This window comes from uncultured Tissierella sp. (assembly GCF_902479755.1).
Lineage (GTDB): Bacteria > Bacillota > Clostridia > Tissierellales > Tissierellaceae > Tissierella > Tissierella carlieri.
In genome coordinates this window covers 173,015-230,685 of sequence record NZ_CABSQO010000001.1, presented here as the reverse complement: position 1 = coordinate 230,685, position 57,671 = coordinate 173,015, and the positions used below count along the sequence as shown (strand labels likewise).

Annotated in this window: 72 protein-coding genes and 1 pseudogene (2 of these 73 running past the window's edge); 68 read left to right on the top strand and 5 right to left on the bottom strand. The window is 31.9% G+C overall.

Going from position 1 to position 57,671, the window contains the following annotated elements; translation table 11 throughout:
- The 14 genes from RDK80_RS01310 to RDK80_RS01245 all read left to right on the top strand — a co-directional run.
- On the top strand, positions 1-436 hold the 3' end of the coding sequence (locus RDK80_RS01310) for a flotillin family protein (RefSeq protein WP_094904179.1). Its footprint begins 1,010 nt before the window's first position; only the last 436 of its 1,446 coding nucleotides appear in the window; the start codon falls outside the window, past its left edge; its stop codon occupies positions 434-436.
- Between the two features lie 190 nt (positions 437-626).
- A complete protein-coding gene (locus tag RDK80_RS01305; protein ID WP_094904180.1) occupies positions 627-2,177 on the top strand; it encodes an AbgT family transporter in 1,551 nt (516 codons plus the stop codon).
- A gap of 194 nt (positions 2,178-2,371) precedes the next feature.
- Positions 2,372-4,411 carry a methyl-accepting chemotaxis protein gene (locus tag RDK80_RS01300; protein ID WP_308523268.1) on the top strand — a complete coding sequence of 680 codons (2,040 nt, stop codon included), beginning with the start codon at positions 2,372-2,374 and terminating at the stop codon, positions 4,409-4,411.
- Between the two features lie 251 nt (positions 4,412-4,662).
- Positions 4,663-5,169, top strand: coding sequence for a hypothetical protein (locus RDK80_RS01295; RefSeq protein ID WP_235601425.1), 507 nt, complete (start codon positions 4,663-4,665; stop codon positions 5,167-5,169).
- A 256-nt stretch (positions 5,170-5,425) separates the two neighbouring features.
- On the top strand, positions 5,426-6,817 hold the full coding sequence (locus RDK80_RS01290) for a sodium:alanine symporter family protein (RefSeq protein WP_094904184.1): 1,392 nt from the start codon (positions 5,426-5,428) through the stop codon (positions 6,815-6,817).
- A gap of 105 nt (positions 6,818-6,922) precedes the next feature.
- A complete protein-coding gene (locus RDK80_RS01285; RefSeq protein WP_158220186.1) occupies positions 6,923-7,477 on the top strand; it encodes an RNA polymerase sigma factor in 555 nt (184 codons plus the stop codon).
- Positions 7,474-7,971, top strand: a complete 498-nt coding sequence (locus RDK80_RS01280) for a hypothetical protein (RefSeq protein WP_094904186.1) — start codon at positions 7,474-7,476, stop codon at positions 7,969-7,971. The genes RDK80_RS01285 and RDK80_RS01280 overlap by 4 nt, the downstream gene beginning before the upstream one ends.
- 4 nt (positions 7,972-7,975) lie before the next feature.
- Positions 7,976-8,776 (top strand): hypothetical protein, encoded by an 801-nt coding sequence (locus RDK80_RS01275; RefSeq protein WP_094904187.1) that lies wholly within the window; start codon positions 7,976-7,978, stop codon positions 8,774-8,776.
- Positions 8,766-9,674 (top strand): hypothetical protein, encoded by a 909-nt coding sequence (locus RDK80_RS01270; RefSeq protein ID WP_308523267.1) that lies wholly within the window; start codon positions 8,766-8,768, stop codon positions 9,672-9,674. Before RDK80_RS01275 ends, RDK80_RS01270 begins: the two co-directional genes overlap by 11 nt.
- A 428-nt stretch (positions 9,675-10,102) precedes the next feature.
- Complete coding sequence (locus RDK80_RS01265; protein WP_308523266.1) at positions 10,103-11,104, top strand: ABC transporter ATP-binding protein; 1,002 nt, start codon at positions 10,103-10,105, stop codon at positions 11,102-11,104.
- A gap of 1 nt (position 11,105) precedes the next feature.
- Positions 11,106-12,047 (top strand): ATP-binding cassette domain-containing protein, encoded by a 942-nt coding sequence (locus RDK80_RS01260; protein ID WP_308523265.1) that lies wholly within the window; start codon positions 11,106-11,108, stop codon positions 12,045-12,047.
- Between the two features lies 1 nt (position 12,048).
- On the top strand, positions 12,049-13,014 hold the full coding sequence (opp4B, locus tag RDK80_RS01255) for an oligopeptide ABC transporter permease (protein ID WP_308523264.1): 966 nt from the start codon (positions 12,049-12,051) through the stop codon (positions 13,012-13,014).
- Positions 13,015-13,026: 12 nt separating this feature from the next.
- Positions 13,027-13,959, top strand: coding sequence for an ABC transporter permease (locus RDK80_RS01250; RefSeq protein ID WP_308523263.1), 933 nt, complete (start codon positions 13,027-13,029; stop codon positions 13,957-13,959).
- A gap of 17 nt (positions 13,960-13,976) precedes the next feature.
- Entirely contained in the window at positions 13,977-15,836 is a 1,860-nt protein-coding gene (locus RDK80_RS01245; protein WP_308523262.1) for an oligopeptide ABC transporter substrate-binding protein, read from the top strand.
- Positions 15,837-15,921: 85 nt separating this feature from the next.
- Here RDK80_RS01245 and RDK80_RS01240 read toward each other — a convergent pair whose 3' ends face one another.
- The gene (locus RDK80_RS01240) at positions 15,922-16,650 is read right to left on the bottom strand and encodes a hypothetical protein (protein WP_094899674.1); all 729 of its coding nucleotides are present in this window, start codon (positions 16,648-16,650) and stop codon (positions 15,922-15,924) included.
- Positions 16,651-16,959: 309 nt separating this feature from the next.
- On the opposite strand from RDK80_RS01240, the gene RDK80_RS01235 reads away from it, so the two are divergent.
- From RDK80_RS01235 to guaA, 10 genes and pseudogenes are all read left to right on the top strand, one after another.
- Positions 16,960-17,160 carry an ATP-binding cassette domain-containing protein gene (locus tag RDK80_RS01235; RefSeq protein WP_094899675.1) on the top strand — a complete coding sequence of 67 codons (201 nt, stop codon included), beginning with the start codon at positions 16,960-16,962 and terminating at the stop codon, positions 17,158-17,160.
- A gap of 6 nt (positions 17,161-17,166) precedes the next feature.
- Positions 17,167-17,886: an ABC transporter permease gene (locus RDK80_RS01230; protein WP_308523261.1), complete on the top strand. Its 720-nt coding sequence runs from the start codon at positions 17,167-17,169 to the stop codon at positions 17,884-17,886.
- A 43-nt stretch (positions 17,887-17,929) separates the two neighbouring features.
- On the top strand, positions 17,930-18,538 hold the full coding sequence (locus RDK80_RS01225; RefSeq protein ID WP_308523260.1) for a TetR/AcrR family transcriptional regulator: 609 nt from the start codon (positions 17,930-17,932) through the stop codon (positions 18,536-18,538).
- A 4-nt stretch (positions 18,539-18,542) separates the two neighbouring features.
- On the top strand, positions 18,543-18,776 hold the full coding sequence (locus RDK80_RS01220; protein WP_308523259.1) for a thioredoxin family protein: 234 nt from the start codon (positions 18,543-18,545) through the stop codon (positions 18,774-18,776).
- Between the two features lie 129 nt (positions 18,777-18,905).
- The gene (locus RDK80_RS01215) at positions 18,906-19,838 is read left to right on the top strand and encodes a GTP-binding protein (protein ID WP_094899679.1); all 933 of its coding nucleotides are present in this window, start codon (positions 18,906-18,908) and stop codon (positions 19,836-19,838) included.
- Positions 19,839-20,054: 216 nt separating this feature from the next.
- Positions 20,055-20,633, top strand: coding sequence for an accessory gene regulator B family protein (locus tag RDK80_RS01210; protein WP_308523258.1), 579 nt, complete (start codon positions 20,055-20,057; stop codon positions 20,631-20,633).
- A gap of 170 nt (positions 20,634-20,803) precedes the next feature.
- Complete coding sequence (locus RDK80_RS01205; RefSeq protein ID WP_094899682.1) at positions 20,804-22,165, top strand: GHKL domain-containing protein; 1,362 nt, start codon at positions 20,804-20,806, stop codon at positions 22,163-22,165.
- A gap of 44 nt (positions 22,166-22,209) precedes the next feature.
- Positions 22,210-22,338, top strand: coding sequence for a cyclic lactone autoinducer peptide (locus RDK80_RS01200; RefSeq protein ID WP_094899683.1), 129 nt, complete (start codon positions 22,210-22,212; stop codon positions 22,336-22,338).
- Positions 22,339-22,540: 202 nt separating this feature from the next.
- Positions 22,541-23,992, top strand: coding sequence for an IMP dehydrogenase (guaB, locus tag RDK80_RS01195; protein WP_216561531.1), 1,452 nt, complete (start codon positions 22,541-22,543; stop codon positions 23,990-23,992).
- 21 nt (positions 23,993-24,013) lie between these two features.
- Positions 24,014-24,958 (top strand): annotated as a pseudogene (gene guaA, locus RDK80_RS01190) (glutamine-hydrolyzing GMP synthase); the annotation flags it as partial.
- Between the two features lie 38 nt (positions 24,959-24,996).
- Here guaA and RDK80_RS01185 read toward each other — a convergent pair.
- From RDK80_RS01185 to RDK80_RS01170, 4 genes are all read right to left on the bottom strand, one after another.
- On the bottom strand, positions 24,997-26,082 hold the full coding sequence (locus tag RDK80_RS01185; RefSeq protein WP_308523257.1) for a site-specific integrase: 1,086 nt from the start codon (positions 26,080-26,082) through the stop codon (positions 24,997-24,999).
- A 58-nt stretch (positions 26,083-26,140) separates the two neighbouring features.
- Complete coding sequence (locus RDK80_RS01180; RefSeq protein ID WP_308523256.1) at positions 26,141-26,803, bottom strand: FxLYD domain-containing protein; 663 nt, start codon at positions 26,801-26,803, stop codon at positions 26,141-26,143.
- A gap of 142 nt (positions 26,804-26,945) precedes the next feature.
- Complete coding sequence (locus RDK80_RS01175) at positions 26,946-27,386, bottom strand: ImmA/IrrE family metallo-endopeptidase (RefSeq protein WP_308523255.1); 441 nt, start codon at positions 27,384-27,386, stop codon at positions 26,946-26,948.
- A 16-nt stretch (positions 27,387-27,402) separates the two neighbouring features.
- Complete coding sequence (locus tag RDK80_RS01170; protein WP_308523254.1) at positions 27,403-27,822, bottom strand: helix-turn-helix transcriptional regulator; 420 nt, start codon at positions 27,820-27,822, stop codon at positions 27,403-27,405.
- Positions 27,823-28,012: 190 nt separating this feature from the next.
- On the opposite strand from RDK80_RS01170, the gene RDK80_RS01165 reads away from it, so the two are divergent.
- From RDK80_RS01165 to RDK80_RS00950, 44 genes are all read left to right on the top strand, one after another.
- Positions 28,013-28,255: a hypothetical protein gene (locus tag RDK80_RS01165; RefSeq protein ID WP_308523253.1), complete on the top strand. Its 243-nt coding sequence runs from the start codon at positions 28,013-28,015 to the stop codon at positions 28,253-28,255.
- Positions 28,256-28,414: 159 nt separating this feature from the next.
- On the top strand, positions 28,415-28,894 hold the full coding sequence (locus RDK80_RS01160) for a hypothetical protein (protein WP_308523252.1): 480 nt from the start codon (positions 28,415-28,417) through the stop codon (positions 28,892-28,894).
- 11 nt (positions 28,895-28,905) lie between these two features.
- Entirely contained in the window at positions 28,906-29,106 is a 201-nt protein-coding gene (locus tag RDK80_RS01155) for an ICEBs1 excisionase (RefSeq protein WP_308523251.1), read from the top strand.
- Positions 29,107-29,124: 18 nt separating this feature from the next.
- Positions 29,125-29,553: a hypothetical protein gene (locus tag RDK80_RS01150; protein WP_308523250.1), complete on the top strand. Its 429-nt coding sequence runs from the start codon at positions 29,125-29,127 to the stop codon at positions 29,551-29,553.
- 14 nt (positions 29,554-29,567) lie between these two features.
- A complete protein-coding gene (locus RDK80_RS01145) occupies positions 29,568-29,747 on the top strand; it encodes a hypothetical protein (RefSeq protein WP_308523249.1) in 180 nt (59 codons plus the stop codon).
- Between the two features lie 40 nt (positions 29,748-29,787).
- Positions 29,788-30,174: a hypothetical protein gene (locus RDK80_RS01140; protein ID WP_308523248.1), complete on the top strand. Its 387-nt coding sequence runs from the start codon at positions 29,788-29,790 to the stop codon at positions 30,172-30,174.
- Complete coding sequence (locus RDK80_RS01135) at positions 30,132-30,329, top strand: hypothetical protein (protein ID WP_308523247.1); 198 nt, start codon at positions 30,132-30,134, stop codon at positions 30,327-30,329. Before RDK80_RS01140 ends, RDK80_RS01135 begins: the two co-directional genes overlap by 43 nt.
- 34 nt (positions 30,330-30,363) lie before the next feature.
- The gene (locus tag RDK80_RS01130) at positions 30,364-30,636 is read left to right on the top strand and encodes a hypothetical protein (RefSeq protein WP_308523246.1); all 273 of its coding nucleotides are present in this window, start codon (positions 30,364-30,366) and stop codon (positions 30,634-30,636) included.
- A 29-nt stretch (positions 30,637-30,665) separates the two neighbouring features.
- Positions 30,666-30,866: a hypothetical protein gene (locus RDK80_RS01125; protein WP_308523245.1), complete on the top strand. Its 201-nt coding sequence runs from the start codon at positions 30,666-30,668 to the stop codon at positions 30,864-30,866.
- Positions 30,867-30,881: 15 nt separating this feature from the next.
- Positions 30,882-31,208, top strand: coding sequence for a hypothetical protein (locus RDK80_RS01120; protein WP_308523244.1), 327 nt, complete (start codon positions 30,882-30,884; stop codon positions 31,206-31,208).
- An 11-nt stretch (positions 31,209-31,219) separates the two neighbouring features.
- A complete protein-coding gene (locus RDK80_RS01115; protein ID WP_308523243.1) occupies positions 31,220-31,504 on the top strand; it encodes a hypothetical protein in 285 nt (94 codons plus the stop codon).
- A gap of 29 nt (positions 31,505-31,533) precedes the next feature.
- Positions 31,534-32,658: a hypothetical protein gene (locus RDK80_RS01110; protein WP_308523242.1), complete on the top strand. Its 1,125-nt coding sequence runs from the start codon at positions 31,534-31,536 to the stop codon at positions 32,656-32,658.
- Entirely contained in the window at positions 32,658-33,047 is a 390-nt protein-coding gene (locus tag RDK80_RS01105) for a DUF3846 domain-containing protein (RefSeq protein WP_308523241.1), read from the top strand. The genes RDK80_RS01110 and RDK80_RS01105 overlap by 1 nt, the downstream gene beginning before the upstream one ends.
- The gene (gene sbcD, locus RDK80_RS01100) at positions 33,044-36,883 is read left to right on the top strand and encodes an exonuclease subunit SbcD (RefSeq protein ID WP_308523240.1); all 3,840 of its coding nucleotides are present in this window, start codon (positions 33,044-33,046) and stop codon (positions 36,881-36,883) included. Before RDK80_RS01105 ends, sbcD begins: the two co-directional genes overlap by 4 nt.
- A gap of 59 nt (positions 36,884-36,942) precedes the next feature.
- A complete protein-coding gene (locus RDK80_RS01095) occupies positions 36,943-37,971 on the top strand; it encodes a replication protein (RefSeq protein WP_308523239.1) in 1,029 nt (342 codons plus the stop codon).
- Positions 37,880-38,722: an ATP-binding protein gene (locus tag RDK80_RS01090; protein WP_308523238.1), complete on the top strand. Its 843-nt coding sequence runs from the start codon at positions 37,880-37,882 to the stop codon at positions 38,720-38,722. The genes RDK80_RS01095 and RDK80_RS01090 overlap by 92 nt, the downstream gene beginning before the upstream one ends.
- Complete coding sequence (locus RDK80_RS01085) at positions 38,715-39,656, top strand: N-6 DNA methylase (RefSeq protein ID WP_308523237.1); 942 nt, start codon at positions 38,715-38,717, stop codon at positions 39,654-39,656. The genes RDK80_RS01090 and RDK80_RS01085 overlap by 8 nt, the downstream gene beginning before the upstream one ends.
- Before the next feature lie 13 nt (positions 39,657-39,669).
- Entirely contained in the window at positions 39,670-40,098 is a 429-nt protein-coding gene (locus RDK80_RS01080) for a Cas9 inhibitor AcrIIA9 family protein (protein WP_308523236.1), read from the top strand.
- A gap of 13 nt (positions 40,099-40,111) precedes the next feature.
- Entirely contained in the window at positions 40,112-42,076 is a 1,965-nt protein-coding gene (locus RDK80_RS01075; protein ID WP_308523235.1) for a PcfJ domain-containing protein, read from the top strand.
- 13 nt (positions 42,077-42,089) lie between these two features.
- Complete coding sequence (locus RDK80_RS01070) at positions 42,090-42,212, top strand: hypothetical protein (RefSeq protein ID WP_308523234.1); 123 nt, start codon at positions 42,090-42,092, stop codon at positions 42,210-42,212.
- Between the two features lie 2 nt (positions 42,213-42,214).
- Positions 42,215-42,421: a hypothetical protein gene (locus tag RDK80_RS01065; RefSeq protein ID WP_308523233.1), complete on the top strand. Its 207-nt coding sequence runs from the start codon at positions 42,215-42,217 to the stop codon at positions 42,419-42,421.
- Between the two features lie 11 nt (positions 42,422-42,432).
- Positions 42,433-42,621: a hypothetical protein gene (locus tag RDK80_RS01060; RefSeq protein ID WP_308523232.1), complete on the top strand. Its 189-nt coding sequence runs from the start codon at positions 42,433-42,435 to the stop codon at positions 42,619-42,621.
- Between the two features lie 34 nt (positions 42,622-42,655).
- Positions 42,656-43,321 carry a hypothetical protein gene (locus RDK80_RS01055; protein WP_308523231.1) on the top strand — a complete coding sequence of 222 codons (666 nt, stop codon included), beginning with the start codon at positions 42,656-42,658 and terminating at the stop codon, positions 43,319-43,321.
- Positions 43,318-43,647 carry a hypothetical protein gene (locus RDK80_RS01050; protein WP_308523230.1) on the top strand — a complete coding sequence of 110 codons (330 nt, stop codon included), beginning with the start codon at positions 43,318-43,320 and terminating at the stop codon, positions 43,645-43,647. The genes RDK80_RS01055 and RDK80_RS01050 overlap by 4 nt, the downstream gene beginning before the upstream one ends.
- A gap of 15 nt (positions 43,648-43,662) precedes the next feature.
- Complete coding sequence (locus RDK80_RS01045; RefSeq protein ID WP_308523229.1) at positions 43,663-44,691, top strand: DUF5131 family protein; 1,029 nt, start codon at positions 43,663-43,665, stop codon at positions 44,689-44,691.
- A gap of 48 nt (positions 44,692-44,739) precedes the next feature.
- On the top strand, positions 44,740-45,333 hold the full coding sequence (locus RDK80_RS01040) for a hypothetical protein (protein WP_308523228.1): 594 nt from the start codon (positions 44,740-44,742) through the stop codon (positions 45,331-45,333).
- Between the two features lie 20 nt (positions 45,334-45,353).
- Positions 45,354-45,548, top strand: a complete 195-nt coding sequence (locus tag RDK80_RS01035; protein WP_308523227.1) for a hypothetical protein — start codon at positions 45,354-45,356, stop codon at positions 45,546-45,548.
- Positions 45,538-46,053: a hypothetical protein gene (locus RDK80_RS01030; protein ID WP_308523226.1), complete on the top strand. Its 516-nt coding sequence runs from the start codon at positions 45,538-45,540 to the stop codon at positions 46,051-46,053. The genes RDK80_RS01035 and RDK80_RS01030 overlap by 11 nt, the downstream gene beginning before the upstream one ends.
- Positions 46,054-46,063: 10 nt before the next feature.
- Entirely contained in the window at positions 46,064-46,603 is a 540-nt protein-coding gene (locus RDK80_RS01025) for a Holliday junction resolvase RecU (RefSeq protein ID WP_308523225.1), read from the top strand.
- Positions 46,600-47,226, top strand: coding sequence for a putative metallopeptidase (locus RDK80_RS01020; protein ID WP_308523224.1), 627 nt, complete (start codon positions 46,600-46,602; stop codon positions 47,224-47,226). The genes RDK80_RS01025 and RDK80_RS01020 overlap by 4 nt, the downstream gene beginning before the upstream one ends.
- A gap of 13 nt (positions 47,227-47,239) precedes the next feature.
- The gene (locus RDK80_RS01015; RefSeq protein ID WP_308523223.1) at positions 47,240-47,380 is read left to right on the top strand and encodes a DUF3797 domain-containing protein; all 141 of its coding nucleotides are present in this window, start codon (positions 47,240-47,242) and stop codon (positions 47,378-47,380) included.
- A gap of 45 nt (positions 47,381-47,425) precedes the next feature.
- A complete protein-coding gene (locus RDK80_RS01010; protein ID WP_308523222.1) occupies positions 47,426-47,857 on the top strand; it encodes a hypothetical protein in 432 nt (143 codons plus the stop codon).
- Positions 47,858-47,869: 12 nt separating this feature from the next.
- Complete coding sequence (locus tag RDK80_RS01005) at positions 47,870-48,139, top strand: hypothetical protein (RefSeq protein WP_308523221.1); 270 nt, start codon at positions 47,870-47,872, stop codon at positions 48,137-48,139.
- 34 nt (positions 48,140-48,173) lie between these two features.
- The gene (locus RDK80_RS01000; RefSeq protein ID WP_308523220.1) at positions 48,174-48,362 is read left to right on the top strand and encodes a hypothetical protein; all 189 of its coding nucleotides are present in this window, start codon (positions 48,174-48,176) and stop codon (positions 48,360-48,362) included.
- 11 nt (positions 48,363-48,373) lie between these two features.
- Positions 48,374-48,850, top strand: a complete 477-nt coding sequence (locus RDK80_RS00995; protein WP_308523219.1) for a YopX family protein — start codon at positions 48,374-48,376, stop codon at positions 48,848-48,850.
- Positions 48,851-49,019: 169 nt separating this feature from the next.
- Positions 49,020-49,583 carry a hypothetical protein gene (locus tag RDK80_RS00990; protein WP_308523218.1) on the top strand — a complete coding sequence of 188 codons (564 nt, stop codon included), beginning with the start codon at positions 49,020-49,022 and terminating at the stop codon, positions 49,581-49,583.
- Positions 49,584-49,740: 157 nt separating this feature from the next.
- Complete coding sequence (locus RDK80_RS00985) at positions 49,741-51,120, top strand: hypothetical protein (RefSeq protein WP_308523217.1); 1,380 nt, start codon at positions 49,741-49,743, stop codon at positions 51,118-51,120.
- The gene (locus RDK80_RS00980) at positions 51,117-51,902 is read left to right on the top strand and encodes a phosphoadenosine phosphosulfate reductase family protein (protein ID WP_308523216.1); all 786 of its coding nucleotides are present in this window, start codon (positions 51,117-51,119) and stop codon (positions 51,900-51,902) included. The genes RDK80_RS00985 and RDK80_RS00980 overlap by 4 nt, the downstream gene beginning before the upstream one ends.
- On the top strand, positions 51,902-52,534 hold the full coding sequence (locus tag RDK80_RS00975; RefSeq protein WP_308523215.1) for a ParB/Srx family N-terminal domain-containing protein: 633 nt from the start codon (positions 51,902-51,904) through the stop codon (positions 52,532-52,534). Before RDK80_RS00980 ends, RDK80_RS00975 begins: the two co-directional genes overlap by 1 nt.
- Entirely contained in the window at positions 52,525-53,682 is a 1,158-nt protein-coding gene (locus RDK80_RS00970) for a phosphoadenosine phosphosulfate reductase family protein (protein ID WP_308523214.1), read from the top strand. Before RDK80_RS00975 ends, RDK80_RS00970 begins: the two co-directional genes overlap by 10 nt.
- Entirely contained in the window at positions 53,672-54,193 is a 522-nt protein-coding gene (locus RDK80_RS00965; protein ID WP_308523213.1) for a ParB N-terminal domain-containing protein, read from the top strand. The genes RDK80_RS00970 and RDK80_RS00965 overlap by 11 nt, the downstream gene beginning before the upstream one ends.
- A 54-nt stretch (positions 54,194-54,247) precedes the next feature.
- Positions 54,248-55,075, top strand: coding sequence for a phage terminase small subunit (gene terS / locus RDK80_RS00960; RefSeq protein WP_308523212.1), 828 nt, complete (start codon positions 54,248-54,250; stop codon positions 55,073-55,075).
- Positions 55,075-56,349 carry a PBSX family phage terminase large subunit gene (locus tag RDK80_RS00955; protein ID WP_308523211.1) on the top strand — a complete coding sequence of 425 codons (1,275 nt, stop codon included), beginning with the start codon at positions 55,075-55,077 and terminating at the stop codon, positions 56,347-56,349. Before terS ends, RDK80_RS00955 begins: the two co-directional genes overlap by 1 nt.
- Positions 56,346-57,671 carry the 5' portion of a DUF1073 domain-containing protein gene (locus RDK80_RS00950; protein ID WP_308523210.1) on the top strand. It continues 183 nt past the right edge of the window, so only the first 1,326 of its 1,509 coding nucleotides appear in the window; the start codon lies at positions 56,346-56,348; its stop codon lies beyond the right edge, outside the window. Before RDK80_RS00955 ends, RDK80_RS00950 begins: the two co-directional genes overlap by 4 nt.

Below are 57,671 nucleotides of genomic sequence, written 5' to 3'. Positions count from 1 at the left end.
TGCAGCAATAGCAGATGCAGAAGCAATCAAGGCAAGGGGGATTGCAGAAGCCGAGGCGATTAAAGCAAAAGGTATAGCAGAAGCTGAGTCTAAAGACAGACTAGCAGAGGCAATGGCTAAGTATGGAGAGGCTGCCATAGTAGAGTTAGTAGTAGGCAGATTACCAGAGATAATGACTGCAGTGGCTAAGCCAATGGAACAAGTTGACAAGATAACTATAATTGACAATGGTGGTAGACAAGGTGCATCTAAACTTACAAAGTTGGTAGCTGATATAACAACAAATGGATTTCAAACTGTAAAAGATTTAACAGGATTAGATTTAACAGATGTCATAACTACATTTGTAAATAAAGAAAATAATGTTTTACCAAAAGAAAGCAAAAATGAAAATGAAGATTCAGATGATATGGAGGAAGCATTGGCAGATAACTAAATAAGATATGTTAATTTACAAAAAGAACCATTATAATGGTTCTTTTTTGATTAATTTTAAGATTTTACCATAGCCAAAACCTATTGCAAGATTATGTAAACTAATGTATTATAAAAATACCATTACAAGTTTAGATTTATTAATTTTACTATTACAAAAATTAATATAAAAACAAAAGAGGAGGTTTGTAATGAATAAAACTAATGTAAAATCTACAAAGAAAGGATTTTTTAACAAATTTCTTGACTTTGTAGAACGAGCGGGGAATAGGTTGCCCCACCCAGTTACATTATTTGTAATATTTAGTTTAGTAGTTATAGTTATTTCGGCTATAGCTGAAAAGGTAGGATTATCAGTAACATTTGACAAGTTTGTAGATGGAGAAATGGTTCCAACCACAGTTACAGCAATTAGCTTACTGAATGCTGAAGGGATAGGAAAGATGTTTTCATTAGCAGTTACAAATTTTACATCTTTTGCACCATTAGGAACAGTTCTTGTTGCAATGCTTGGCGTAGGAGTTGCTGAGGGAACAGGACTTATACAAACAGGACTCAGAAAATTGGTTTTATCTACACCTAAGAGATGGATAACTGCTGTAGTGGTTTTTGCAGGAGTAATGTCTAATATAGCCTCTGACGCAGGATATGTAGTTTTAGTTCCATTAGGAGCCTTAGTATTTTTAAGTTTTGGTCGTCATCCATTAGCAGGATTAGCTGCTGCCTTTGCAGGTGTATCTGGAGGATTTAGTGCTAACTTAATGGTAGGACCTACAGATGCATTATTGTCGGGTATAACTCAACCAGCAGCTCAAATGATTCAAGGGGACTATATAGTTCCAGCTACTGCTAACTTTTATTTCTTATTTATATCCACAATATTAATTACCATTGTAGGCACATTTGTTACTGAAAAAATTATCGAACCAAGACTTGGGGAATATAAGGGAAAAGCTATAGCTTCTATTGATAAAGTTACAGAAGAAGAAAATAGAGGGCTAAAATGGGCAGGTATATCTATATTAGCATTTGTTATAGTGATACTACTTTTAGTAGTGCCACAAAATGGTATTTTAAGAAATCCACAAACTGGATCAATTCTTGATAATTCTCCATTTATTGGAGGTATAGTTACTATAATTGCACTATTATTCTTAATACCAGGGATAGCTTATGGAATAGCTTCTGGAACAGTTAAAAATGATAAGGATGTTGTAGATGCTATGGGAAAAGCTATGTCTTCTATGGGTGGATATCTAGTATTAGCTTTTGTTGCAGCTCAATTTGTAAACTACTTTACTTGGACAAATTTAGGTACAATATTAGCAGTAAAGGGGGCAGATTTCCTATCTTCAACAGGAATGACAGGAATTACTATGATTATTGGATTTATTCTAGTAACAGCTTTTATAAACTTATTTATAGGATCAGCTTCAGCTAAGTGGGCTATTATGGCACCGATATTTGTTCCAATGTTAATGAAAATAGGATATTCTCCAGAATTTACTCAAGTTGCATATAGAATAGGCGATTCAACAACAAATATAATCTCGCCGCTAATGTCTTATTTTGCAGTAATTATAGCTTTTGCTAAGAAATATGATGAGGATATGGGAATTGGTACTTTGGTTTCTACTATGTTGCCTTATTCCTTGTTTTTCTTAATATCTTGGTCTATTTTATTAATACTATGGTTTGTAATAGGACTTCCTATTGGACCAGGATCATTTATTAGAATGTAATAAGTTAAGTTAATCTCTTTTCTTCAAGTTTTGGAGGAAAGAGATTTTTCTTTGCAACTAATGGAAAAATTTGGTATAATCATGATTAATTATTATTCATGGTTAGAATTATCACAATAGACATGTATATTGTGATAATTCAATTATTGTAATATATAAGAAGAATTTGAGATATTAAAAGTGGGGGGAAAGCTGTGGATAAAGCTAATAAACTGGTTAAAAGAGGGACAATTAAGGTAAAGTTAATAATTATACCTTTAATGGTAGTATTAACTGTCCTTATAGGTATTGGTGTTATTTCATCATATTTTATGAAAGAAAGTTTACTTAATGAAATGAGGCAAAATGGATTTTTTTTATCAGAAAGAATTGTAGGAAACTTGCAAGATAATTCTAGGTCATTGGAAACTATTGATAATATGCTAGAAGATAAGATTAAAGTAGTAGGGCAAATGGTTATTGGAAATGAAAACAGCTTAGATAATGAATACCTAAAAAAATTAGCAAGAGAGTCTGATGTAGAACAGATAAGTTGGTATAATTCAGCTGGTGAAATTATATATTCTAATATTGATGATTACATAGGATGGATTGCAACTACAGGACATGCTGTACATAACTTTATGACAAGTAAAGATATGGAGCTATTTGAAGACCTTAGACAAGATACAGAATCAAAGAATTATTTAAAGTATGGATATCTAAAAGGAATAGATGGGACATTTGTACAGGTAGGCATTATAGCTAATAGAGTACAAGAGTTAACACAATCTTTTAGTTATCAGAAACTTTTACAGGATATAGCTTTAGAGGAAGAGATAGCCTATGCTTTACTTATGAATAAAGATTTGGAAACTATTGCACATAGTGATGAAGAGGAAATAGGTAAAGTATTTGATGATGAAGGGAGCAAGTCAGCGGCAGTTACTGGAGTTCCTTACTCACAAGAGTGGTATTATGAGAAAGAAGATATAACAGTTTTAGACGTTTTATACCCTGTTATAATAAATGGGGAACATGTTGGCGCTGTTTCTATAGGGTATTCCATGGAAAATGTGAATTCAGCTATAAATAAGAATATCACAATAGTTTCTATTTCAGTTATTTCTTCTATTATACTCTTATGGATTATTTTATTTACTACATCTAATTATGCTGTAAAGACAATAAATAAGCTGAAAGAGCACATGGGATTTATGGCGTTGGGGGACTTTTCCAATACTATACCAGAAGATTTAGTTAGTAAAAATGATGAATTGGGAGAGATATCTCAAGCAGTTGGGAGTATGCAAAGTTCTATAACAAATATTATTAAAAATGTATTAGATACATCTCAGCAGTTAGCTGACTCCTCAGAAGAACTCACAGCTATTAGTCATCAATCGGCTATAGCTGCTGATGAAGTTGCCAGAACTATTGAAGAAATAGCAACGGGAGCATCTGATCAAGCTAAAGATACAGAACAAGGGGTGTCATCTATATTAGAGCTTGGAGATAGAGTAGTAGAAAATCAATGTTATATTGAAAATTTAAATGCTTCTGCTGAAAAAGTAAACAACTTAAGAAATGAAGGATTACAGATATTAAAAGATCTTATAGAAAAAACCAATACTAATAGAGAAGCATCAAAGGAAGTCCAAAATGTTATTATTGCTACTAACAAGAGTGCAGAGAAAATTGTTAATGCCAGTGAAATGATAAGAAGTATTGCAGATCAAACAAATTTGTTAGCCTTAAATGCCGCTATTGAGGCAGCAAGAGCTGGTGATTCTGGCAGGGGATTTGCAGTAGTAGCTGATGAGATTAGAAAATTAGCAGAACAGTCGAGTAATTTCACAGAGGAAATAAATAATATCGTAAATGAGTTGACAGATAAGACCTCTAGTGCTGTAGAAACTATGGAGGAATTAGAAGAGATAGTTTCTTCTCAGAATGAAAGTGTGAATATAACAAATGACAAGTTTGTTGGAATGGCAGAAGCAATAGAGGAGATGAAAGAATCTATTGAAAAGGTTAATCATTCCAGCTATGAAATGGCTAATAGGAAGGAAGATATTATTAAAATAATGGAAAATTTATCTGCTATATCAGAAGAAAATGCAGCAGGAACTCAAGAGGCTTCAGCATCTGTAGAAGAACAAACTGCTGCTATGGAAGAAATAGCTAACTCAAGTGAACAACTTGCCAAAATTGCAGAAGAGTTGAATAAACAGGTAGAACGATTCAAAGTATAGATATTTTAAAGTTTCATGATGATAAAATACTAATAAAAGACAACATGATTATTAATAAATCTGTTGTCTTTTTTTGCAGTAATTATTTTTTTTCTTGCGTTATATTAATTAAATGAAGAATATATTCCTATTGATATAATTGCAAAAACGATGTAATATGAATAGAAGAATATATTAAGATGTACTAGAACAGGGGGTGCATTATAATAAAAAAACATACAATTTATATTTTATTAACGTACAGTGGATCAATGCTTTCTAAAGTTATAAATAAATATACTAAAGAACCGTATTCTCATGTATCTATAGCCTTTGACGAAGAATTAAAAGAATTATATAGCTTTGGGAGATTGAGACCTAATAATCCGCTTATTGCAGGATTTGTAAAAGAAGATATAGTAAATGGCACCTATGCTAGATTTCCAGAGACTAGATGTGCTTTATATTCTCTTGAGATAAATGATTTACAATATAGAAGGTTGATGAAAGAATTACAGAAATTTAAAAAAGACGGAGAGAAATATGGATATAATTTAATCGGGTTATTAGGGGTTATGGTAAATTATCCTATTCAAAGGAAATATAATTATTTCTGCTCCCAATTTGTATCATCATTACTTCGTAAGAGTGGTATAAAGTTAATCAATAAGCATACTGCCCTAACGTCTCCTAGAGACTTTAGAGAATGCAGAGAATTAAATCTTGTATATGAAGGTAAGTTACAGAATTATAATTTGAAGCAATCATACTTATATTAATAATTAGTAAAAACTCTAAAAATATAAAAAGTATTTTTAGAGTTTTTTATCTTATAATCTAGAATATTTTATCATGTGTTAATTTGTGCTTAAAATTTAACTTGTGGAATTAAGCTATATTTTGATGTGGAAATTAATAAAGTATAGAAAAGGAGGGAAGAAAGTTATTTAAGAAAGTAGAATAGCTTAAGAACTAAAAAATTACAAGGTTATTAGGATGATTAAAAGCACAATATTTTGCTAGGAGGTAATATCTATGTCAATTATCACATGGTTAAATAATAATATTATATGGGATATGCCCATGCTTATATTAATGATTGGTACAGGAACTTATTTAACTTTTATAACTAACGGAGTAATTTTTACAAGATTTGGCACAGTGATGAAATATACATTAAGAACTATTTTCAAAAGATATAATTATCAAGAAAAAGGTACTATAACTCCATTCCAAGCCGTATCCACAGCACTTGCTGCAACTGTAGGCACAGGAAATATTGTAGGTGTTGCTGTAGCGATTCAAGTGGGGGGACCAGGTGCTATATTTTGGATGTGGATATCTGCCCTTATTGGAATGGTTACAAAGTATGCTGAAGTTACATTGGCAGTTGCATATAGACATAGGAATAATAAAAATGAAATTGTAGGAGGTCCTATGTACTATATAACTAAAGGTATAGGGAGTAAAACTCTAGCCTACTTATTTTGTATATTTGGATTTCTTGCATCTTATGGTATAGGTAATATGGTGCAAGCTAATTCATTGGCTGGTGGCCTTGAATCCGTATTTAGTATTCCTACATGGATAACTGGCATTGTTTTGGCAATATTAGTAGGGCTTGTTATAATTGGAGGAATTGGTAGAATTGCTAGAGTAGCAGAAATATTGGTTCCATTAATGGCTGTATTATATATGTCAGGTGCTGTTGTAGCACTAATAGTTAATGCATCTAATATTCCGGCTGCTTTTATGTCTATCATTAGGGACGCATTTACAGGAACTGCAGCAGTAGGTGGATTTGCAGGATCAACTTCAATGTATGCCACTAGAATAGGTATAGCACGTGGGGTTTTTACAAATGAGGCAGGCTTAGGTAGTGCTCCTATTGCTCATGCAGCAGCACATACAGATCATCCAGCTAGACAAGGATTATGGGGAGCCTTTGAAGTGTTTTTTGATACATTGATAATGTGTACTGTTACTGCACTAGTAATCCTATCATCTGGATTATGGACTGATCCAAACTTAGATGGAAATATCATTTCATCATTAGCTTTTGAAAATGCCTTTAAAGGTGGAAGCTACATTGTTTCAATAGGTCTTGTTTTATTTGCATTTGCTACAATAATTGCTTGGTATTATTATGCTGAAAAATGTGTTGAATTTTTATTTGGTACAAAGGGGATTATTCCTTTTAGAATATCATTTGCTGGAGTGGTGTTTGTTGGCTGTGTATCTAAGCTTGAACTTGTATGGGAACTAGCTGATTTATTAAATGGAATGATGGCTATTCCTAACTTAATAGCTCTTATTGCTTTAAGTGGTGTAGTAAGAAAATTAACAAAAGATTTTTTTAACGATCCAGATCGTAAAAGACTAAAAAATGAAAAATTTTCTAAATATATTATTATAAAGAAAAAATAATATAAATGAAATAAAGATCCAAGAACAAGAAAAATATCCAAAATTATTTTTGCAGTATTTTTATTATTACCTTCGTTATAATTAATGAGAGGAAGGAGGGGAGATATGATTAATGAGTCAGTACTGATAAAAAAGGCATTGGAAGGAGACCAGGATTCCTTTGCTGAAATAGTTGAACAATATAAAAATTATGTATTTGCTATTATTCTTAATTTTATTAAAGATTATAATGAAGTTGAAAATGTGGCTCAGGAAGTATTTTTACAAGTTTACCTCTCTCTCCCCACTTATGAATCTAATAATTTTAAAGGCTGGATTGGCAGAATTGCATCAAATAAATCTATAGATTGGCTTAGAAAGAAGAAAAGTAAATTTAGAGAAGAAGTAATGGAGGACAGTGAAGAATTAGTGGATAATGTAAAATTTAGCCATAGTCAGACTCCAGAGGAAATATTGATAGAAAAAGAAAAAAAAGAAGAAATTTCTAGGTTATGTAAGTCAATTCCTCCTATATATGAAGATACAATAACAAAGTTTTACTTACAAGGAAAGTCTTATGAGGAAATTGCATCAGAAGAGGGAACTACAGTTAAGACAATAGCTTCAAGATTATATCGGGGAAGAAATATGTTAAAAGAGAAATGGAGGGAAAGATTATGAAACATTATGATTATGTAGAATGGGTTTTATACAAAAATAATCTTCTTGATAAAGAAATTCATAGAAGGATGGAGGAGCATTTACTTCTATGTGATGAATGCATGGAGATTTTTCTTTCTCTCATAGATGAACAAGAGATGGAAAATGTAGGAGCTATTATTCCAGAGGATTTCACAGTAAAGGTTCTAGATAGTATTAAAAATATTACTCCTATAAAGAAACCAATACGGAAAACAACAAAGAAAACAATAAAGAAAAAAGTATCTAACGATTTCTTTGTATATTATGCAGCAGTAGCGTCAGTAGCTGTTATTTTAACTGCTACAGGATTCTTTGGGAGAATAGTAGATACCGTACCTCAGATATCTTCAAATGTATCTTCAAAAGAAAGCAGATTCAAAGCTAGTACAATATATGATCTTACAGAAGAAATAACAAATAGAACTTCTAAGTTTATAAATAATTTTCAATTTAGAATAGGTAAGGAGGATTAATAATATGAGACAAAAAAATAAATTTACTACATTTTTGTTGTCGTTTATACCAGGGTTATCTCATTTCTACTTAGGATATGCCGATAGAGGATTTATTTATCTCCTCATATTTGGAATGCTATGTGTAGGCACCATTGGGTTAAGCGTTTTGACTTATAGAGAAGAATTTTTAATATTGCTTGTAGGAGTTCCTATTATTTGGTTGGTAGCACTAATAGATGCATTTTCTACAATTAATGCCATGAGATATGGAGATAGCTCAGAAATAAAAAACATCTGGAATTCACAAGAAACAAAAATTTCCAATAAAAAGATTATTACTTTGGCTTTATCAATCATACCAGGAGCAGGTCATATGTACCTAGGCTATCAGAAAAAAGGATTAGTATTGATGGGTGGATTTTTCTTCGCTATATTTTTTATGGGATGGCTTCAGTTAAGTTTTTTACTGTTTTTATTGCCGTTGATTTGGTTTTATTCATTCTTTGATGCTTTCCATACACTTAATGGAAGTGATGTAGAAGATATGGATATATCGAAGCTATTACCAACTATTAAGCCTGAATATATAGGCATTGGGCTTGTGGGAATAGGGGTGCTTATTGCATTACAAAAAGTATTTTATCCAATATTAAGTCAGGTTCTTTCTAAAATATTTAATTACCATAACTTATATCAGGTAAGAAACTATATCCAAACTTCCATAGTAGCTTTGATATTCATTATTGGAGGTATTAAAATACTTCACAAAAATAAAAATATTGTGGATGATGATATGGAGGAGGATGAGGAATATGAAGAATAGAAGAGTAGGGACCATATCTATGGCCATAGTTTTAATTGGATTTGGAATACTGATATTTATAGCTCAAATCAATGAACTATCAGCTGCAGAACTTGCCATAAAGTTTTGGCCTAGTATATTAGTTTTACTAGGCGGAGAGATTCTCTGGTTTAGTTTTAAGGAGAAAAGAGAAAATGAGGGTATAATAATAAGATATGATGTGTTTTCTGTATTTATTGTAATGATTATATTATTTGTGAATATATTGATTTATGGACTTGTAGAAACAGGTGTGATGACAGTTATAAAATCAAGAGTAGCATCACAGACATTTAATTATGAATTACCATTTGAAGAATATAGTGTAGAAGATGGTATAGAAAAAATAATAATTGATGGACCTAGATATTCAGAGTTTACTGTTAGAACTAGTAAAAGCGATAAAATAACTACTTCAGGATTTATAAATATAACAACGGATAATAAAGAAAATGCTGAGAAATTATTAAATGAAAATCATATAAGTATAAATAAATCAGGAAATATTATGTATATAACATTTAAAGACAAATCAGATTATTATCAGTATAATCTTAGGGATTTAAATATTATTATACCAGACAATAAGGAAGTAGAGATAAACGGTGGAAATGATTTAGATTTGATAGTTGATAGTTTAGATAATAATTTAATAGTTGATAATATTAATAGATTGAAAATAAGAATAAATGAAAAATTAAATGTTAAAGTAGAAACTACTGCTAATAATGAAGAAGAGTTAAGAGGAAATGTGAAGTGGAATACTACTCAAATAGGTAGTGAAAATTTCCCCAAGTATAAGGGAGAATTAATATATGGTGATGGAAATAATATTTTAAAGATACTTAATTGTTATGATATAGCAGTAGATGGAATATAAAAGAACCTTAGGGTTCTTTTTTTTATACTAATAGTACCCAATGAAAATATATTATTTTTGTATTATAGCTTAGTATTTTTTAATCTCTCATTTTCTTATAAATATATGATAGTTATTAAAATATTATTTAATATGAAGATATATAGGCATAAATTATATATTAGTCTTAGTATAATCTAGTAAGAGTATTAAAGAACGATAGTAAAACTTTTAGCTATCTTATTTATAAAAGTAAGCCCGGATACTTAATAAAAACTAAAGAAAAGAGTTTATAATTCAAAGATTATGTTGCTAAATATTTATGGAATAAATGCCGAGGTTGCATTTATTTTTATATATACTCAGTGAAAGCATCTAAAGAGTAAATCCTAGTGTCTAAACTTATATAATACACTAGTAAATAAATATAATAAGAAAGGAAATGGGAAATGGGAAATGAAAAAATATTAGAGATCAAAGACTTACACACTGCCTTTAGATTTGAAGATGAGTATTTTGATGCAGTCGATGGTGTCTCTTTCTCTTTACACAAAAATGAGCTGCTAGCAATAGTTGGAGAATCTGGCTGCGGAAAAAGTACAATTGCCAACTCTATAGTAGGATTACATGACAAGAATTTTACTCGAGTCAGTGGTGAAATAATTTATGATGGCGAAAACATGGTTAATTATTCTGAGGAGCAACTAAATGAAATTAGAGGTAAGGAGATTGGTTTTATTTTTCAAGATCCATTAGCATCATTAAACCCATTACATAGGATTGGGAAACAGATAGAGGAGTCTTTAATCTATCATACGGATCTGAATAGTGATCAAAGACATGAAAGAATGTTACAGCTTTTAGATCAAGTAGGGATAGTTAATCCTAAAAGAACAGCTAATCAGTTTCCTCATCAATTATCAGGCGGTATGAGGCAAAGAGTTTTAATAGCCATAGCTCTTTCCTGTAATCCTAATATAATTATAGCCGATGAGCCTACTACTGCCTTAGATGTTACAATACAAGCTCAGATACTAGATATTTTAATGGAACTTAAAAATAAAATCAATGCTGGTATTATTCTTATTACCCACGATTTAGGGGTAGTTGCACAGATGGCAGATAGAGTTGCTGTAATGTATGCTGGACAAATCGTTGAAATTGCTGAGGCGAATGAGCTTTTTAGTAATCCACTTCATCCTTATACAAGGTCATTGCTGCAATCAATACCTCAATCTGATTCAGATGATGAAGAACTTCACGTTATTCATGGAATGGTTCCATCATTGAAGAATTTACCAAGACAAGGCTGTCGTTTTTCGTCAAGAATTCCTTGGATAGCAGCTTCAGAGCATGAAGATAATCCTGAACTTCATGAAGTTTTAAAGAATCATTTTGTAAGGTGTACTTGCTGGAAAGATTTCCACTTCGAAAATGAAGGAGGTTATTAAAATGAGTTTCCTAGAAATTAATAATTTAAAAGTTCATTTTCCTATTCGTGGAGGATTTTTTAATACGATAAAAGACTATGTCTATGCAGTTGATGGAGTCACTTTTTCAATAGAAGAAGGAAAAACCTATGGACTTATTGGTGAATCAGGTTCTGGTAAAACCACAATCGGAAAGGCTATCGTTGGACTTGAAAGGCCAACTGGTGGAGAAATTTTATATGATGGACAACCAGTCAATACAAAAAGGCTAAGAAAAAAAGTAGAATATAACAAAGATGTTCAAATGATATTTCAAGATGTTTTATCTAGTTTAGATCCTAAAAAGAGGATTAGAGATATTATCGCTGAGCCAATTCGAAATCATGAAAAATTAACAAAAGAAGAAGAACTAGAAAAAGTTTTAGAGCTATTAAATATAGTTGGAATGCCTGCTGACGCCTTATATAGGTATCCGCATGAATTCTCTGGAGGACAAAGACAAAGAATAGGTGTAGCAAGATCTGTATCTTTAAATCCAAGATTAATTGTTGCAGATGAACCCGTTTCTGCTCTTGATTTATCAGTTCAAGCACAGGTGTTAAATTTCTTGAAGGAAATACAAAAAGATTTTGGTTTAAGTTATCTTTTTATATCTCATGACTTAGGTGTAGTAAAACATATGTGTGATTACATATACATCATGTATAGAGGAAGATTTGTGGAAGCAGGGACAAGGGATGATATATACAATAATCCACAGCATATTTATACTAAAAGGCTGATTGCAGCTATTCCAGAAATTAATGCTGAAAATAGAGAAGAACTTCGCAATAATAGAATCCAAGTAGAACAAGAGTACAAAGACAGAGAACATCTATTCTATGATGAAAAAGGAAGAGTTTTTGATTTAGTTCAAATTTCTGATACTCATTATGTTGCAGTAAAAAGTAAGGAGGATTTGTAAGATGTGGAAAACAGTATTGCGTAGAGTGCTATTGATGATACCTCAGATTATAATATTGAGTTTAATTGTATTTGCACTAGGTCAGATGATGCCTGGAGACCCTTTTACAGGTTTGATAACTCCAGATATGGATCCACTGGTTATTGAACAATTAAGAGAAAAGCATGGCTTAAATAAACCTATACCTGAACAATATAAGGATTGGGTTACTAAGATCATTACAAAAGGAGAATTTGGACAATCCTATACTTATAAAATGCCTGTTGAAAAATTAATTGGGGCAAGAGCAGTAAATACATTATGGCTGTCATTATTGACTTTAACATTGACATACCTTATAGCAATACCACTTGGAATATATTCTGGAAGATACAATAATTCGCGTTTTGATAAAGGAGTAATTATATATAATTTTGTAAGCTTTGCAATACCTTCATTTATTTTGGCACTGATACTTTTAGCAATATTTGGATATAAATTTGGATGGTTTCCAACTACGGGTTCTGTAGAAGTAGGAATTCAAAAAGGAACATTTGCTTATGTTCTTAGTAGACTCCATCATATGATTTTACCTGCAATTACAGCTGCTATCTTAAGGACTACAGGAACGATACAATATCTTAGAAACGAAGTAATAGATGCTAAAACTCAAGACTATGTAAAAACTGCAAGAAGTAAGGGAGTTCCTATAAACAAGGTTTATAGTCATCATATATTTAGAAACTCATTGCTTCCAATAGCTGCGTTCTTTGGATTTACCATTACTGGACTTTTAGGCGGTTCCATTTTTATCGAAACTATATTTTCCTACTCAGGCATGGGGGAACTATTTATATCCTCAATTACCAGTAGAGATTATTCAGTAATGAATGCTTTGGTTCTATTATTTGGTGTATTGACGTTACTTGGAAGTTTATTGTCAGATATAATTATGACAATTGTTGATCCAAGAATAAGGATAGAATAGGGGGTAGCAGGTATGAATAAAGAAAAAAAAGTTGTGAAAGATGTTGCCTCTAAAATAGATGAAGAAACATTAAAATCCGTTAGTGAGGTACCCTCATTTTGGAAGGTAATAAAAAGAGAATTTAGGGCTGATAAGCTGGCAACATTCTGTCTTATTATGTTAGTTATTATTTTTACCACTGTAATAGTAGGTTCTTTTCTAATAGATCAAGAAGAGCTTATGAGGATAAATTTGAGAAATAAATATCATGCACCTAGCAAAGAATTTATTTTGGGGGCAGATATTGGAGGAAGATCAATTGCAGGACAATTGTTAATAGGTGGAAGAAACTCCATTTTAATAGGCTTTGCTGTTACCATACTGACCTCTGTAACGGGAGTGATCATGGGATTGATTGTAGGGTTTTATGGTGGGAAGGTAGATAGTATTATAATGAGAGTATGTGATTTTATCTCTATATTGCCTACAACTATGCTTATCATTACCTTCGTAGTTGTAATTCCAAAATATACTATGTGGCATTTCATATTTATTATGAGTATATTTTATTGGGTTGGGATGACTAGATTAGTAAGGAGTAAGGCATTATCGGAAAATAGAAGAGATTATATAAATGCTTCTAGGATAATGGGTACAAGTGATTTTAAGATTATGCTTACTGGAATTCTTCCAAATATTAGTTCAATCATTATTGTTGAGTTGATTTTAGGATTTGCAGGGAACATAGGAATTGAAACTGGATTATCTTTCTTAGGATTTGGTTTGCCGCCAGCGACACCATCACTTGGAACTTTGGTTTCATATGCAAGAACTCCAGGTGCCATGACAGGCAAACTATGGTTATGGTTACCTGCATCATTATTGATACTAGTAATGATGCTGTGTATAAATTACGTTGGGCAAGCTGTTAAAAGGGCGTCCGACGCGAAACAAAGATTAGGATAAAGAAGGGGGAAATTAAAATGAAAAGAAGTTGGAAAGTTATTATTCCACTACTGCTGGTATTAGTACTTGTACTAACATCCTGTGGTAAAAAGGTAGACCAAGAGCCACCAGTAAGTAATGAAGATGTGTCTCAACAGCCAGAAGATAAAGGCGATCAAGGACAAGACGAACCTGATGTAGGAGCAGGTGAGATTGTACTACCTCATCCAATGACTATTAAAAAAGATGGAGCAACAGTAGGCGGTACACTTAATGTTGCTATAGTAACAGATACACCTTTTGAAGGTATTTTTAATGAATTCTTATCTTCAAATGCTGTAGACAGTCAATTAGCAGAGCCTCTACAATCAGGATTCATGAGATCAGGTCCAAATAAAGAAATAGCAAATGGCGGATGGTGTGATGTTGATTTCGACAGAGAAGCTAAAACAGCTACTTACAGGATTCACAAGGATTTAACTTGGTCTGATGGAGTACCTGTAACTTCTGATGATTTAATCTTTGTATACAATAGTATAGGGCACAAAGATTATCCAGGTGTTAGATTTGACAGTGATTATCATAATGTTGTAGGTATGCTTGACTATAACCAAGGAAAAGCAGATACTATTTCAGGACTTAAGAGAATCGATGATAAAACTCTTGAAGTAAGCTTCTATGAGTTTACACCAGCGATATTATGGGGTGCAGGTCTTACCTATCAAGCTGAACCGGCACATTATCTAAAGGATATTCCAATAGATAAAATGGAATCCCATGATAAAGTTAGAAAAAATCCACTATCTTATGGTCCATTTATGGTATCTAATATAGTACCTGGAGAATCAGTAGAATACGTTCCAAATCCATATTGGTTTGGAGAGAAACCAAAGGTAGATAAGATTGTAGCAAAGAGAACAAGTTCAGATACTATTGTAGAAGCATTAAAGGCTGGAACATTTGATATTGTTAATAGAATCAATGTTAATAGTTATCCAGAGTATAAGGATTTAAACAATATCACTTTAACATCAGCTGTAAGCAGATCTTTAGGATATCTAGGATTTAAACAAGGAAAGTGGGATGTAGAAACTAAACAGGTTGTACCAGATCCAAATGCAAAATTAGCTGATGTGAAATTAAGGCAAGCAATAGCTTATGCTATGAATAATGAAGAAGTAGCAGAATTGTTCTATAACGATTTGAGAATACCTGCTAATGCATTAATTACGCCATATCATGCTAGTTTCTGGAATGATAAGCAAGAAGGTTATCCATATAACCCAGAAAAAGCAATGCAAATATTAGATGAAGCTGGATATAAAGATGTAGATGGAGATGGACTTAGAGAAGATCCAAAGGGTAACAAGCTACAAATCAACTATCTTTCAATGTCAGGTGGAGATATAGCTGAGCCATTAGCTCAATTCTATATTCAAAACTTTAGAGATGTTGGATTAGATGTAGTATTACAAAATGGCAGATTAATAGAGATGAATGCATTCTACGATATGGTTGAAGAAGATAATGAAGATATAGATCTATTTGCAGGAGCTTGGTTAGTAGGATCTAACCCAGAGCCATCAGGATTATGGGGAAGACACTCTCTGTTTAACTATGTAAGATTTGCAGCAGATGAAAACGATAAATTAATTCAAGCTATTAATTCAAATGATGCATTTGGACCAGATGGAATGGATAATGAGTACATGGTAAAAGCATATCATGATTGGCAAAAATATGCTATGGAGCAAGTTATAGTAGCTCCAACTCACTATAGAATTGAATTGACAGCACTTAATAACAGAGTTAACTACTGGGATGCAGACCCTATGAATTATGACTGGGGATGGGAGAAGGTTGGTCTATTAGCTGACACTCCTGAAAAAGCAAAATAGGAAAATTTTAATTAAATACAATAAAAGGTCTAATGATAAAAATCATTAGACCTTTTATTGTATTTAATTTTTTTATATTAAAGGTTTATTTATTTTCTTCATTGATTGAAGGCGTATTGGAGGCTAGAGGATTGAGCCAAGCTGATGTAGTTTCTTTTTCTAATAAAATTTGTAGATTTTCAGGATTTTCAAACTCTTTATTTGATTCACTTTTAGGTATCTTGTAGTTTAATAGATAAGTATAAGGAGACTTTTCTTTAAATCCAATGTCCTTAAATCGTAAATCTGTTAAATGAAATTTTACTCCCTCTTTTATTGGCTTCGAAATATCATCAGCAATCTCTAAATAATCGCCTAATTTTCTGTATATTATTTGATCTTTATCTTGAAAATAAAAGTTATCTTCATCTCTGCCGAGAAATTCGACATCCTCTGTTACTATTTCCTCTTCATATATTCCAGCTTTTCTAAAATTATCTACTAAGTACAATTTACTATAGATGTTAGTTTCCCAATGACCAGGATAATGGTATGTAAAAATGGTTTTTTTATTATTTCTTACACCATAATTAATATATCTATTATAACTGTACAATACCTTATATTTATTAAAATTTGCTATGGTATTTATACCAAAGATAATGAAAAAGATAATAACAATAGAAAATATAATGTTAGAAGCTTTGCTATTATTATATCCTATAAACGTTAATCTGTGGACTATAAATATTAAAACAAGACCTAGGATAATTAAGTGAAAGAAAAAAGAGTCGTATAAGAATTTTTCCGCTTCTATCCAAAATTCAAAATTCATAAGGTCACCCCCTGGTTTTATACATTAGCTTAGCAAACTTTCAAATAAGATAATTATCCCCCCCTTTAAAGTTATTAGCTATACTTTAAACATACGATATAATGAGCGAAAAGTCAATACTTTCTGAATTTGATTTGTGAAAAAGATAACTATGATTACAATATATGTTATTCCATTGATTTAGTCATATGTTTATTTTTATAGAAATCTAATGTTAACTGCTGCAATTTTTATTGACAAATAAAAAACATAAAGATACGATAGACTTATCGGTCTAGGCTGCATGGTCTATAAAAAGGAGTGATTAATTTGTATAAAATTAAAGATTTAACCTTTAAGTATCCTAAGAATGAAGAAGACACCATAAAAGGGATATCCTTTGAAATAAAGGATGGAGAGATATTTGGTCTATTAGGCCCTTCTGGTGTTGGTAAATCTACTACGCAAAAATTACTCATTAAACTATTAGAAGGTTATAAAGGAGAGATACTCTATAAAGGAAAGTGGTGAATAATCATGTATGGAAATTTTCTAAAATCAGAGGTTAAAAAATGGAGTAGAGATTCCATGATGGGATTTATGTTAATATATCCTATTATATTTGGATTGCTTGGCAGATATTTTTTACCTTGGATATCTGATAAATATGGATTTAATTTTATACCCTTTAATGATTTAATCTTAGTCATCTTAGTATTAATTGTACCTATATCTTATGGAACGTTAATAGGATTTTCTATATTAGAGTATAGGGATGATAATGTATTAACTAATATTAAGGTTACGCCTCTTAGCATGCATCAGTTTTTAAGTTTTAGATTAATTGCAGTATATTTAATTTGTGTTGTAGCCACTATATTTGTAATATGGTTTTCAAAAGTAGGAGATATCTCCATAAAAGATATTATTCCTATATCTTTGTTAGCATCTTTAGAAGCTCCTATATCAGGTTTATTGATTAATTGCTTTGCTAAAAATAAGATTGAAGGATTTGCTGTGATGAAAGCTGGAGGTAGTATAATAATCTTTCCAATAATTGCATTATTCTTTGGAGGAGCAAAGGAAATGTTTTTCTCTTTTGCACCAGGATTCTGGTCAGCTAAGGTAATTAGTAGTATAATAAAAGGTGGAGGACTCTATCTTTCATATAATCAATATTATTTTATAGGTTTAGTATATATGGTAATATTAAATATATTGTCCTATCTATTATTCCTTAAAAAGATAAGAGTATAGTAAACAAACGGTTTACTGATTGTAATGGAGAGGAGCGGTGTTTTTGAATGTAAAAAAGGAGAAATCCTTTGAGAAACGAGAAGAGTTAATAAATGCAGCTTTAATTGAATTTGGAGATAAGGGATATGATAATGCATCGTTAAATAATATCTTAAAGGAAGCTGGAATAAGTAAAGGAACATTTTACTATCATTTCAAGAATAAAGAAGAGTTATATGTCTATTTGTATGATATTCTAGCTCAAGAAAAGATGAAGTTTTTTAATGAAAAAATAAAGCCTGAAGATTTTGATAAAGATATATTTACATTGTTTAAGATTATGAGTAAAACAGGTGCGGAGTTTGCGAGATATAAGCCTGAGATAGATAGATTTTCAGCCAGTTACTTAAAAGACTTAAATAATCCAATATTGGATAAGGTAAAGGAAAAATATGATTTTAAGGGTAATGATCATTTAGATGTTATAATAAATAAGGCCTATGAAAGGGGAGAACTAAGGGAAGACTTACCAAAGATATTTATTAAGAATATGATATCCTATTTATTAACTAATCTTCATGATATTACAAAGGTTATAGATGTCGATGAATATGCAATAGAGTTTAATTATCTAATAGATTTTTTCAAAGATGGATTGGGAAAAAAGGAGTGAGAAAATGATAATAAAAATATTGGGAGCAGGTTGCGATAAATGTGATAAGTCATATGATAATGCAGTAAAAGCAGCAGCAGACTTAGGTATTGAGGTGGAAATAGAAAAGGTTGAAGATTTAATTACCATGATGAAATATGGTATCATGACTACACCGGGGATAGTTGTTGATGAAAAAGTGATTATGGTCGGGAGAGTACCAAAGGTTGAAGAATTTAAGAGTATGATACAAAAATAACCCTTATATTGACATGACCCCTTTATTGGGGTTATAATTTAATCAACACATAGATACATTTAAATATATCTATGTGATAAGGGAAATAGTTGATATTATAAAAATTCATAATATAGTGAGGTGTAATAATTGGATAAAAAAATTAATCTATATCTTTTAACAGGATTTTTAGGTTCAGGCAAAACTACATTTTTAACCAATATTTTAGAGGACTTATCTGGAGAAAAAGTGGGAGTTATAATGAATGAATTTGGTCGCATCAGCATAGATGGAGAAATCATAAAAAAAGAAGGTATGGAAATAGTTGAGATTAATAGAGGGTCTATTTTTTGCTCGTGCTTAAAGCTTAGCTTTGCTCATGCCATGATTGAAATGGCAGACAGAGATTTAAAATATTTATTTGTAGAAAGCTCTGGTCTTGCAGATCCTTCAAATATTGGGGAGATATTAGAGGGTATAAAGGCTGTAAAGGGAGATTTATACGATTATAAAGCGGCAATATGTGTAGCTGATGGTGTAAATTTCTTGGAGCAATTGGAAGACTTAGAAACTGTAGAGAGGCAAATTAAACATTGTCATCTAGCAGTTATTAGCAAGGTGGACTTGATTAATGAAGAAAAATTGATTAATATAATATCTAAGATAAAAGAAATTAACCCTGCAATACCTATTGAAACTATGGAATTTGGTAAGCTCGATTATGATTTTCTGTATGAAGACTTGATGAAATATAATTGGGCGGAAAATGAAGATTCCACAAATGTGCCTGAAACAAAACCTAAAACCTTAATGCTCACTTATGATGGAGAGATTAAAAAGGATGACTTAATCAAATTCATTGATGGAATAAAATCTGATGCTTATAGATTAAAGGGGTTTTTAAAACTTGAAAGTGGCTGGAATCAAGTAGATGTAGTGGGGAAAAGAATTGATTTTAAGACTATAGATGAAAAGTATGAGAATTCTCAGCTAGTTATTATATCTAAGATAGGACCTCATATAATTAGACCTATAGTTAATAGTTGGAATGAAATATTTAATATTGAAATGAAGTTAAGGTAAGTATAGAAAACAAACAGATGATGCCAGTGAAATGGCATCTTTTTTATCGACTATATTAAATTAAATGATGAATTATGGCGAGAAATCAGGAAAAATGACTAAATACAATTGTACATAGTAAGGACAAGTCATGATATAATAAAAAATATTAACTAGTTAAAAAAAACTATACTATAGAAGTTTTGACTTATGGTATTAAGGTAGGTGTTTAATTATATGACAGACTATATATGTAAATTAACATTAAAAGAATTATGTGCTAGAGATATTATAAAGGAAGAGGATATAGAGGTATATCGTTATGGATTGCAATTACTTGTGGCTACAATTTTAAAGGGTCTAGGAATTGCAATTATCGGAATTTTGACTGGTCTACTAAAAGAATCCATTATATTTATTTTGTTTTTTAGTAGTCTTCGAATACAGGCAGGAGGATATCATGCCAAAACTGTAATTAATTGCTTTATAGGAACATCAATGTTGTTATTTCCCTCAATTCTACTATTGAAACTATTGCCTGTAATTTATCAGCCATACTATGTTCTAATATCCATGGTATTTTCAATATTTTTTGTTTATTTATATGCCCCATTGGAAAGTGAAAATAAACCATTAGATGAAGAAGAAAAAATACTATATAGACGTAGAAGTTTACAAACAGTTATTATAGGAAATATTATTATACTAATATCAATGGCTTTTAGCGATAAATTTGTTTATTATGCGGCCATAGCTTCTACTGGTTTTCTATTAGAATCATTAACCCTAATACATGCCCTTGAAAGTGAAAAGTAAACTAGTGTTTAAAGAATTGCTGGCTATAAAGTAATTCTTTTTTATTGCTTGATTTAATTAATATGTTATATTAGTAAGTAGGGATGGAATAATTAGTACTATTGGACCTTGACATTCATAAATAAATAGTTTAGAAGAGTTTTTTCCTAGATGATTGGGGGTGTAATATAATGGATTTGACTATAATGAATATATTTACAAATATATTAGATACAGTTTTAGTTTTTTATTTTCTAGTTAGGATATTCCAGAAAAAGAATATAAATAGGAAAAACTCTGTAATGTTTTTATCAAATCTAGTAATCTTTAGTACATTGATTAATCATGTATTTGGGTTAGCAAACTCTTTGGGATTTATAGCTATATTTATTGTATCTACAATTGTGTATTCATATTTGTTAGATGAAAAATTTCCTAAGATATTGATTTATAGTATTCTAGCTACTATATTTATGTTTATCTTTGAATTAACAGCTGCAAATATTATAGTTCTAGTTTTTCAGATACAACCATCATTAATATTAGAATTAAATATTTATAGAATATTAGGAATAATTTGCTCTAAAGGAGGATTCTATTTATTTATCAAATATCTAATAAGAAAGATTAATATACCTTTATACATGAAAACTAGCAGTATAAAAACTATTATCTTAATTGGATTTTTTAATATTTTAGTTATATATATGACACTGACTTTATACAAGTACATAATGGTGGAATCTGTAACTGCTTATATATATTTAATAGGGATGGGGATAGGTGCTATAATATTTAGCTGGATAATATATTCCACATCTAAAAAGATGATATATCAATATCAGCAGGAAATGATTTGGAAGGTGAAGGAAGAGGAATTTCATAAAAAGGATTTCTATATTAAAAGCATGAGTGATATTCTTCATACAATAAGATCTCAGAGACATGATTTAAATAATTATCTTAGCACCCTTTATGGCTTAATGTGCTTAGGAGATTTTGATGATGCAAAGGCGTACATAACAAAGATCAATGATAGAGTCAGCAATATGAATAAAATAATTGAAACAAATCATCCCGTCATCACTGCTCTAGTAAGCATAAAAAAGAATAAAGCCTTTGAAGAGAATATCGATATGGAATTAGAAATAGATATACCTGAAGAATTATCAATTGATTTTGTTGACCTTTCTATTATAATCGGGAATATACTGGATAATGCAATAGAAGCGTGTACTTTAATTGATAAAAAATTTGAAAGAAAAGTTTATCTATCTATAAATATGGAAGAAACTTATTTAATAATCAAAGCAAATAATACGAAATCTCAAAAAATAAAATTAGAGACTAAAGATATTACAAACAGGTTTACAACTAAAGCTGATAAGGAGAACCATGGATTTGGTTTAGGAAATATTGAATTTATAGTAAATCAATATAATGGAATTATGAATATAGAAGATTTAGGAAGCGAATTTAGGGTAAATATAAGAATACCTATGGAAGGAGATCTTAGCCGTGGGTTGCAATCTACCGCCTATGTAAAAAGGTAGAACTATATACACTATATGTATATAAAAGGGGGAGGAGGGTAAATATGAAGAACAAAAGTTACCTACTTAACTTAGTTGCAGTTTTATCACTTACATTCGCAAATCTTGGCGCAGAGGTTGCCTGCTGGGGACTTTTCTACCAACCAGAGATGCCAAAACGATTGAGGAAGTAAAATGTATTAGCTATTAAAGAAAAAATCTCAAGGGAGAAAATCCTTTGAGATTTTTTCTTTTTTATTAAAATTTATTTTACAACTTGTTTTTTTAGGATTTATAAATTAGAATATAGTATTAAGATAGAAAAAGTATTATTAATTTATATATTGTTATACTAATAATAAATGCTTTGACAGAATAATAAAGGAGGAATGTATAGTGGAATTTGTAGGTGAGGGTTTAACTTTTGATGATGTTCTTCTACTTCCTGGTAAATCTGAAGTACTACCTAAGGAGACTAATATCAATACTTATTTAACTAAAAACATTAAATTAAATATACCTTTAATGAGTGCTGGAATGGATACGGTAACAGAATCTAAGATGGCAATAGCTATGGCTAGAGAAGGTGGAATCGGTATAATCCATAAAAATATGTCTATAGAGCAGCAAGCATTAGAGGTGGATAAGGTAAAAAGGTCAGAACATGGTGTAATAACTGATCCATTTTTTTTATCTCCTTACCATAGCGTATCAGATGCCTTAGAATTAATGGAAAGATATCATATATCTGGAGTCCCAATAACAGATGAAGATGGAAAGCTAGTAGGTATTATAACTAATAGAGATATTAGATTTGAAAAAGAAACTGCAAAGAAAATCGATGATGTGATGACTAAGGAAAATTTAGTTACTGCAAAAATAGACATATCTATGGATGAAGCTCTAGAAATTATGAAACAACATAAGATTGAAAAACTTCCTTTAGTAGATGATAATTTTATGCTATCAGGATTGATAACTATAAAGGATATAGAAAAATCTATTCAATATCCAAATTCAGCTAAGGACCATACAGGTAGATTGTTGGCTGGTGCTGCAGTTGGAGTAACAGGAGATATGATGGAGAGGGTAGCAGCATTAGTTAAATCCAAGGTAGACGTTATAGTTGTTGATACTGCTCATGGCCATTCTAAAGGAGTATTAGAAGCTGTAGGCAAAATAAAAAGAGAATATCCCAATCTACAAGTAATTGCAGGAAATGTGGCAACAGCTGAGGCTACGGTAGATCTAATAAAGGCTGGAGCAGATGCTGTAAAGGTAGGTATAGGACCTGGTTCTATTTGTACTACTAGAGTTGTAACTGGTATCGGTGTACCACAAATAACAGCTGTAATCAATTGTGCTAAGGCAGCAAAAGAATATGGTGTTCCAGTTATCGCCGACGGAGGAATCAAGTACTCTGGTGATATAACAAAAGCTATAGCAGCTGGAGCAAATGTAATAATGGCAGGATCATTGTTTGCTGGAACTGATGAAAGCCCTGGTGAAGAAGTTTTATATGAAGGCAGAAGATACAAAGAATATAGAGGAATGGGCTCTATGGGTGCCATGGATTCAGGTAGCAAGGATAGATATTTCCAAGAAGATACTAAGAAATATGTACCAGAAGGTGTAGAGGGCAGAATACATTATAGAGGACCATTAGGAGATGTAGTATATCAACTTGTTGGTGGATTAAAATCAGGAATGGGATATGTTGGAGCTAAAAATATTGAAGAGTTACAAGATAAGGCAAGATTTATAAAGATTACATCTGCATCTTTGATAGAAAATCATCCTCATGATATCCATATTACAAAGGAATCACCAAACTATAGCAGACGCTAAAAAGGAGGCAACATATTGATAATACAAGACTTTATAAATAAGCAATTAGAAGAAATTAAAGAAAAAGTAGGAAATAAAAAAGCCTTATGTGCTTTATCAGGTGGGGTAGATTCTTCTGTGGCAGCAGTATTAGTTCATAAGGCTATTGGAGATAATCTAGTCTGTGTATTTGTAGACCATGGTCTTTTAAGAAAAAATGAAAGACAAGAAGTAGAGAGTGTGTTTAGAGATAAATTCCATATGAATCTAATAGTGGTTGATGCTGAGGATAGATTTTTAGGAAAGTTAAAAGGAGTTACTGATCCTGAGCAGAAAAGAAAGGTAATCGGAGAAGAATTTATTAGGGTATTTGAAGAAGAACAATCAAAACTTGAAGACATAGAATTCCTAGTTCAAGGAACGATCTATCCAGATATAGTTGAGAGCTTGAATAAAGATGGTAAAGTAGCAGTTAAATCCCATCATAATGTTGGAGGTTTACCTGAAGATGTTAACTTTGAGCTTATAGAACCACTTAAAGAATTATATAAGGAAGAAGTTAGAGAAGTTGGTCGGGCATTAGGGATTGATGAAGAGTTAGTAAGCAGGCAGCCATTCCCGGGACCAGGACTAGGCGTTAGGTGTTTAGGAGAATTAACTAAAGAAAAACTAGATATTCTTAGAGATGCAGATTATATCTACAGAGATGAGATTAAAAAAGCAGGTCTAGATAAAGAAATCTGGCAATATTTTGCAGTATTACCTAATATTCAATCGGTAGGAGTTATAGACGGTGAAAGAACATATAAACATTTAATAGGACTAAGAGCTATAACTACTAAAGATGCTATGACAGCTAAATGGTATCCAATTCCATTAGATTTGTTAGAGAAGATTTCAACAAGAATTACAGATGAAGTGAAGGAAGTAAATAGGGTGGTATATGATATAACAAATAAACCACCTGCGACTATTGAGTGGGAATAATAAACAAAACCCCTAAAAGGCTGTAAATTACTAACCTTTTAGGGGTTGTTTTCTTCTTGTGATACTACAGTGATACTATTTTGTAAGTCGTTTAAATGAGAAGCTAATTTTACTTGTTTATTCGGATATAAATGTCCATATGTGTTCCAGGTAGTTTCTACATTTTCATGTCCAAGTCTTTCGGATATTAATAATATATCATATCCTAATTCAATTAACAATGAAGCATGAGAATGTCTTAGGTCATGTACCCTAATTTCTTTTACCCCTGAAAGTTTACAGCAGCGTTCAATCTCTTTTTTTAGGAAACTCTTAGTAAAGTAAAAGATTCTTTCATCTGGTTCAATCTTATATAATGAACTAATATAACTTTGAATATTGTCATATAAAAAATCAGGGATAGGAATTAATCTTATGCTCTTTTCGGTCTTAGGTTTATCAATTATATCTTCTTGCTTCAATCGTGCATAAGATTTATTAATATCTAGTATTTTATCCGGTAGAATATGTTCCGGTGTTAAGGCTAACAATTCTCCTGATCTGATACCAGTCCAAAATAATATCTCAAAAGCAAGTTTAGCTGCAGGTTTATCTTCGAATTCTATAAACTTATTAAATTCATCTAGTGTCCATATCTTCATACTGTCTGCATTTTTCTTCCCCATAGATCCAGCGATATGAACTGGATTTTCTTGTAGCCCATAATGTCTAACAGCATAATTAAATATAGCACTAAGTTGATTATTTATAGTTTTTAAATAGGTTGGAGCATAACCTTCTTTAATCATTTTATTTTGCCACTTTCGTACATGAGTAGATTTAATCTTGTTTATAGGTAAGTTTTCAAAGAATGGCAAAATCTTGGTTTCTATTATATTGCTTTTAGTTTCCATGGTGGTTACTCTTAATCTAGAACTTTTATCTTCTAAATAGTTTTCAACAAGATTACCAAATTCAATATCACTTGTTTTAGCTTCTTTTTGCAAGAAGTTTCTTTCATAGTCCAAAGCATCTTGTCTTTTTTTAAATCCTCGCTTTAACTTTCTTTTTCGCTCACCAGTCCAATCTACATAATAGAATGACGCATACCAGCTTTTGCGCTCTTCATCTTTATACGCTGGCATAATATCACCTCAAATTGCATTATAGAATTATCATTATGCTAACTACTAAAATATTTTTTTATTCAACTATTGTATCGACCTGTACTATATAGCTGTCAGCTTGAGAATAATCTTCCGTAGCCATAGCACTAAAGACTTTAGTATCACCTGCAGTTAAATCATTCATTGTACCAACTGCACTTCCTAATAAGTTTTTATCTTTATCATAGAAACCTATAACTATCGTAAATGAATGATCTTTGTTATCAAGATTTTTAGCTTCTCCTTCGATTGTAGTAAAACCCATATCAGACTTAACTATGGTATTGGAAAATTCTATTATATTGGGTTGATTGTCAGTAGTTGAAACCATTGCATCTACCTGAGCTTTATAACTACTAGCTTGAGAATAATCTTCTGTGGCTATAGCATTAAAGATTCTCATTTCTCCACCATTCAGATTATTTATGGCACCTACAGCACTTCCCAATAACTTATCACCTTCATCATAGAAGCTTATTTTAAAAGTAAAACTATGTGCTTTGCTATCATTATTTATAGCTTCTCCAATAACAGTGGTCATTCCCATATCAGTTTTAAGAACTATGTTTTCGAACTCAATAGAATTACTACTTTTAGGCGAATCAGTTTCCGCAGATTTTCCACTAGTGCCACTTGTGGAACAACCTACCATTGATATTACTAATAAAAATCCTACTAAAATTGCTAATGTTTTTTTCATAAAAATACCCCCTTAAATATAAATAATTTAAATCATATAGGAAATATCCTACTTGAAAAAATATGCTGATTCTTAAAATTTAATATCTTAAGAAATGGCTTATTTTGTTGAAAAATGCCGAACCTAAGTTCTTGGGAAAGGCTTAAAAAATACTTAAATTTTTGCATTTAAGTTCCACTAATCGTACCGGTACATTCTCAGCTAATGCTATTTGTTCAATAGTATATCCTTCATATGTATCAGATAAATTGTCTTCTAATAAAAGTTCTGCTGCAAAAGTATCAGCTTCAATTTCATATTTGCTCTTTATGAGTAATGGATTTTCAATAAAAAAGCTAAGATTCATTTCTGGATGAGTCATAGCATGTCCCAACTCATGGGTGCAAATATATTCTTGAGTTTTTTCATCTAGTCTATTATTTATATGAAGGATTATAATACCTTCTTCTGTCCTTTGATAGAATCCCATGATCTTCTTCCCTAAATCTGAAAAATTAACTTTGATGTCAAGATAGGCACATATATCAAAAGGATTTCTAGTACCATACAGTTCTACTAACCTTTTAACTGTATCTTTAGTCATAGTCCTCACCTCTATACTATTTACCCTTATCTTTGTTTTTCTTTTTCATATCTTCAGCAAGTCTTAATCCCATTTGAATAGCATTGGCCAATATAATTTTATCTTCATCATCTAAAATTTCACCTTTAAGCATAAGTCCAGGCTGTGCTAATAATACTTGCATAGCTTCTTCGATATCATGGACTTCAGGATATTTTTCTTCCAAAGAAGAACAATCATTATTAGCCGGAGGATAAGCAATATCAACGATAGTATTTTCCGCTAACCCTAAAGCCTTTTCAATTGCTTTCAAACTTTCGATTTCAGGCTTTTTAGTTTCACCTCTTTCCATTCTCCATATAGTAGTATTTGATACACCTGAAACCATAGATAATTTTCTTTGGCTATAGCCTCTTTCTTCTCTCTTTTCAGTAATAAACTTTCCATAGTTTGACAATTTAGATCACCTCAATTATATAGTCATAAAGTTATGTAAAAGACTATAATTACTATTATTATACAATAAATGTTGCATACATCAAACAATATTTGATATTTTTTAAAAAAAGTGTTGCATATCCGAAATGGATATGGTATATTCTTACTAAAGGGTGACACATACTTGCAACAAAGGAGGTGAGTAATCCATGAAATTATATATAAATAAAGATAAATTTGTTAAATTACAATCTGATTTAAAATTAACAGAAACTAAAATGGCCAATAAGATAAGCGTGAGCAGGTCCCAATTATGGAGAGCAAAAGCAGGAGATCCAATTGGAGAAAAGTTTTTAGTAGGCTTTATGATAGCCTTTCCCAATCTGAAGGTGGATGAATTTTTTTTACCAACAGTGTTGCAAGATAGTGACACTATAAAAGAAATTATATAGTTTTAATAATAGAAAGATAATTGACTAAAGATACCCTTTAATTATCTCATAAATATAATATCAAAAAAACAATTAGATTTTGGTTGTACAAGAAAGTAGTACCTATATTGGTGCTAAATAACTTTATATATATTCTATGGTAAAAGGAAGGTGAAATAAATGGCTAGAAAAGCAACAAAAGCTGCTGATAGCATATATTATTTAGCACGAATGGATGCCGCAAAGTGCAACGATGCTTTAAATAGTCGAGAGGGTGCATCTGAAGCTATAGGAATAGATAGGACAAGACTAGCAAGAATCGAGCTGGGAAGTCTTGACCCGTATCCAGAGGAAGTATTACTCATGAGTGATACCTATAATGCACCTGAATTATGCAATCAGTATTGTTCTGAACAATGTCCTTTAGGAAAGCATACTACATTACCTATTGAAGTTGCTGAGTTGGACAGGCTTACATTACAAGTATTGTCATCATTTAATAAGGTAAGTGCAATAAAAGAAACTTTACTTGATATAGCAGCAGATGGAGTAATTACAGAAGAGGAAAGACCAGAGCTTGATGAAGTATTAAATGGACTTGATTTAATTTCTTCCAATGCACAATCATTAAAACTTTGGGCAGAGAAGAATTTGAGGTAGGAGGTGATTACATGGAATTTTATGAAGTAGATGATGTAATGGAAATACTGGGAGTCGCAAAATCAACCGCTTATAGCATCATGCGGGCTATGAATAAAGAACTAAAAGAAAAAGGTTATTTCATCATAGCAGGAAAAGTTCCAAAGAAATACTTTGTAGAAAAATTCTATTGCGATATGTCAGGAAATAAGAAACAAAAACAATTGGCTTAGAAAGGAAGGGATTAAAAAATGACAAATATTATTAAAGTGAGATTTAACAAAGATGGGCAACCACAAGGAAGAGAGTACAGCTACTTATCACCAATAGAGGTGGTAGTAGGAGATATAGTAGAGATGGAAACACAAAGGGGCATAGCAAAGGGAACAGTAACTCAAATCAATGTACCAAGAAGTGAAATAGAACAATTCAGGGACAGAGTGAAAAGCATAATAGGAAAAGTAGAATTAAGTGAAATAGACAAGATTTTAGAAGAATCTAAAGGTGAAGATGGCAAATACAGATTAACAAGCTTATTTTACGATAATGGGAAAGTAGAAGTAAGACCAACAAAGGAAGACGATGAGACAGGGCACTATGACAGCTACGACTTATTCATTGACGAATACAAGACAAAAGAAGATGCAATGGAATATATCAAAGACTGTAAAAATGCTTAAAGGAGGCTTAAATTATGAAAATGATAGAAATAGAAAATATGAGTAAGGCACAAATAGAAGCAAATATAAAGTATCTTTTAGAAGAAAAGACACAATTAGAAAATGATATTAAAACTGGGGAGGAAGCTAAAAGAGCTATAGTTTTCACAAAAGAAAAACTTAATAATTTAATGGCTAGATATATAGAAGCCTAATTATAAAGTTATCTAAATAAAAAAGTTAGGGGGATAAAAGGTGAATGATAGCAAGATGTATAGAATGCTTATTGACATGGAACATAAGTCTAAAAAGAAAAGTTTCCAAAGAAGGTTATCTATGTCCCAGATGTACAGGAAGAAAAAGAAGAAAATTCAAAGAACAATCGCAAAATCAATGATTACAATAATTGAAATTGTATTAGCGATGTTTATAGCCTTTATAGTATCTCTATGGGCTATACCTACAGCTTATAACCATAGAGGATATACAGCTATAGGTGGAGAGTGGATATTAATCATCTTAGTATTTGGATTTAGCTTTGTTTTAATATCAGATTGTGTTGAAAACAGGATTGAGAGAGAAAGGAGGAAGATTGCAAGATGCCACTATGTTCAAAGTGTAAAAAAAGAATCAGGTTTATAAAAAGAACTGATGCTAAGGCTTTAGTAGTAAATGATAATCCAGTTTACTTTATACCTGATGAAAATGGTACAGAATATGTACAAACTAATGGAAGTATTAGAAAAGGTATGGTTGCTAGTGATGGGTTAAAAGGTTTCACATTGCACAAATGCTGAGAAAAGTATAACTGGTACGAGAGGAGGGAAGGGAATGGCAGAAGCATATGTGGATGATAATGGACTTGAATATACAAAGTCTAATAGGAGATTAAGATATACTCCAGAGCTGCATTATAGACATGGTCAGAAATGGACCAAGGAGGAATTAATAGAACTATGTGGACTTTGGGGAACCACGAAAAAAAGAGATATTGCTTTAGGCCTAGGAAGGACAGAGAGTGTTTGTTTATCAAAGGTTTATTATCTACGAAAAATAGGATTATTTGAGTATTACAAGAATGAATTTAAAAAATCACTTGCATAGAAATTGAATACATTTAAAAGGAGGAAAAAATGTATAAAGGATACTGTTTTTTCCCAGATGGGACACATACTGAGGCAGTTAATTTGAATAATCCTCAAGATGCAGTAAGATATGCAATGCTACAGAAGGATATTCAGTATGAAGTAAGAATTGTTGATGAAGGAGATTATACTGTTTTACACACAATTAAGGGAGAAATTATTTTTCCTAAAAATATTAAGTTAGATTGATAGGAGGTATCGAAGATGAGTGGAAATAAAGTAAAAGCAATTTATCTTGAACAAGATAAAGAATGTCTAGAAAACAAATATAGAGATATTTTATCTAAAAAAGAGTTAGATTTTTTACTGAATCATCTAGTTGATAGCATAAAAGTAGGAGACTTGTATGATTTTTATGTAGTAAATGAAAATGCAGAAATGATTGATAATGTAAATCTTCATGTATCTGGGATAGAGCCAATCCTAGAGAATAATAATATTGATTTCTTTGATTATGTTATTTGTGGCACTGATGAATATGATAACAGAATAGAAGTAAACTTATCACAAACTAAATTTTGGACAAGCTAGGAGGTCTACTAATGACTGATTTAAGATTACTAGTTGAGAATGAATTAGGTTACAGCATAAGTGATACTCAAATGGATAAATCTGAAAAATATGCAAGACGTAAACTGTCTTGGATTATAAGCAGGGAAGGTGATAATAAAGGAAAAAGATTAGAACCGAAGTATTTAGCCAAGTTAATTGCAGAAACATTTTTCACTGATAGTTTAACACAAATGAATACAAAAAAGATTGTGCCGCCCACCAAGCAAACACAATCAATCAATAATCTGTATTCATATTGTAGCATGTTTAATTAATTAAATCAACAATATGGAGGTAGTGAAACATGAATAATATGAATTCTATAGAAGAAATTAAAAATAAATATAATAATAACAATGTAAATCTACTCATGCCAGTGAGTAACGAAGCTCAAATTAATCCTTTCTATAAATTTACAGTAATGGAAGTCAAAGCAGATATATCTACTAATTCAGGAGATATTTTTAAAGTTGGGAGTGTGAAAACTGGTTATGATCCACAAACAAGAAAAGATATCTATTCTGATGTATATTCCCCAGCGAAACCTTTATTAATGAAATTAGCAGCAGCTGCAGGTATACAATTTGATCCAGTTAATACCTATGGAGAATACCTTAGTAAAAATTGCTATAAGGCTAAAGCATATGGAGCTATGAGAATGCCTGATGGAACAGGTAAAACTCATGTAGATGAAAAAGTTATAAATCTTGATGATGAAGAAGATAGATTTAGATTAGAATTTATGGACAAGTCTTTACAAGGAATCACAGAGAAAAAAGCTGCAGAGGAAGCTGCAAAATTATTTAAAGGGGAGTGGATTTCCTCTAAAGATAAATGGAGTAATGCATGTAAAGCTTATAAGATAGCTGATGAAGATAGACAAAAATATATTGATAGAGCAGTATTGGTAAACATGACATTGCTTCGCAAGACATTTGCAGAAAAAGCAATGACAGGAGCAATTTTAAGGGTGATAAGGGCTCTTATTGGTATGAAGGGAACTTACACCATGGAAGAGTTAAAGAAACCATTTGTGATACCTAGAGTAACCTTTAGTCCTGATTATAGTAATCCAGAAGTGAGAAGGGCAATGCTAGAACAGGGAATGTCCTCTATGACTAATATGTTTGGAACTTCAAAAACATTATTAACAGAGAATATGCCACATGATGACTCAGTTATATTAGAGAATAGTTTTGATGTAGAGGATTTCACTGAAAATGAAGCATTTAATTCGGATATTCATTTTGATGAAGAAGAATATAAAAACCCTTTTGATGAACCAGTTGAGCATATAGATGATGAAGATAATTCTGATCCGAATATATGTAGCAGTTGTGGTGTTGGGATAAGTGATAGAGTATCTAATTTTGCTATGAGTAAATATGGAATTCCTCTATGTATGAAATGCCAAGGGGGTGCGAATTAATGAAAGCCTTAAAGATAAGCACTAACCTTGAAATTGAAGCAGTGGAATTAAGTGAGCCACTATACAAGTCAATAAGAAATGAACTTGGAGGGTACCTTGAGGTAGTAAGACCTATGAAGCTAGTTAGACCATTTTGCATGATAGTTGATGAAGAAGGATTACTAAAAAATTTACCTTTAAATCCATTGGGATGTTGGCTCTATGGTACTGAAGAACATTTACAACCTATAGTAGGGGACATAATCATAATGGCAGAGATGGATTCTATAGATGGAATTATATTTAAGGGATTAACAGATACTCAGATTGAAAGTCTAACAAATGATTTAACTGAATTTATACAAACTTATAAAGAGATTGAATTGTATCATATGGAGGTGTCGAAATGAAGATATTGCATTCATCAGATTGGCATATAGGAAATTTCCAAGGTCCTGAAAAAAATGGAGTTAATTTAAGAAGTAGAGATATTTATAATTGTTTAGAATTTATGCTTGAAAAAGCTAAAGAGGAACAACCTGATTTAATAGTAATAACTGGTGATTTGTTCCATACAGCTAAGGTATGGGCTGATAGAGGACTAAACGAAACTTATAATGCTATCAATATTATTAATCAATTATCAGCTATTTCACCTGTTGTAATACTTCGTGGCACACCAAATCATGATGGTGATGAACAATTTAATATGATGAAAGAAGTATTTAGATATAAGAATTCCATAATAATATTTGATAAACCAGCAGTAAGAATAATCCAAACAAAGAGTGGTAGCATAAATGTTGCTGCCCTCCCCGGGTTTGAAAGAGGGACCTTTAGAGCTAAATTCCCTGGACTATCTAAAGAGGAAGAGAATCAAGTATTTACAACTGAATTAGCAAATATAGTTCTAGGATTAAGATCTATGTGTTATGAAGGTAATCCTTCAATATTAATGGCTCATTATACAGTACCAGGAGCAAATATAGAAAGTGGTCAAATACAATTCTTTTCACAATTTGAACCTGTGCTAACTCCAGAAGTATTGGATGCAGCTAACTTTGACCTAGTAACATTGGGACATATACACAGACCTCAAAAATTAATGAGTTGTCAAAATACCTACTATGCAGGTGCTATAAATGCACTTAATTTCAATGATGAAGGTCAGCAAAGAGGTTTCTGGATACATGAATTAGGCAGTGAAAGTAAATTTATAGAAACACCTTATAGAGAATTCACAACCTATAGATTCACGAATAGAGATATTACAGCCATAAACATGGATGGCTTGGACCATGTTGCTATAAAGTGGTGGGGGCATGATGGAGTTAAAGACAAGATAGTACGAATTCTTTATTCTTGCACTGATGAAAATAATAAGGCCTTTAATAAAGCCTTACTTGAAAAAAGATTATATGAAGATGGAGCATTTTGGGTTCAAGAAATTACACCAGAGAAGATTACTATAACAGCTAATAGAAATGAACTATCGGAAAGAAGTGCTCCTGAAGATAATCTTAGAGATTATCTGCTTGAAAAAGCAATTCCTGATGAAAGAATAGCGGAGATAATTGAAGCAGCAAGACCTATTATAGCTGAAGCCATTGCAAAAGGATTAAATTCTTCTTTAACGGGATTATTCATTCCAGTTGAAGTTGAGGTAAAAAACTATAGAAACTATGTTGAAGAAACTTTCAACTTTGAAGATATTACTTTTTGCACAATTAACGGAAAAAATGGAGTAGGAAAAAGCTCTCTATTCATGGACGCAATACTAGATTGCCTATATGAAGAACCCAGAGAAGGAGATCTCACAGGTTGGATAAGTAATAATGAAAAAGCTCGTTCAGGAAGTATTAAATTTACTTTTAAGATTGGAGATAAGATATTTAGAGTTACTAGAACTAGAACTAAGAGCGGAAAGGCTACATTGAATATATCTGAACTTATAGAAGGTGAATGGATTGACCGTTCAAAAGAAAGGTTAAACGATACTCAGGCTGAGATTATAAATATTATAGGTATGGATAGCTTAACTCTAAGAAGTTGTGCGCTTATAATGCAGGATCAGTACGGAATATTTTTACAAGCAGATAAAGAAAAGAGAATGAATATCCTTGGAAACATATTAGGACTTGGAATATATGAAGATATGGAAACTATCTCTAAGGAGAATGCAACTGAAATAAATAGAGAAATTAGGCAACATCAATATTTAATGGATCAACTTTATACTTCTATGCCAGATGAAATGGAAGTTAATAAAAATATTGAATCTATTCAGGAAGAAATCACTGTGTTTAATAAAGATATAAAAGAAAAAACAGAGATAGCTGACAATATAAAACTAAGACTTAACTCGAAAATTGAGGCTGCTAATAGGGCTTTGAAGATTAAAGAAGGACTTACTATGCTAAATAATAAAAAGAAGACTATAGAAGAAAATAGACATACACAGATAGATATTATAACTAACTCTAATGTAATCCTAGAGCAAGAAGAAATAATACTAGCTAATGTGTCTAGACACAATCAATTGCTAGAAGAAGAAAAGATATTAATTAAAGAAAAAGCCCTTTATGATACTAAATTATCTGAAGCTAATAAACAAATTCTAGATATAGAAAGCATTGACTTAGAGAGAATAAATCTTATTCGTGAGAAAACAAATCTGAAATCTAAGAAGGAACCTTATGAAGCAAAGTTATTATTAGAATCAGATCTTAAAGAAAAATATCAGCAATATATCCAAGAAAAGGGTATTCTTACTACTTTGGAAGAAAAAACAGCACAGTATATATCCCTATCAAATGAGTATTCTCAGATAGAGAAAGAGAAGGTTCAAATTCAATCAGAATATGACAAAGAGTATTCTAGAAGAATAGTGGAATATAATGTTCTCAAAGAAAAGGCAGCATTATTAGAAAACTCTGGGTGCATTGATAAAGAAAATGCTAAATGTAAGTTCCTAGCGGATGCACAAACAGCTAAAACAAGACTTATAACTTATAAGGAAGAATGTAGTAAATGGAAGGATGGAATTAAGAAAGATATAGAGAATGTCCAGGATAAACTTAATTTAATCAGAGACAAAATTAATACTCTTGGTTATGATTCAGAGGCGATAAAGGACAAGCGGATTTCAGTGGCAGAGCTTGAAAAATCATCAAAAGAGTATGAAGCATTAGAAGGGTATAAGGAGCAGTTAACATTAATTAATGACCGAATAAAAGCAATAGATATTAAGCTAAATGAGTTAACAGACAAGATAAATATATTGAAAACAAATAATTCTGAGATTAAAGAACAACTACTAAGACTTAATGAAGCAGCTGTTAAATATGACCAACTGATATTGCAAATTAAAGATTTAGAAGTGTGGCTTGAGAGAGAAAAACTTCTACCAGTTGCAAGAGAAAAGAAAGCAATAGCCGAAGCTCGTATTACAGAGTTAGATAATGAACTTGTAGACATAGCATCTGAAATGATGAATAAAGAACAAGACTTAGAAATTGAAAATAGAACTGCTTCTGGTAGTGAGGAATTAAAAACAGAGTTAGATTTAGTTGAAAATATTATATCAGGTAAACAGTTAGCAGTACAAAAACTATCTATGGAAATTGGAGCTTATAAAAAGCAGCTAGAAGATATTGAGAATTCCAAAGATGAAATATCAAGATTACAAAAAACAATAAATGACTTGTCCGAAAAGGTGACGATATTAGAAGAATTAAAGAAAGCATTTAATCAGGACGGAATACCTCACAATATAATAAGGGCCATACTTCCAATGATTGAAGCTACTGCAAATAACATACTTGGGCAAATGAGCGGCGGAAAAATGAGTATGGAGTTTGTAACTGAAAAGGTTCTTAAAAGCAATAATAAAAAAGAAGTAGTTACTCTAGATATCATAATAAATGAAACAGGTATAGGTAAACTCCCCTATCTTTCAAAATCAGGCGGCGAGAGGGTAAAATCAGCCTTATCTGCAATCCTAGCACTAGCTGAAATTAAGAGTAGTAGAGCGGGAATACAACTAGGAATGTTATTTATAGATGAACCTCCTTTCCTTGACGGAGCGGGAATACAAGCTTACTGTGATGCTCTAGAGACAATCCAGAGCAGATATAAGGATTTAAAAATCATGGCAATAACACATGATCCAACTATGAAGGCTCGTTTTCCACAAAGTATAGATATTATTAAGACGGAAGAAGGTAGCAGGGTAATACTTGGATAATTGTAAAGGGTGGAATAATATCGCCACCCCCGCCAATTCCATAGTGAAGGGGGGAGAAGATGGCAAATCCGCAATTGAAAGATGGCTTTACTAGAATAGCTAATGAGCTGATGGAAGCCATATATCGTACAAAATTTAATGGCACTCAATTTAGGATAGTAATGGCTGTAATTAGAAATACCTATGGATATAACAAGATAGAACATGAAATGTCGGACAATTTTATTGCTAATGCTACAGGTATTAATGCTCGTCAAATTAAAAAAGAACTTAAGAAACTAATTGAAGATAAAGTTCTTATAGTAACTGATGAAGGTTCATATACAGAACCTAGAAAGATAAAGCTTAATAAATATTATAACGAGTGGACTATAGATTCAGTAGTGGCTAAAAAGACACCACCTATTCAATTAGATACTGGTGGCGAATTATACACTAGTGACGAGTTAGACACTAGTGTTGAAATAGACACCACTACTAGTGACAAATTAGACACCACCCCTAGTGGCGAATTAGACACCACCTCAGATGATGAAAAAAGTCCATTAATTCCCCTAGATGATAGTAATACCAATGGATTGAGTGAGGGTAGTGGCAAATTAGACACTAGTGGCAAATTAGACACCAAAAAAAGACATTATAAAGACATATGTAAAGACATAACTACTACTACTATAGAGGGTGGTGGTGAAATAGACACTAGTGACGAAATAGACACCACCTCAGATGATGAATTAAGAAATTTAACAGAAAAAGTCTTAGATTATTATAGTACTCTAATTGGTAAACCAGTATATACAGGTCAGGATATAGCAACATTTAGGTTTTTAAGTGAAATAGGAGCAAAAGGTATAGATTTGGAAATCATAAAAGAAGCTATGGGCAGGTCTAAAGGTAATTGGAAACCCAAGTATCCAGGTCAAAAATTAAGAACTTTTAACTATTTTATGCCTGCAATTGAAGAAGCAGTCGCTCTAAAGAAGGAGGAGCTTAATAATGCAAGAACAGAAGATAGAGAGTCTAGAAGAAATGATAGAAAGGGCGAAACTCAGCATAATAAACCAAAACAATACGGAACATTCTATTGAACATTCTTATGATGAGTTATTAATAAATCATAGAAAAAGCTATAATCAACAGATTGGTAATTTAAAAGGATACGATTGTAAACTATGCAAAAATAGAGGAGATATTTGCGTAATTGAAAATGGAGACTTAATCTTTAAAGATTGTAAATGTATGTCTATAAGACGTAGCTTAAACAGAATAGATAAAAGTGGATTGAGGGATCTGCTAGAAGAAAGCAAATTTGAAAATTATATAGTATCAGAAAGATGGCAACACCATATCAAAGAAAAAGCTATGAATTATATAAATGATAATAATAAAAAATGGTTTTTCATAGGTGGACAGGTTGGATGCGGTAAAACTCATTTATGTACTGCCATAGTTGGAGAGTTATTAAAAAAAGGGAAATCAGCCATATATATGCCTTGGAAAGATGATATTGTTCCACTAAAAGCAATGGTAACGGATGATGAAAAGTATATTAAAACGATTTCTCCACTAAAACTAATAGATGTTTTATATATTGATGATTTATTTAAAACAGAAAAAGGAAAGCCACCTACTACTGCTGATATAAATGTTGCATTTGAGATATTGAACTACCGCTATAATAATCCAAAATTAATAACTCTTATATCAAGTGAGAGATTAATGGATGATATTATCGATATTGACGAGGCCTTAGGAAGTCGTATTTATCAGAGGACTAAAGAATATTGCCTAAATGTAGGTTATGATAGGGCAAAAAATTATAGGTTAAAAGATGCATAGATCGGATGATTATAAAAGCCTTATTGATTTAATTAATAAAACTTCCTATAGGCACAGTACATGGCAAGTATTTTCAGATTTTGTAGAAATGTCAGCTATAGCTATTAGTAATTCTGTTGATTGGATTCATAGAGAGGATAGAGAAAAAAGGTATCTCGAGATTATAAATAGTTATGAGAAAAGAGAGCAGGAGTTATTTCCTGAAATGTTTGCACACCTTATTAATGCACTGGAGTTTGAAGTGATCACCGATGGACCAACGGATATTTTAGGACAAGTCTTCCATGAGCTAGAGCTCCACAACAAATGGAAGGGACAATTCTTTACTCCAATGAATATATGTGAAGCAATGGGAATGATGGTAGTTGGAGATAAGGAGCAATTAATCCAAGAGAAAGGATTTATAACAGTTAATGAGCCATGTGCAGGTAGCGGAGCAATGGTATTAGGACTTGCAAAGGCTATGAAGGCTAATAAAATGAATTACTGTTCGCAAATGGTAGTCACTGCAACTGATATAGACTTGAAATGTGTTCATATGGCATATCTACAATTAGCATTGTGTGGAATACCAGCTGTAATAATACATGGAAATACACTAACAGTTAAGGAATGGTCTAGATGGTATACACCAGTTTATATGTTGGATGGATGGATATGGCGTCAGCATTGCGGAATGACCACTGTAAGAACTACTGATGATGAACGGACAAAGAAATCTATGGATTCCAATTATAGCACAAATAGAGAGTTATCTGGATATGAGAAAAATGCTACTAATATTGAGAAGGCTAAAACTGAGCTAGTACAATTTGTTATTGAAGGTATTGAAGCAGTAGCAGAAAGTCAAGATTTGACAAAAATAAAAAAAGTTAAAAATACCAAGAAAGATTCTAATATAGAGCAAATATCAATATTTGATATAAATTTTTGATGGAGGGATATTCATGTCTGAAACTATAAATAGAGCAAAAGAAAAATTAACTCAAGAATTGAAGGATTTTAAAGGTGGAAAAAAAGAGTCGGCTGTATCTTCATATGTTGAAAAAACTTTGAAAGAGTTTTGTAAAGAAGAAGCTTTTGCCAGTGCAGTTTTAAATAGTAAAAAAACTCTTACTGATTGTTGCAATGAGATAATGAATAAATGCGGAAACTATATATCAGATTTTGAAGTTTACAAGAAAGCAGCACAGTTTTATTTTCCAAATGCCAAGGTAGATTTCACTATGTCAATTAAAGTAGATAAAGATTCAGTTGTAGTTTCTAATCAAATGCCTAAGGAATTAAAACACGATTCTCCTAAGACTAAATCTAATAAAAATAAAAAGTATGAAACATTAGCTGATACAATTCAAATCTCTTTATTTGAGAATTAGGAGGACAAGACATATGAATAAAAAATTACTCGAGCAAATAAAAGAACATTCGAAACCAAGTGAAATACTCCCTGTAAAATATATCATAAAATCGTCAATTGAGTTTATAAAAGATAAAAAAGTCTTATTTCTATCTTTCTTCAGCCAAGATGAAGAAGAAAACAGAGAAAAAGCTATGTACAAGGTTTTTATGTGGGATAGAAAATATATTACACAAAAATTACAAGAAGATGGCAGCTACAAGTGGAGTAATGCTTGCATGGAGAATTTAATAAGGTACTATAGCTGGCAATCAAAGCCCGTTGCGGCTTGTTCTACATCTAGAGAAAAAGAAAATATTGAAGAATTCCTACAGATTAATTGCTCCAATGTAGGTGATGAACTAAGAGCGATCAGAAGATTTCAAAATGAAATTATGCAGGAGAAGCTTAATGCTAAACATGAAAAGATTAAGAAAAAGATAGATGAAGTCATGGATAAGGTTCCACCACTACCAAAGGATTTTGATAAATGGGTATACAATGGTCCATTTGACTATAGCAGATATATATATTATAAACGTGAAGGAAAAAATATCGATACTTTTTGTACAGAATGTAAGAATGAATTTATGATACCTGAGACTGAACTTACTAAGAAAAAAATTAGACATAACAATAATGGTACATGCCCTAAATGTAATAAAAATATTGTTTATAAAGCAGTTGGGAAATCAACAAGAGTAAATGACTGGGCTGAATTTGCCATAATGCAAAATTATGAGGATGGATTTATTATCAGATATTTCTCAGGAGCAAAGGAGTACAAGAAACATTACAGAAATCCTACATTAGAATATTCAGAGTATATTAGAGAGATATATACCTTCAATGGGAAATCACTAAACGTAAAGAAATACGAATATGGTTGGTTCTTTCAAACTGGAGGTTGTAGATGGTGTGAAGATAGTAGTAAATACAAAACCCCTAAAACATATCTCTATACTAGAAATTTGAAAAGAATTCTTGAGGGAACCAGATGGCAATATAGTTGTATGTATGATTTTGCCAAAGCAGTAAATCAGCTATACGTAGGGAAGTTTTTAGAAGAATATTTAAAACATCCACAAATTGAATATCTAATCAAATTTAAGCTATATAGATTTGTAGATGAAAAGCTAAGCACATTTTATACACCAATTTGGAATGGAATAAATTTTGAAGGTAGAAACATAAAAGAAGTATTTGATATAGAGAAGGAATTATTTTTACAAATGCAAAGGTTAGATCTAGATTCAGATGGTTTAAGACTTATAAAAAAAGCAGTCTTAATGTTAAATAAAGTTAATGCATTAACTGACAGTCAAGTGAAATGGATAGTATCAAATGTTCAAACTAATCACTTTTGCGAAATGCTTAAATACTCAACTCCACATAAAATTATTAAATATGTGCAAGAACAATCAAGTAAGAAATATGAACCTAATGATGTATTAGCTGATTGGTGTGATTATATAAGACAATGCAAAGATTTTAAATTTGATATAGAGAATACATTTGTACTGTATCCTAAAAATTTGAAAGAAAGACATGACGAATACATGATAATGAACAAATCAAAAGGACTTAGCAAATATGATAAAAAAGTGAAAAAAGCTTTTGAAGTGCTAAATAAGTGCTATTCATATTCTGATAAGAAGTTTACTATTAGACCTGCAAATGGTGTAAATGAAATTGTTGGTGAAGGGCATAAACTAAGACATTGTGTTGGTCAAACTCATTATATAGATGGAATGGCTAAGGGTGATAGAGCAATTATGGTAGTAAGAAAAGTAAGTGATCCAGACACTCCATTTTTCACTTTGGAACTAAACCTCAACCAAATATCTGTATCTCAATGCAGGGGATATAAGAATTGTGGGATGACGGAAGAAGTAAAGAAATTTATTGATAAATGGAAAAAAACAAAATTAACAGAAGAAATGCAAAAGGTAGTCTAGGAGGTTGCCAATCATGGAAGTTACTATTCAGGAGATTTTAGAACTATATTTTCAAGGATATTATTTTAATGACATTTTAGAAGTAATAACTAGTAGCAAAGAGAATACAGTCTTATGTCAGGCAAGGGAGGTTTAACTATGCGGAGTGAGAAACTTAATGCAAGTGGATGTAAGGACCTAACAGCATATGCAGCAATAAATAATGTTACTAAAGAGCAGAAAAACAAGGACAAGCATGTGAGTGAATTAATTAAGGTAGTCAAATTTATTATAGATAATGCTGGATATAAGCTAAGTAATAGGATTGTAATCATAGATAAGGAGACGGGAAGAGAATATAAATAGGGGGAAGTAATATGAAAATGAAAGGTAACAAGATAAAGATTTGGAATGATGTAAAAAACAGGGAAGAAACGGTAACAGGTGTATTACTTGATGACAAGGGAAATGTAGTTCAGATTGCTACTAAGGAAAATGAAATAGAAGCGGGGAAGCTAATGTTTTATCCTAGAAAATACACTCAAAAATTAAAGTTTATGGAGTAAATGATTATTTATCTGAAGGTAGGGTGATGTGTAAGTGAACAGAGAAGAAGTATTAAAGATAGCAAAGCCAATTCTATTCAATACAGAAATGGTAAAAGCAATATTGGAAGGTAGAAAGACAGCTACTAGGAGAGTTATACCTGAAAAAATGGTTGATGAATATTACGACTATGATGATTTCTGTATTTCAGTAGGAACAGGTGATATTTCGACTACAAGAGAATATGAAGAAGAATTTTTCAGCAAAAGAGCAAAATGGCAAGTCGGTGACATTCTCTATGTTAGAGAAACTTGGACACAACTATGTAGAGTTGATGAAAATGGATACACACATTTTGATGATGTAATGACATATTACTATGCAGACGGAGAACCTGACATAAATTTATATGACGCAGATGGATTTTTACTAGACGACCAGACGATTAAGTGGAAACCTTCAATTCATATGCCAAAGGAAGCAGCAAGGATATTACTGAAAGTAACAGATGTAAGAGTTGAGAGGTTGCAGGATATGTGCGTTGCTGATTGTGTTCGAGAAGGTGTAGAAGTAGGAAATGCTTGGACGGTAAATGCAAAGCCTAATTTTATAAAACTGTGGGATTCCACAATAAAGAAACAAGACATAGAAATATATGGATGGAAAGCTAACCCTTGGGTGTGGGTTATAGAATTCGAAAGAATTGAGGTGGAGCAATGAGTGGAAATCCTTTTAAAATACATGAAAAAGTAGATGGAGATTACGAAGTCGAAGAAATAACAACTAATTTTATAGGAATTTATCCCGACTTTTTGAGATGGAGGGAAACAGAAGAGGGGCTAGGGGTGTTGACGCTTGATGAAATATTGGAGCAAACCATAAGGAAAAAGTATCATATCTACAAGGATTACAAAGAAAAGGGATGCATTCCATGTATAAGAGTAATCTATGAAACTGGAATGTGGGGAGTAATATTTGAAGTTGGAAATTATCCATCATTAGGTAAGCAATGGATAGTTCATGGAGTAACTAAGGGATATGCATAAGTAGGAGGGATAATGATGAACAAGTCAAAAATTGACTGGACTGATTATACATTTAATGCAATAACTGGCTGTAGACATGACTGTCCTTATTGTTATGCAAGGACTATGTCCAGAAGGTTTTCAGGAGATATTAGACTTAATAAAGCATCAGATCAATATCAATATGACAAAGAAAGAGATTTATATATACTAGATAAACCTTTTATATCTAGAGAAGGGAGAGCTTTAAACTATCCATTTGGATTTGAACCAACATTACACCAATATCGCTTAGACATGCCCCAAAAATTAAAGATGGCAAGCAATGTATTTGTTGGATCAATGGCGGATGTATTTGGAGATTGGGTTCCAGATGCATGGATTGAAATGATATTTAAAGCTTGTGATGAAGCACCACAACACAATTATCTATTTCTAACAAAGAACCCTAAGAGATACAAAGAAATTCAATATAAAATTCCATTACCAGCCTCGGATAATTACTGGTATGGGACAACTGTAAATAATAGTGCTGATTTCATACCACCCTGCAGGGCGGAGCAGCTAGCAGAATTAAAAGGGCATAAGAAGTTTTTAAGCATAGAACCAATACTAGGTGAAATACACGGAATAGCTCTTAGAAATTTAAGATGCTTTCAATGGATAATAGTTGGTGCCGAAACGGGCAATAGAAAAGATAAAGTTATTCCTAATAAAGAATGGATTTTAGCCATAAAGAAACAATGTAGAGATGCAGGAATACCCCTATTCATGAAAGAAAGTTTAAAAGAATTAGTGGGGCAAGATTTTATACAAGAATTTCCTGAAGGCTTAAAACCATCAAATGAAATACCAAAAAACATAGCACTTCATAATAAACTTATTTCTAATTGTGGAATATGCAAAGAGGAAAATTTAAAAAGCAACATGATCGCATTACTTGTAAGGGGAAAGAGAGGAACTAGTGCAAAACAATTAACTCATATATGCAAGTGTTGCTTAGAAGATTGGTGCAACTCTTTAGGGATAACTATTCCTGAATTAGAAGTTGAGGAATGGAACTAGGGATTAAATTAATAAAACAATATAAAAAGTACAAAGGGGATGAAAGGTATGCAAGAATTAAAATTTGAAGTTTCTATACCAGCAGAACAGGTTGAAAATTTATTACGGAGAGCTATTATTCACGAGCTAGAATTAAATACTAAAGAAATAAAGGTGAAATTGATAGATGGATTTATACCTTCTTGTGGATTAGAAGGACCACTGAAATTAAATCCTGTAAATAGCACTGAGGAATATATATGGGAGGAAAAAGAAAAACAGAAGACTATCGCAGATGTTTTTAAAGAATCTATGACACAAATAAGCAAAACACTTATAGAACCACGAAAAGAACATTGGACAAAAAAGCTTGAAAGCAGTCTTTTAACTAAATTAATAGCATTCAAATGTGATTGTGGTCATATAACATGGAGGCTATGCAGGGATGGAGACTTTAGTTGTGAATGTAACAATTGTAAAAAAATTCATAAATGGGATGTCTTAGAATTATACAGATTAGAATATTCGTGTAAATGCGGATACAAGAAGTATCTATATATGCCATTAAGTCATAAGATTGGAGAATTAAAATGTGGAGGATGTAAAGCTCCAATAGATATTACTTTTAACAGTAAAGCAAAAAGATTTGAGCAAATAAAATAATCAAAGGAAAGGTGAAATGTATGGTACCAACTCATTTTATATGCAATATATGCAATAATGAATCTAAAGTAGAAGTAAAAAAAAGAATGAATTATACTTGTAATCAATGCAAACAGCACTATGAGTTGGTGCCTACCAAATATGGAGTTGCACTAGTGTTAGTAGGTAAAAGAAAACAGCTCAATAATGAAGAAGGGAAAGATTGTGATGAATGACATATCTCAGTATTTTAGATGGAATCCGCTCGATGCGGCAATAGCAAAAGAAATTTTAAAATATGAAGGTACTCCTGAAGCTATAGGATATTTTTCTAGAGTATGTAACAGATTATCGGATTATTCCTATTGGTTTCTACTCTCGACACTCTGGGTAAGCTACACAGGATATTCAGATTTAGGACTATGGAAACAATTATTTTCATCAAATAGAAATAGAAGAAAAAAATCAATTATGAAACCTTCAGAGGTAAAAGCCTATGATTATTTACCGTACTTTGTAACTGCATATAGAGCACATAGACCAAATGAGATTGATTGCATAGCTTACACAATTAATAAAGATACTGCTTTTAGGTTTGCGAAGGAAAGAAAAGTAGATACTATAAGCGAATATAAAATAAAAAAAACGGATATAGTAGCACTATTTTTAAGACGTGGAGAAGATGAAATTATAGTACTTGATAAAGGAAAAATAACTTTCATAAAAAAACATTCAATTTAGGAGGAGAATTATGGCACTAGATTACAATAATAAAATAGAAAAAGACCCAAATAGACAAATTCAAGGAGCTAGGTCTAAAGCAGTTGGTAACTTATTTGAACAAATAATTGATATATCTTGCATTCATTATAAAAGAAAAAAAGTAGCATTGATAGAAAAAACACCTGAACCAATGAAGCCTATAAGGAGTCTCGGTAAAGGTAGATTTGTAGCTTGCTTTGAGAAACAGGCTCAACCAGATTATAAAGGTACTTTAAATAATGGACAGGCTATAATCTTTGAAGCAAAGCATACAGATAAAGAACAAATAGAACAGAGCAGATTAACGGACGAACAAATGGAGCTTCTAGGACTATATTCAGAAATGGGAGCTATATGTTTTATCCTAGTATCCATTGGAATGGAAAAGTTTTATCGTATTCCTTGGGAAGTATGGCGGGATATGAAAGTCATTTATAACAGGAAGCATATGAAATTACATGAGTTAGAAGACTATAAAGTAACTGTACAAAATGGCTTGATTATGTTACTGGAGGGGATAGCAGGATGAAGATAATAAAGGTAATTGATGAATATACAGGAGAGTTAGAGGAAGAAATTGCCTGTTCAGGAGGATATCATGTCATATATACAAATTATGAGGATGCTGGATACTTAAAACATATACGAAAGTTAGATAATGGAAAATTTGGAGATAAACATTGGATTAAGAGTTATATATATAGACCTATAGCTAAAAAACTAATTGATAAATTTCCAGAGCTAAAACATATAAAGGCTAATAAGATTTTCTTCATAGAGGATATGGAGTGGGAGAAACCCAAAAATAATAATAAGCCACAGTGGCAGGCAAAAATTAGTATGGCTAGTAAGCAATTTTCAGCTATGACAGGATATGAATATATTTTAGAGACAAGGAATTATTATATTGAAAGAATGCAAAAAGAACAGATAATAGCTCTAATCTATCATGAGCTTAGGCATATAGATAAATTTGGAGATCTTCAACCTCATGATATTGAGGATTGGAGCAATATGGTAGCTACATTAGGGAAAGATTGGTCCACTACACAAGGAAGTATAAAAAATCTAATAGAAGATGAAATTATTTGGCAGGATCTAGAACCCATAGCCAAACAATTAGATATATTCAACCTAAGGGCCGTTAAATAGGGAGTGAAGGAAGATGTATGTTTCTAAATTGATACCTATAATGAAGAAGTATGAAAAGTGCCCTCAATGTGGTAGTACTACTGTTGGAAATGGTGAAGGTGGAATTACAGTGGATGATACAACCTACAAAAGAACTTGTAAATGCGGATTTTAAATTACAGTGGATGAGAATGGGAATAAAATATAGAGGAGCAAGGAAATGGATAAGCATGATGTTATAAGATTTATGAGAAGATTTCCAGACAAAATAATAAATGAGAATCAAACTAAAGGAAATAGATTAGTTTCGAAAGAATGGAAATGCTCCAGATGTGGAAAAGAGTATAGGTTTAACGAAGAAGTTGGAATTCCTGCACCATGTAAGGAATGTGGAGATATTTTCTTTGAAATAATAAGAAGCCCAAGAAAGGAGAACAAGATGCTAACTGAATACTTTGAAGGCACAGAGGATGAAATACAAAAAGCAATGGAGCTAATCAGACAATATAAAGGTTCAGATAAAAATATTTTCAATTTATTAAAATTAGAATTTCGAAAAGGAATGGGATGGGTTAATGGAATGCTGTTTGAACTTGAAGCACGCAAAGTTATTAGCCCGCCTGATGATAAAGGATGCAGAAAGGTAAAATAAAGGAGAATGACAATGTATAAATATTGGCTTATATACACTGACAAAGGAGAATTTAGAGGATTTAAAGCTATAGGGTTTAATGATATAGAAAGTATCAAGTGGTTTAAAGAAACATTTGAATCAATCTATAATTTTGTTGAAACTATAGAAAAATACCCTGTAGCATTAGAAAAAACTTTACAACAAGAATATGAGGAGTTTGTTGAAATACTAAAGAATGAAGGAGACGAAGATATACCATCATTTGAACAATATAAAAAAGATATAGAGAATCACATATAATGTTATTTATGTTCAATAGAGAGGAGAGAGTAGTATGAACAACAATTTGGAAGAAATCAAAAAAGCTAAAAATATCTTAGAGAAAGAAGGGTTTAAAGTCATAAAGTTGTCTGAATCAATGAAAAGAGATATGAAGCAATGTAATGAAATGAACTCTATAGGAAAAGACAAGGATTGCTTAGGTTGTCATTGCGGGATATGTATAATGCAAGAGGGATATTAAGGAGGATTAAAGTGAGAGAAATTAAGTTTAGAGGTCGAAGAAGAGATGGTGTATGGATATATGGTGATCTTACAGGGATTAATCATAACACAAACGAAGGTTCTTGGTGCTATATCAACGGACGAGGTGTAAGTAAAAAGACTGTAGGAGAATATACAGGCCTACATGATAAGCATGGTACAGAAATTTATGAGGGGGATATATTAGAGTTAGTAAATGAAGATGGGGAAAGAATTAAGGCAATATGTAAATTTGGGAACAGAAGATTAAGAACTGAATATGGTACAACTATTGATATTCAATGTTTTTATTTCCAAATAGGCGATAGAAAAACTAATCCAGTAGTGTTTAATTATAAAGGTATGCATGATTTAGATATTATGGAGGTTAGGGGCAACATATATGAAAATCCAGAACTATTATTAGATTGTGATTGCACAGAAAAAGATTGCGAAAGTTGTAAACAATATTTTGCAGATAGTATTTAATGAACATAACAAGTATTTCGCGTCATTACTGGAGGATAATTTAATTGATTTGCAAGAAAAATAATTTCAGGCATTAAAAAAGGAGCTTTCGCTCCCACAACCTTAATTTCATTATAAATGAGTTTATTAGTTTAATCAACTGTTATAAATTTAAAAGGGGGCGAAAGTAATGTTTGCAAATGGACTTAATCAGTTAGTGCAAAACGAAATTATTAGACTAGCAGCAGAAGCAGGGGCCAAGGCAGCCATGGATACTATGGAAAAAGAAAAGAAAAAGGCTCAGAAATCAAGATACGATAGAAGATTAAGAAATACGAAGCTCCTGCTTAGAAATTATCGGATGTTTGAGGAACATACTAAGAATGCAGTGGTTAATGTATCTGATCTTGATGAAAATGCTATAGATATACTAGATAGAGTTTATGAATATTCAGGGAGTGAGTTATATGTTGAAAGCATAAAAAATAGTGTGGTAAGGACTACAATTATTTTAACTCATATTAAGGAAATGCTTATCCTTTATGAAACTTATTGTATGCGTTCATCGAGGCCAGAGGACCAGAGAAGATATAGAATAATAGAATCACTTTATATAACAGATATGCCCTTAACAATTAAAGAAGTTGCCAAAATAGAATGTATAGACGAAAGAACCGTATATAAAGATATTGATGCTGCTTGCGAAAAATTGTCGGCTCTTATATTTGGAATAGACGGAATGAGAAATACATAATAAGGGTCAGGGCAAAAAGTGGGCATTGACTGGGCAATTGACATATGTTATCCTGTAGATGTAAAATTCTATACTAAAAAACGCCTTAAACCGTCATTTTATAGTGGCGGTTTTTTTGCTCCTTCTAATACTTAAGATAATAAAGGAGGAGTAAAAAATGTATGGATTAATTGTACTAGTCATTTACTTTATAGTAATGATGGGAATGACACTAGTATTAACAAAAAAAGAACTGGACAATGAGAGCTTCCATGTATCAGATAGAAAAATGGGAGCTCTTAGTTCAGGAATGAGTATAGCAGCAACATGGATATGGGCTCCAGCAATATTTGTTTCAGCTGAGAGAGCATATCTAAATGGTATTCCTGGACTATTTTGGTTTACGGTACCTAATGTACTTTGCTTAATAATATTTATACCATTTGCTAAACTGATAAGAGAGCAGATGCCAAAGGGTATAACGCTATCGGGGTATATGGGAAGTAAGTACAAATCAAATAGTGTTAGAAACACATATTTATTTCAGTTAGGTACATTAGCCGTTTTTTCTACTGCTGTAAACTTATTAGCAGGAGGGAAAATACTTAGTCGAATAACAGGATTATCATTTCCTTTAGTGACTATTTTATTAACATTAATAGCATATGCTTATTCTCAATTCTCTGGAATTAAGGCAGCAGTAATGACGGATAATGTTAAAATGATTATAATAATTGTTGGATCATTAATATTTGCACCATGGTTATTCAAGATTACAGGAGGAATAGAGAATATATCAAAGGGTTTAACTGGCATTAGTGGAGAATATACATCTTTCTTCAGCGGGAAAGGTTTAGATTTATTCTTTGCTTTTGGATTACCTACTGCAATAGGTTTAATATCAGGCCCATTTGGGGACCAATGTTTTTGGCAAAGAGCTTTTACTATCAAAGAAAATAAGATAGGGAAAGCTTTTTTTATTGGAGCTTTAATGTTTGCTATTATGCCTTTATCGATGGGATTAATAGGCTATATAGCTGCTGGATCAGGATATGTTGCAATAGATTCAAGTATGGTTAATTTTGAAATCATAATGAATCTACTTCCTCATTGGACAGGAGCATTATTCTTATTTATAGTCCTATCAGGCCTACTATCAACTATAGATAGTAATTTATGTGCTATGGCATCCCTAACTACTGATTTCATAAAAAATAGCAGTGTTAGAACTTCAAAGTTTTCAATGGTAATGCTTTTGATACTAGGAATAGCTATAGCTAATATACCAGGAATAACAGTAACTCATTTATTCTTATTCTATGGAACATTTAGAGCTTCAACATTACTACCTACTGTAATGACATTAAAAGGTATAAAATTGTCAGCTAGAGGAATTACCATAGGGGTTAAAGCTGCATTACTGTTAGGACTTCCTATTTTCGCCTATGGCAACATTTTCAATATGTCATCATACAAAACCATGGGTAGCTTAATAACAGTATTAACATCAGGCGTTCTTGCCTTCCTAATTAGTAGAAGGGAGGTAATGAATATATGAAAACCATATTAGGTAAAAAACAATCTATAAATAATGAGGAATGGATTAAAGCTATGGAAAACATAGAGGAATATGTAACAAGAGAAGAGTTAGAACTCTTGGTAGCTTTAACTGTAGATGAAATTAAAAATGTGACCAGGAATAAAAAAACTGCTTATGCTTGGAGTGGAGGAAAGGACAGTTTGGTTCTTGGCCATATATGTGAGAGAGCAGGAATAAAAGATTGTATATTAGGAATATGCAACCTTGAATATCCTGCTTTTTTAGATTGGATAGATAAAAACAAACCAAATGGGCTAGAAATAATTAATACTGGCCAAGATTTAGAATGGTTAGTTAAACATCAAAATATGTTATTCCCTCAAGATAGCAGCAAAGTATCTAGATGGTTTTCTATAGTTCAGCATAATGCCCAGTATCAATATTATAAGAAACATGATATTGATATCTTAATCCTTGGAAGAAGGAAAGCAGATGGAAATTATGTAGGAAAGGGAACTAATATTTACACTGATAGAAAAGGGGTTACTAGATATAGCCCATTATCTCATTGGAAGCATGAGTTTATATTAGCCTATATTCATTATTATAAGTTAAAAGTTCCACCTATTTATACTTGGTATAACGGTTATAAGTGTGGTACTCATCCATGGCCAGCAAGACAATATACTGGCGATGTAAATAAAGGATGGGAAGAAATCTACACTATAGACCAAAGCATAGTAGATAAAGCAGCGGGAAAAATCGAAAGCGCTAAGTTGTTTAAGGAGGGACTAAAATAATGAATATAATTAGAATGAATATATCAGATCTAAAAACTCCTGAAAAAAATATAAGGATTCATACCCAAAATCAAATAAAGGAGTTTGTTAGAAGTATTAATATGTTTGGTCAAATTAGACCAGTAGTCATAGATGAAAACAATACAATCTTAGCTGGTAATGGATTGATAACAGCTTTAAAAGAAGCAGGCGAAACACAGGCTGATGTATATAAAATGGAAGGATTAACTGAAAGCCAAAAGAAGAAACTTATGATAGCAGACAACAAGATTTTCAATTTAGGTATAGATAATCTTGATACACTCAATGAGTTTTTAGAGGAATTAAGTAATGATTTAGATATACCAGGATTTGATGAAGAGATATTAAAAGCTATGGTGGCTGAAGCTGAAGAAGTAACAGAAAAATTATCTCAATATGGTACATTAGATCAAGAAGAAATAGAAACTATTAAAGCTAATAAGGAAAGAAAAGAAATTCAGATTGAAAATGCTATTATAAGAAATGAAGCCATAAACAATGAAACCACAATTAATGAACCTAAGGAAGATCCAGAAGAGGATAATGAGGAGATAACTGAAATAAGAAAGTTCATTATTTGTCCTAAGTGTGGTGAAAAGGTATGGCTATAAAAAGATGTGAAGCAAGTATTGATGTAGTTAAGGCAGCCGAAATCCGAATTACTAATGTATTCAGGAATGGACTGCCTGTTTATATGTCTTTCTCAGGAGGTAAAGATAGTATTTGTTTGGCTCAACTAGTATTTAATTTAATACAGCGTGGAAAAATCAATCCTGGTCAATTGACGGTACAGTTTATTGATGAAGAAGCAATATTTCCATGTATAGAAAAGACCGTGCTAAATTGGAGAAAAAAGTTTATGCTGCTTGGAGCAAAATTTGAATGGTTCTGTCTTGAGGTTAAACACTTCAATTGCTTTAACGAACTATCAAATGATGAAAGTTTTATATGCTGGGATAGTGAAAAAGAGGATGTGTGGGTTAGAAGACCACCATCCTTTGCTATTAGGAGCCATCCACTATTAAGACCAAGAAAAGATGCATATCAAGATTTTCTACCAAGGACTTGTTCTGATGGAATAACCTTGACTGGTGTTAGAGTAGCAGAATCAGTTCAAAGACTTATGTATATAGCCTCTTCAACAAAAACAGGTAAGAATATAACTGGCAGGAGACAGATATATCCTATCTATGATTGGACCAATAAAGATGTGTGGCTATATTTAAAAAATCAAAAGGTAGATATTCCAGATATTTACCTCTATTTATGGCAATCTGGAAGTAGTAAAAGCCAGCTTAGGGTATCACAATTTTTTTCCATAGATACAGCAAGAAGTCTTGTGAAGATGAATGAGTACTATCCTGATTTGATGGAAAGGATAATTCGTCGTGAGCCTAATGCATACCTAGCAGCTTTATACTGGGATAGTGAAATGTTTGGTAGAAGAAGTAGAAACAGAAGGGAAATAGAGAAGGGAGAAGCTAAAAAAGATTATGAGGCAGAGCTTATAAAGATGTTTAGTAATATGGATTTCTATTTCGCCACTAAGCACAAGATGAATGTGGCAAATAAATACAAAAATTTCTTTCTACAAGTTCATACTCTAGTAGATCAGGAAGGATGCAGACAAATCTATGAAGGACTTATTTCAGGAGATCCCAAGTCTAGAACTTTGAGAGCATTGTATCAAATAATTTATGGTAGCTATATTGAAGAAGCAAAGAAGATAGAGAAGGGGGAGAACCTAAATGAGCAATAAGTTATTTGCACCATTAAAAACACTTCAATGGGTAGATAGAAATCTATTAATACCTAATGATTATAACCCTAATAAGGTATCAAAAGAGAATTTGAAACTATTAACTCAATCAATACTTACTAATGGATGGACATTACCTCTAGTAGTGAGACCTAATATGACTATTATAGATGGTTTTCATAGATGGACTGTTTCCGGAGAAGAACCATTACTATCTTTACTAGATGGCAAGGTACCTATAGTTATTGTAGAACATGAAGATGAAAGTGGTAATATCTATGGAACTGTAACTCACAATAGGGCAAGAGGTACTCATTTATTAGAACCTATGAAGGCTATAGTTAAAAGATTACTTGATTCAGGTAACACAATTCATGAGGTAGGAAAGCAATTGGGAATGAAACCAGAAGAGATATTTAGGCTATCAGATTTCTCAAAGGAAGACTTCCTTACTATGATGGTAGGGAACGATAGTTCGTATAGTAAAGCAGAGTTCATAACCAAAATCTAATATGATATTTGGTTCAAACTTAATTCTAACTTAATTGGGTGGTGGTGATATGTAGTGGATAATGTGGATAAGAAAGATTTAGCTTATGAAGATTACCTCAAAGGTATGAAATATAAGGACATAGCAGAGAAATATGATGTAACAGAGAGTGCAGTAAAAAGTTGGGCATCTAGACATTGGAAAAAGAAAAAAGATGCAACTAATGATAAAAAGAAGTTGCAACCTAAAAATGATAAGTTGCAACCTAAAAAATCAAGGGGAGCTCCTAAGGGAAATAAAAATGCAGTAGGGAATAAGGGTGGGGGAGCTCCTACTGGTAATAAAAATAGGCTTGTTACTGGAGAATTTGAAAATATATTTTTTAGTAGTTTAAGTGAAGAAGAAAATGCTCTAATAGAAGCTATTGATATTGATAAATATAATTTACTTAAACATGAACTTCAATTACTTACAGTAAGAGAATTTAGAATGATGCAGAAGATTCAAGAGATCAAATCATCTACAAAAGGTTTGAATATTAAAGATGTTGTCAAGAGAAAGCTGGAAAGCAAGAACGTTCCTTATGTTCATGATAAAAATGTAATTGATACAGATGTAGAAGTGGCAGAGAATAAAAAATATAAGTATATCGAAGAAGAAACTACCACCCATACGATTTCTGATTTTGAACTTCTATATAAACTAGAGGAAGCACTTACAAGGATACAAGCAAGAAAAATAGTATGTATAAATCTACTTGCTAAGATGGAAGAGAGTGCGGAAAGACTAACCCTTGAAAAAGAGAGAATGAATAAAGATACTGGCGGGGATGGAAATATTGATGCTCTAATGGGAAGTATAGATGCAGCTAGAGAACTAAGAAGTCAAAGGGGTGACCCTTAATGATTGATTGGGGACAATGGGGAGATAAATCTCTTGACTTTATTTTAACTCCTATAGAAGAAGATGCACGTATTAATATTCTTGAAGGTTCTGTTCGTTCCTCTAAAACAGTAACAATGATTCCAAAGTGGATTGAGTATATAAGGAGGGGTCCTAAAGGACTTCTTATTATGACTGGAGTAAGTAAAGACACAGTTTATGACAACGTACTTAATGACTTATTTGATACTCTAGGCTCTGATAATTATAAATACAACCGTAACAGTGGAGACTTAACTATATACTGGAAAGAAACTGTTAAAAAAGGAAAAGAGTACAAAGAGGTACAAAGGCAAAGGAAAATTAAAATTGTTGGAGCAAAAGACGAAGGATCAGAAAAATACCTTAGAGGTAAAACTTTGGCTGGTGCTTATTGCGATGAGCTTTCTCTAATGCCTGAAAAATTCTTTAAGCAGCTTCTTAACCGTTTATCAGTTAAAGGAGCTAAATTATATGGTACAACTAATCCTGATAGTCCATTTCACTATCTATATACAGAATATATAACTGATGAAAAGAAGCTTGAATCGGGAATGGTGAAGGTATGGCATTTTAATCTTGATGATAATCCAAATCTAGATGATGAATATAAGGAGTTCATAAGGTCTGCATATACTGGAATGTGGTATGCCCGTATGGTACTTGGACTATGGGTTATGGCTCAAGGTATAATTTATGAGATGTGGGATGATAAAGTTAATTTATTTGATGATAAAGATATTCCACCAGGACTATTTTCAAATTCCACAAGACATATAGCCATTGACTATGGTACTGGCAATCCAACTGTATTCCTTGATATTTATGATGATGGAACGACAGTATGGATAATGAATGAGTATTATCATGATGGTAATAAAGATGGACAGAAAGAAGATGTTGAATACGCAGATGACCTCAACAAATTCGTTGGAAAAGATTTCCCTACATTTATCATTTTAGACCCTAGTGCCCTTTCTTTTAAAGTTACTTTAAGAAACAGAGGATATATGGTAAAAGATGCGGATAACTCTGTGAATGATGGAATTAGAATGGTGGCTTCAATGCTTAAGAGAAGATTGATTCGAGTTCATAAAAGATGTATAAATACAAGAAAAGAATTTGCTTCATATGTGTGGGATGAGAAGGCATCTAAAAGAGGGGAAACGAAACCTATTAAGCAAAATGACCATGCTATGGATGCATTGCGATACTATATAAAAACTATGATACCAAACTGGAGGTTTGCGGCATGAGTAAGAAAAATAGAAAGAACCGTCAAGGCTACAAGCCCCAGGCGGTAAAAGATAATACAAAAAATAATCAAACAAATTATCAATCTCAAAATAATATACCTCTGGGATTGACACTTGATGCTTTTAGTAATTTTCTTGCAAGACTAGGAGCGGGTACACCTAATTTATTAGATTCTACAACTTATACAATGTCAAGGCTCACCAAGGATTTTCAACTATTAAATACTTTATATAGAGAACATTGGGTTGTACAAAGGTTAATTGACACTGTACCTGAGGATATGTGTAAGAACTGGTATAAGATGACATCAAAGATTGCTCCTGATGCTTTGAGTAAATTAATAAGAATGGAGAGAACTACTAAAATAAGAGCAAAAGTTTTAGAAGGGTTAAAGTGGGGAAGGCTCTACGGTGGAGCAGGTGGCATAATTATGATAGATGGGCATGAGGATATATTAGATCAGCCACTAGATTTAGATATGGTTATGCCGGGAAGCTTCAAAGGATTAATTATACTTGATAGATGGACAGGCATTTCTCCTGGTTCTACTCTAGTGGAAGATATTAATGATCCAGATTTTGGACTTCCTGATTACTATAACATTACAACAAGTGTTTATGGTACTTTAAAAATAGATCATACAAGAGTTGTTAGATTTATTGGTAAATCACTCCCCTATATCGAAGAATTAACAGAGCAATATTGGGGTGCATCTGAACTTGAGCATGTATTCGAAGAATTAAAGAAAAGAGATAATACAAGCTGGAATATTGCACAGCTTGTTTTTTTAGCTAATCTTAGAGTTTTAAAAATGCAGGATATGGGACAAATGTTGGGAGTTGGTAATGATAAGGTTCAGGAGCAGCTATACAACACAATTCAAGCTCAAAACTGGTTAATGAACAATATGGGGATGTATCTAATGGATAAGGAAGATGATTTCGCTACACATCAGTATTCTTTCTCCGGGTTGAGTGAAATATATGACAGCTTCATGATGGATGTTGCTGGTGCGGCTGAAATACCTGTAACAAAACTTTTTGGTCGATCTCCGGCAGGACTTAATGCTACAGGGGAAAGTGATTTACAAAATTACTATGACAGTATAGAAGAAAAGCAAGAAGCACATTTAAGGCCTGTTATTGATAAGTTACTTCCCGTTATGTGTATGTCTGAATTTGGAGCTATTCCAGATGACTTAGATTATACATTTAATCCTGTACGTAGACCTACAGAGGAAGAAAGGAAGAACCTTGGTAAGAATATTTCCGATACCATTGTTAATTATTATAATGCTGCTTTATTCTCACAAAAGACAGCA

Coding starts and splice junctions, on each gene's coding strand:
- RDK80_RS01305 (WP_094904180.1), top strand. CDS start 627: ATGAATAAAACTAATGTAAAATCTACAAAGAAAGGATTTTTTAACAAA.
- RDK80_RS01295 (WP_235601425.1), top strand. CDS start 4,663: ATGCTTTCTAAAGTTATAAATAAATATACTAAAGAACCGTATTCTCAT.
- RDK80_RS01290 (WP_094904184.1), top strand. CDS start 5,426: ATGTCAATTATCACATGGTTAAATAATAATATTATATGGGATATGCCC.
- RDK80_RS01285 (WP_158220186.1), top strand. CDS start 6,923: ATGATTAATGAGTCAGTACTGATAAAAAAGGCATTGGAAGGAGACCAG.
- RDK80_RS01280 (WP_094904186.1), top strand. CDS start 7,474: ATGAAACATTATGATTATGTAGAATGGGTTTTATACAAAAATAATCTT.
- RDK80_RS01275 (WP_094904187.1), top strand. CDS start 7,976: ATGAGACAAAAAAATAAATTTACTACATTTTTGTTGTCGTTTATACCA.
- RDK80_RS01270 (WP_308523267.1), top strand. CDS start 8,766: ATGAAGAATAGAAGAGTAGGGACCATATCTATGGCCATAGTTTTAATT.
- RDK80_RS01265 (WP_308523266.1), top strand. CDS start 10,103: ATGGGAAATGAAAAAATATTAGAGATCAAAGACTTACACACTGCCTTT.
- RDK80_RS01260 (WP_308523265.1), top strand. CDS start 11,106: ATGAGTTTCCTAGAAATTAATAATTTAAAAGTTCATTTTCCTATTCGT.
- opp4B (WP_308523264.1), top strand. CDS start 12,049: ATGTGGAAAACAGTATTGCGTAGAGTGCTATTGATGATACCTCAGATT.
- RDK80_RS01250 (WP_308523263.1), top strand. CDS start 13,027: ATGAATAAAGAAAAAAAAGTTGTGAAAGATGTTGCCTCTAAAATAGAT.
- RDK80_RS01245 (WP_308523262.1), top strand. CDS start 13,977: ATGAAAAGAAGTTGGAAAGTTATTATTCCACTACTGCTGGTATTAGTA.
- RDK80_RS01240 (WP_094899674.1), bottom strand. CDS start 16,650: ATGAATTTTGAATTTTGGATAGAAGCGGAAAAATTCTTATACGACTCT.
- RDK80_RS01230 (WP_308523261.1), top strand. CDS start 17,167: ATGTATGGAAATTTTCTAAAATCAGAGGTTAAAAAATGGAGTAGAGAT.
- RDK80_RS01220 (WP_308523259.1), top strand. CDS start 18,543: ATGATAATAAAAATATTGGGAGCAGGTTGCGATAAATGTGATAAGTCA.
- RDK80_RS01210 (WP_308523258.1), top strand. CDS start 20,055: ATGACAGACTATATATGTAAATTAACATTAAAAGAATTATGTGCTAGA.
- RDK80_RS01205 (WP_094899682.1), top strand. CDS start 20,804: ATGGATTTGACTATAATGAATATATTTACAAATATATTAGATACAGTT.
- RDK80_RS01200 (WP_094899683.1), top strand. CDS start 22,210: ATGAAGAACAAAAGTTACCTACTTAACTTAGTTGCAGTTTTATCACTT.
- RDK80_RS01185 (WP_308523257.1), bottom strand. CDS start 26,082: ATGCCAGCGTATAAAGATGAAGAGCGCAAAAGCTGGTATGCGTCATTC.
- RDK80_RS01180 (WP_308523256.1), bottom strand. CDS start 26,803: ATGAAAAAAACATTAGCAATTTTAGTAGGATTTTTATTAGTAATATCA.
- RDK80_RS01175 (WP_308523255.1), bottom strand. CDS start 27,386: ATGACTAAAGATACAGTTAAAAGGTTAGTAGAACTGTATGGTACTAGA.
- RDK80_RS01165 (WP_308523253.1), top strand. CDS start 28,013: ATGAAATTATATATAAATAAAGATAAATTTGTTAAATTACAATCTGAT.
- RDK80_RS01160 (WP_308523252.1), top strand. CDS start 28,415: ATGGCTAGAAAAGCAACAAAAGCTGCTGATAGCATATATTATTTAGCA.
- RDK80_RS01155 (WP_308523251.1), top strand. CDS start 28,906: ATGGAATTTTATGAAGTAGATGATGTAATGGAAATACTGGGAGTCGCA.
- RDK80_RS01150 (WP_308523250.1), top strand. CDS start 29,125: ATGACAAATATTATTAAAGTGAGATTTAACAAAGATGGGCAACCACAA.
- RDK80_RS01145 (WP_308523249.1), top strand. CDS start 29,568: ATGAAAATGATAGAAATAGAAAATATGAGTAAGGCACAAATAGAAGCA.
- RDK80_RS01135 (WP_308523247.1), top strand. CDS start 30,132: ATGCCACTATGTTCAAAGTGTAAAAAAAGAATCAGGTTTATAAAAAGA.
- RDK80_RS01130 (WP_308523246.1), top strand. CDS start 30,364: ATGGCAGAAGCATATGTGGATGATAATGGACTTGAATATACAAAGTCT.
- RDK80_RS01125 (WP_308523245.1), top strand. CDS start 30,666: ATGTATAAAGGATACTGTTTTTTCCCAGATGGGACACATACTGAGGCA.
- RDK80_RS01120 (WP_308523244.1), top strand. CDS start 30,882: ATGAGTGGAAATAAAGTAAAAGCAATTTATCTTGAACAAGATAAAGAA.
- RDK80_RS01115 (WP_308523243.1), top strand. CDS start 31,220: ATGACTGATTTAAGATTACTAGTTGAGAATGAATTAGGTTACAGCATA.
- RDK80_RS01110 (WP_308523242.1), top strand. CDS start 31,534: ATGAATAATATGAATTCTATAGAAGAAATTAAAAATAAATATAATAAT.
- RDK80_RS01105 (WP_308523241.1), top strand. CDS start 32,658: ATGAAAGCCTTAAAGATAAGCACTAACCTTGAAATTGAAGCAGTGGAA.
- sbcD (WP_308523240.1), top strand. CDS start 33,044: ATGAAGATATTGCATTCATCAGATTGGCATATAGGAAATTTCCAAGGT.
- RDK80_RS01095 (WP_308523239.1), top strand. CDS start 36,943: ATGGCAAATCCGCAATTGAAAGATGGCTTTACTAGAATAGCTAATGAG.
- RDK80_RS01090 (WP_308523238.1), top strand. CDS start 37,880: ATGCAAGAACAGAAGATAGAGAGTCTAGAAGAAATGATAGAAAGGGCG.
- RDK80_RS01085 (WP_308523237.1), top strand. CDS start 38,715: ATGCATAGATCGGATGATTATAAAAGCCTTATTGATTTAATTAATAAA.
- RDK80_RS01080 (WP_308523236.1), top strand. CDS start 39,670: ATGTCTGAAACTATAAATAGAGCAAAAGAAAAATTAACTCAAGAATTG.
- RDK80_RS01075 (WP_308523235.1), top strand. CDS start 40,112: ATGAATAAAAAATTACTCGAGCAAATAAAAGAACATTCGAAACCAAGT.
- RDK80_RS01070 (WP_308523234.1), top strand. CDS start 42,090: ATGGAAGTTACTATTCAGGAGATTTTAGAACTATATTTTCAAGGATAT.
- RDK80_RS01065 (WP_308523233.1), top strand. CDS start 42,215: ATGCGGAGTGAGAAACTTAATGCAAGTGGATGTAAGGACCTAACAGCA.
- RDK80_RS01060 (WP_308523232.1), top strand. CDS start 42,433: ATGAAAATGAAAGGTAACAAGATAAAGATTTGGAATGATGTAAAAAAC.
- RDK80_RS01050 (WP_308523230.1), top strand. CDS start 43,318: ATGAGTGGAAATCCTTTTAAAATACATGAAAAAGTAGATGGAGATTAC.
- RDK80_RS01045 (WP_308523229.1), top strand. CDS start 43,663: ATGAACAAGTCAAAAATTGACTGGACTGATTATACATTTAATGCAATA.
- RDK80_RS01040 (WP_308523228.1), top strand. CDS start 44,740: ATGCAAGAATTAAAATTTGAAGTTTCTATACCAGCAGAACAGGTTGAA.
- RDK80_RS01035 (WP_308523227.1), top strand. CDS start 45,354: ATGGTACCAACTCATTTTATATGCAATATATGCAATAATGAATCTAAA.
- RDK80_RS01025 (WP_308523225.1), top strand. CDS start 46,064: ATGGCACTAGATTACAATAATAAAATAGAAAAAGACCCAAATAGACAA.
- RDK80_RS01020 (WP_308523224.1), top strand. CDS start 46,600: ATGAAGATAATAAAGGTAATTGATGAATATACAGGAGAGTTAGAGGAA.
- RDK80_RS01015 (WP_308523223.1), top strand. CDS start 47,240: ATGTATGTTTCTAAATTGATACCTATAATGAAGAAGTATGAAAAGTGC.
- RDK80_RS01010 (WP_308523222.1), top strand. CDS start 47,426: ATGGATAAGCATGATGTTATAAGATTTATGAGAAGATTTCCAGACAAA.
- RDK80_RS01005 (WP_308523221.1), top strand. CDS start 47,870: ATGTATAAATATTGGCTTATATACACTGACAAAGGAGAATTTAGAGGA.
- RDK80_RS01000 (WP_308523220.1), top strand. CDS start 48,174: ATGAACAACAATTTGGAAGAAATCAAAAAAGCTAAAAATATCTTAGAG.
- RDK80_RS00990 (WP_308523218.1), top strand. CDS start 49,020: ATGTTTGCAAATGGACTTAATCAGTTAGTGCAAAACGAAATTATTAGA.
- RDK80_RS00985 (WP_308523217.1), top strand. CDS start 49,741: ATGTATGGATTAATTGTACTAGTCATTTACTTTATAGTAATGATGGGA.
- RDK80_RS00980 (WP_308523216.1), top strand. CDS start 51,117: ATGAAAACCATATTAGGTAAAAAACAATCTATAAATAATGAGGAATGG.
- RDK80_RS00975 (WP_308523215.1), top strand. CDS start 51,902: ATGAATATAATTAGAATGAATATATCAGATCTAAAAACTCCTGAAAAA.
- RDK80_RS00970 (WP_308523214.1), top strand. CDS start 52,525: ATGGCTATAAAAAGATGTGAAGCAAGTATTGATGTAGTTAAGGCAGCC.
- RDK80_RS00965 (WP_308523213.1), top strand. CDS start 53,672: ATGAGCAATAAGTTATTTGCACCATTAAAAACACTTCAATGGGTAGAT.
- RDK80_RS00955 (WP_308523211.1), top strand. CDS start 55,075: ATGATTGATTGGGGACAATGGGGAGATAAATCTCTTGACTTTATTTTA.